This is a genomic window from Thiovibrio frasassiensis (assembly GCF_029607905.1).
Classification (GTDB): Bacteria; Desulfobacterota; Desulfobulbia; order Desulfobulbales; family Desulfurivibrionaceae; genus Thiovibrio; species Thiovibrio frasassiensis.
This window is the reverse complement of record NZ_JAPHEH010000001.1, coordinates 2,511,515-2,568,515: the sequence shown is the minus strand read 5'-3', so window position 1 is coordinate 2,568,515 and position 57,001 is coordinate 2,511,515. Positions and strand designations below refer to the sequence as shown.

The window sequence follows — 57,001 nt, the reverse complement described above, 5'->3', positions numbered from 1 at the left end:
TGCGGGCAATTTCCTGGACGGCCTGGGTAATTTCACTCCTGCCGCCATAGCTCAGGGCGAGATTGAGGATCAGGCCGGAATTGTTCGCGGTTTCTCGGATCACCCGGTCCATGACCTTGCGGACTTCCGTCGGAATCCGGTCTTTCTGTCCCAGGCAGCGGAGACTCACATTGTTTTGGACCATGGTGGTCAGTTCGCTTTCCAGAAAGGACTTGAGCAGCCCCATGAGGGCCTGTACCTCAAGGGGGGGACGTTTCCAGTTCTCCGTGGAAAAGGCGTAGAGGGTAAGCACGCCGATGCCAAGTTCGCGGGCGGCACGGACGATATCCTGTACGGATTCGACCCCGGCCCGGTGGCCCATGATGCGTGGTTTGCCCTGCTGTTCGGCCCAGCGGCCATTGCCATCCATGATGATGGCGATATGGCGGGGCAAGGCGGCGGTGTCAGGTCTGGACATGGGGAATATCTCGGTTTTCAGCAGGTTACCGCAAGCAACCGGCGGAAGCAAGGCCGGGGAGGGGGCACATCATCAAACCGCCATAACCTCTTTTTCTTTTTCCGCCATGATTTCATCGATCTGTTTGATGAATTTGTCGGTGGCGTGTTGGGCCTCATCCTGCATCCTGAAGAAGTCGTCTTCGGAGATTTCCTTGTTAGTTTTCTGTTTCTTCAGCACGTCGATGGCCTCGCGCCGCAGATTACGCATGGATACCCGGTGTTCTTCGCTGATCTTCTTGACGGTTTTCACCAGTTCTTTGCGCCGTTCTTCGGTCAGCTGGGGAATATTGATTCGGATCATCTTGCCGTCGCTGGAGGGGTTGAGGCCCAGGTCCGAAGAGAAGATAGCCTTCTCGATGGCGGGGAGGAGCTGGGTGTCCCAGGGCTGGATAACCAGCATCCTGCTTTCCGGGATGGTCACGGTACCGACCTGATTCATTGGCATCGGCGAGCCGTAGGCCATGACCTTTACCCCGTCGAGCAGGGAGGTGGTCGCCCGGCCGGTCCGGATCTTGGTGAGGTCTCGTTTGAAGGCCTCGATGTTTGCCGTCATTTTTTCGCTCAGAGCGTCGATAATCTCATTCATTGTCCTCTCCCTGTATCAAGGTGCCGATCTGCGCGCCGCAGATGGCTTTCTTCATATTGCCGGGGATATTCATGTCAAAAACCATGATCTTGGTGTTGTTGTCCATGGCCAGGGATATTGCCGCCGCGTCCATGACTTTGAGGCGTCGGTGCAGAACCTCGCTGAAACTGAGGCTGGAAAACTTGACCGCTTCCGGGTGCTTGAGGGGATCCTTGTCGTAGACCCCGTCGACTCTGGTGGCTTTGCAGACCAGATCGGCATTGATTTCCAGACCGCGGAGCACGGCGGCCGTATCGGTGGTGAAGTAAGGGTTGGCGGTGCCGGCCCCGAAGATCACCACCCGTCCCTTGTGAAGATGGTGGACCGCCTTCTGCCGGGAATAGGGTTCACAGACGGTAAGCATGGGGATGGCGGAAAGAACCCTGGCCGAGATACCCTTTCTTTCCAGGGCGTCCTGCAGGGCCAGGGCATTAATGACCGTGGCCAGCATGCCCATGTTGTCGGCGGCGGCCCGGTCCATGCCGGTAGAAGCACCGGCTACCCCCCGGAAGATGTTCCCGGCGCCGATGACCAGGCTTGTTTGCACCTTAAGGGCGACCAGGGCCTGAATCTCTGTGGCGAGATAATCAAGCACCTTGGTGCTGATGCCAAAAGCGGCGTCACCCATGAGGGCTTCGCCGCTTAGTTTTATAAGAACTCTCTGGTATTGAGGGGCCGAAACGGAATTGTCCATGTTTTCCTGGTTATTCAATTACGGCCACTTATGCCGTTCTTTTCACAAGTAATGCCAAGGTTATTCGCACCCGTCACCCTGGCTGTGTGCATGCTCAGCCCAGCCGATGGGCGGTGATAACAGGGTTATGCGCCAACCTGAAAACGGGCAAACCGTTTGATGCTGATGTTTGCGCCCAGCTTGGCGGCAACTTCCTTGAGCAGATCCTGGATCGAGATGTCGGGATTCTTGACGAATTTCTGCTCGAGCAGACAGCTCTCGGCAAAAAAGCGATCCATCTTGCCGCCCACCATCTTCTCGGCGATGTTCGCGGGTTTGCCGGAGTCGATGGCCTGCTGGATGAAGATGTTGCGCTCACGCTCCGCCAGATCCGCGGGAACCTCTTCGCGGCTGATGGAAACGGGATTGGCTGCGGCAATATGCATGCAGATATTCTTGGCGAACTCGATGAAATCGGCGTTTTTAGCAGCCGCGTCGTTGTCGCAGGCTAGCTCGACCATGACGCCTAACTTGCCGCCGGCATGGATGTAAGTTTCGAGCACGCCCTCATTGAATTTGGCGAAACGTTTGATCCCGATGTTCTCGCCGAGCTTGGCGACCAGCTCGTTGAGCATATCCTGAATGGTAAGCGCGGGGTTTTTAACGAATTTCTGTTCCAAGAGCTCGGCAGGAGAAGCGGTTGCGGTCTCTGCAACCTGGGTGGCAACATTCTTGGCGAACTCGATGAAAGCGTCACTCTTGGCGACAAAATCGGTCTCGCAGTTTACTTCCACCATCACGCCCAGTTTGCCGGAGTCTTGGATGAATGTTTCCACCAAGCCTTCGCTGGTTGCCCTGCCTGCCCGCTTCTGGGCAACCGCCAACCCTTTCTGGCGGAGCAGATCGACGGCCTTTTCCATGTCGCCGCCGGTCTCGGTCAGGGCTTTTTTACAATCCATCATCCCCGCGTTGGTTTTGTCGCGGAGCTCTTTTACCATCTGACTTGTAATATTCACAGTTCTACCTTCATGTGCTCGTGTAATCTGGAAAGCGTCTCGTAAGCGAAATCCCCGGCCTGGTTCACAGGGAACCCAGCCGGGTGTTTTTCAGAGAGGCAGGTTATGCGTCGCCTTTTTCGGCCGCAGCCTTGGTGTCGGTATCCTTATCGCTGGCAGCCTGATGCGTCGCGGCAAGTTTTTCCTTCCCGCTCAAAACAGCCTCTGCCATTTTTGAGGCGATCAGCTTGATGGAGCGGATGGCGTCATCATTGCCGGGGATGAGATAGTCGATGCCGCGGGGATCGCAGTTGGTATCGATCAGGGCGACCACCGGGATGCCGAGACGGTTGGCCTCTTCGATGGCGATCTTCTCCCGTTTCGGATCGATAAGGAAAATGGCGGCGGGCAGCCCCTTCATATTCTTGATGCCGCCCAGGTTGCGGTCCAGCTTGATCGCATCCTTTTGGATCTGGAGGGCTTCTTTCTTATGGTAATGGTTGATGGTGCCGTCTTCCTGCATGGCTTCGTATTTCTTCAGCTTATCAACACTGTTCTTGATGGTCTGGTGGTTGGTCAGCATGCCGCCCAACCAGCGGTTGTTGATGTAATACATGCCGCAACGCTCGGCTTCTTCCTTCATGATGTCCTGGCCCTGACGCTTGGTGCCGACAAAAAGCACGGTGCCGCCCTTGGCTGCGGTCTTGGCGATAAATTCGTAGGCCGTGTTGAAAAGGGGCAGGGTCTTGTCAAGGTTGATGATGTAGATCTTGTTGCGGGCGCCGAAGATGTACGGCTTCATTTTCGGATTCCAGCGACGGGTTTGATGGCCGAAATGCATGCCGGCCTCCAGCATTTCCTTCATGGTCATGTAAGACATGGTACTTCTCCTTTGGTTTTGGTTTTGCTTCCACCCCATCGCTCCAACCCGATTCCGGGCACCAGAGGAGCATTTGCAGGGGTGTGATTATTTTTGAACCCGAATTTTTTAACACCCAAACCGATTTTTTGCAAGGAAGAAGAGGTGGTTTGCTCTTTTTTTCGTTGTGGAGTTGGTCTGTGATAAATTGTTGGAGGGTTGATCTCTCTCTGGGGAGGTAAAGTTCGTCGTTTGTCTTGGAAAAAACTTGACGCCTCCGGGAAAAAAAGCAAAGGTCCCTTTTTACTTCAGGCAACACATTCCCAGGAACAGGTATGACGAAAACAATCAGCGACCTATCGCCTAAAAAGATTCTGATCCGTTCAACCAATTGGATCGGCGATGCCATCATGACCACTCCGGCGGTGCGGACCATAAGGGAAAATTTCCCCGCTGCCGAGATCACCATCCTGGCATACCCATGGGTGGCAGATATATTCAAGGGGTGTCCCCATGTGGATCGGGTCATGCTCTATGAGAAAAAGGGCAGGCATAAGGGGTTGGCCGGGATGTGGAGGTTGGGTCGCGAACTTGCGGCCCAGCGCTTTGATATGGCCATCCTCTTGCAGAATGCCTTTTCCGCCGCCTTGCTCGCCCTGCTTGCAGGGATTCCGGTGCGGGCCGGGTACCGCAGGGATGGCCGCGGGCTGCTGTTGACTCATGGGGTGTCCATTAGGAAAAGTACGAGGGAACGGCATCAGGTCTATTATTATCAGGAGATGCTCAAGGACCTCGGCTTGATGTGCGGGCCCCAAGAGCTGTTCCTTGCCCTGCCGGATGCCGCCAACAACTGGGCCAGGGATTTTCTTGCCGCCAAGGCGAAAAGGGTGGTGGTGGGCTTGAATCCTGGGGCTGCTTATGGCCCGGCCAAGCGCTGGCCGGCAGAAAGGTATGCTGGCCTGGCCAAGCGTCTGGCCGAAGAGCTGGGCGCCACCCTGCTGGTTTTCGGTACGGAGGCGGATGGTGAAGCCGCGGCGGAAATCAGCGCGGCAGCGCCCGGACAGGTGCATGATCTCACGGGCAAGACCTCTTTGGCCCAGGCCATGGCCCTGATCGGTTTGTGCGATGCCTTTGTCACCAATGATTCGGGTCTGATGCATGTGGCGGCTGCCCAGAAAACGCCGCTGGTTGCCATTTTCGGTTCCACCGATGCAGTGGCCACCGGGCCGTTTGCCCCCAAGGTGGAGGTGGTGAACAAACATCTCCCCTGTAGCCCGTGCATGAAAACCCATTGCCCCCAAAACGATTTTGCCTGCATGCTGGAGATCGGGGTGGATGAGGTGTACGCGGCAACCTACAAACTTCTGGTAAGCGAGGACTGAGCATGCGACCGGCCGTATTTCTCGACAGGGATGGGACCATCAACGAGCAGATGGGCTACATCAACCACATCACTCGGTTTGTCATGCTGCCGCGGGCTGCGGCGGCCATCCGCTTGTTGAACGAACAGGGGATTCCGGTGGTGGTGGTTAGCAACCAATCCGGCCTGGCCCGGGGCTATTTTCCCGAAAGCCTGATTGCAGAGGTGCATGCCAAGATGACTGGGGCGTTGTCCGAGGCCGGCGCTCATGTGGATGGGATTTACTTCTGCCCCCACCATCCCGAGGCCAAGGAAGCGCGCTTCCGTCTCGCCTGCGATTGCCGGAAACCAAAGCCGGGGTTGTTTCTTCAGGCGGCTGCGGAGCTCGACCTGGATCTGGCCCGCTCCTACGTGGTGGGAGATCGCTGGTCCGATCTCAAGGCGGCGGCGGCGGTACAGGCCAAGGGCGTCCTGGTCCTCACCGGCTATGGCCGGGGGGATTACGAGTACATCGGGCCGAAGCAACCGGTACAGCCCGCGTATGTGGCGGAGGATCTCTATGCGGCGGTGCAGTGGATTGTGCAGGATATGGCGGGGTAAGCGATTGGGGAGGCGAGCAGGGGGGGCTTAATGCCGTTTCTTTTTCTCCGGAAATTCGTAGATCACCTCGTTTTTCTTAATGAGGCCGAATTCCCGCCGGGCCACTTCTTCCAGATAGACCGGGTCTTTTTTCAGCTTGGTGATTTCCTGTCGTAACGCGGTGTTGTTCTCGCGCAGCTGGTCGTTCTGGGCCAGAACCTCTTCCAATTCATTTGCCACCCCGTAGTATTTCAGGGCGCCGTAAGGCCCAAATACCGACCAAGCCCCGACCACCGTGACAATGAGCACGCTGTACAGCAGCACTTTCTTCCGGTCGTTCTCAGAGAGGTTCGCTAGCATGGCCGCCTATTGCAGATGATTTATCCCGCTTGAGCCTGGGAGTTGGCTGATTTTTTCTCTTATTATTCCTGTTAGATAGCATAGATGCGCAGTTCATGCAATCGGTGAGTTGTACAGATGATTCTTGCCGACAATGAACGAAGAGGGAATGGGGTCACTTCTTATGCGATCCGCAGCAGCTTCAGGACAATAATCCCCACCTCGTACAGCATGTAGAGGGGGACGCCCATGAGCAGCATGTTGAAGATATCGGGGGTCGGGGTGAGGAGGCTGGCGATGACGCTGATAACCAGCACGGCGTAGCGGCGGTTTTTTTCAAAGAAGGATCTGGGCAGGATTTTTATCTTGGCCATGAAGATCATGAAAATCGGCAATTCAAAGATCAGCCCGAAGGCGAGGACAAAGATGGCGACAAAGGAGACGAAGTCGCTGATGGAGATGACGGGCCGGAGCTGTTCCGTCTGGAAACCGAGAAGAAAATCGATGCCATAGGGCAGGGTGATGAAATAGCAGAAGGAGGTCCCGCTGTAAAAGAGAAAGCAGGTAAAGAGTACGAACCAGAAGATAACGGTCCGGGATAAGGTGAAGGGCTTGGCCAGGGCGCGCCAGATAAAATAGCTGAGCATCGGCATGATGGTGAAGATCGTCATGGCCAGGGCGATGGTGAGATGGGCGAGAAAGGGTTCCGCCACCGTGAAAAAAGCGAGTTTTTGGTGGAGATGGGTCTGGATGCCTGTCAGCAATCGATGGGAGATACTGTAGAAGCCAAGGCAGCCCAGAAGCATGGCAATCGCCACGCTCAGGAGAGCCCGACGCAGGTCTTTGATGATGATGGCGATTCGTTGGATGGTGGTGTCCACGGGTACCGCCTGGGCTATTGGGAATTGTCGGTGGAATTGTTGCGGGGAGGACCGTGGATCTCTTTATCCAGCCGTTTGAAAAAAACCTCCATAAACTCATGCCGCTCGGCAGCCAACCGTTTGCCTTCCGGGGTCAGCATCTTGTCTTTGATCTTGCAGAGTTTCACCAGAAATTCACGATAGGCCGTGTCTTCGGTGGAATAAGACTTGGTTTTCGCCACATCCACCCCCTGGTTGTGCAACCGGGCTCCGACCTGGCCGGCAAAGAGAAAGGCGCGGCCAATGCCGATGGCGCCGATGGAATCGAGCTTGTCCGCGTCGAAAAGGATCTTGGCTTCCAGGGTTTCCGGGATCTTGTTGTTGCGGTAGCGGTGCGATTCGATGCAGTGCAGGATTGCTTCCTGCATTTCGGCAGAAAAGCCTAAGCCGGTGAGAATGGTGCGCGACATCTCCGCACCTTTGGTGGCATGGCAGATCTTCCCTTGGGAAAGCATTTCGTGGCTGCGGCCGATGTCGTGGAGCAGGGCCGCGGCGCTCAGGATATCCAGGCGGGCGTTCATCATGCGGCCGATGTGGAGGGCCAGGTTGTGCACCCGTTCGGTGTGGTCCGGGCCATGGCAGCCGCCTTCGGCCTGGCAGTACTCATGGGAAATGGCCAGCAGCCGTTCGGTGAGCTCACGACCGAGGGGCGGTTCGCCCTGCAGCTGCCCGGCAGAGAGGGTGCTCGGCTGATTGTCAATGCTCGGAGAGGACATGGTCCAACCACCTGATGCCGAGACGGAGCAGGGCAAGGTCTTGTATGGCAATTTCCTGCAGTTCGTTCTCGGTGATCGAGAAGGGCAGGGAAATATTACCGTCGAGGAGCAGGTTGCGAAAGGTGTCCAGGGTATAGAGAGCCAGGAAGATATCTATCTCCCGCGCTTCCGGCTGATGGCCATCCTTGAGGCGGGGATGGTGGAGGATTCTCAGCAGTTCATCGTTTATCCCGTTGTAGATGGCCAGCTCCTGGTCCTTCTGCCATGCCGCGATGTTCTGGGGCTCGCCCTCGTTAAATCCTTTGCAATGGGGTTCGTTGAGGAGGACGTGCATCTCGTGGTGATCGCCGTCCGGGGTGGTGAAGGCTCCGCGGCCCAGAGGATAGGTGCGGCAGGCAGCGGGGCGGTCGGCATACACGCTGCAACCCGAACCGGTTACAAACGGGCAGCTGGCCCGGCCATCATCCACCATCCCGAGGAAAACCAGGGGAAAAGCGTTGCCTTCTTCCTGCTCAACAAGTGCGTACTGGTGAAGAAAGACCGAGGGTGTTAGGCCAAGATGGCTGCTCAGCCGGAGCACATCGTAGGGGGTGAGGGCAAGGTCCAGCTGCCGGCAGCAGTCGGTAAAGCAGGCAACGCCGGGATGGCAGCTGAACCGGAAGGTCTCGTCGGGGTTCAGGGGGTGGACGTGCTCTGGGGCAAGATCGTCCTGCATACCTATGCCGTTTTACCGCGGTGCCAGAGGGTGAGCAGGGGGCTGGCCACGAAGACCGAGGAGTAGGTGCCCACCATGACCCCCACCAGCAGGGCAAAGGAAAAGTCGTGAATTACCGAGCCGCCCAAGACATACAGGGCTGCCAGGACCAGGAAGACGGTGAGCGAGGTGACGATGGAGCGGCTCAAGACCTCGTTGGTGCTGGTATTGATCAGGGTATCGGTGATGTTTTCCGGGTCGTCGCTTTTGTGCAGGTTTTCGCGGATCCGGTCGAAGATGATAACCGTGTCGTTTAAAGAATACCCGGCCAGGGTCAGAAGCGCGGTGACGGTGAGCAGGGTGATTTCCATGTTGAGCAGCCAGATGAGACCCAGCACCGCCAAAACGTCATGGAGGGTGGCCAGGGTGGCGGCAAGGCCGAAACGCAGATCAAAACGCAACCCCAGGTAGACGATTACCCCGAGCAGGGAGATGACTACGGCCAGCAGCGCTTTTGATCGCAAGGTGTCGCTCACCGAGGAGCCGATCTCCGACTGGTTCTCCACCACGAAGTGTTTGTCCGGAAAGTCGGTGTTCAGCTGAGCGGTGACCGTCTCGGAAACGTGGCCCACCACCTTTTCGCTGTTTTTTACCTTGACGATCAAGCGGTTCTCGCCCTCGACCTTTTGCAGTTCAACGCCCTCAAGATCCCCCTTGGCCAGGGCGGAACGGACCTCGCCCAGGGAGAAGGGCTGGCTGGACTGGTACTGAAGCAGGGTGCCGCCGGAAAAATCGACGCCCATATTGGCCTGGCCGCGGATGATCTGGACAAAGGCCAGACAGCCGATGAGCGCGAAGATGCCGGAGATGGCGAAGGTCAGGTTCTTGATCCGCATGTAGTCGAGCTGCGGGTTCTTGAGAAAAAGCATAAAGGAAAGTTTCTTGAGTTTCCGTTTGCCCTGCATGGATTCGTAGAACAGCCGGGAGGCAAAGAGGGTGGAGAAAAGATTAAAGATGATGCCCAGGGAGAGGGTGGCGGCAAACCCCTTGATGGGGCCGGTGCCGAAAAGGAACAGGGCCAGGGCGGTGATCAGGGTCGTGACATGGGCGTCGATGATGGTCCAGAACGCCTTGGCGTAACCGGCTTCGACCCCGGAGCGGACGGATTTGCCCAGGGCGAACTCTTCGCGCATCCGTTCGAAGATGATGATGTTCGAGTCTACCGCCATGCCGATGGAGAGGATGATACCGGCAATGCCCGGCAGGGTCAGGGTGCCGCCCATCAGCGCCAGTCCGGCAAAGAGCAGGAGGATGTTGAGGACCATGGAGAGATTGGCGATAACCCCGGAAAGCCGGTAGTAGACAGCCATGAACACCACCACCAACAGGGTGCCGAACAGACCGCTCATCAACCCTTTGTTGATGGAATCCTGGCCCAGGGAGGCGCCGACGGTCAGGTTTTGGACGATTTCCACCGGAGCGGGCAGGGCGCCGATCCGCAGGACAATCGCCAGGTCGGTTGCCTCCTCGTAGCTGAAGCTGCCCGAGATCTGGGCGGAGCCGCCGAGAATCTTTTCCCGGATTACCGGGGCGGAACGGACCACCTCATCCAGAACAATGGCCAATCGTTTGCCCACGCTTCTTTCCGTGACCTGGCCGAAAATCGTGCCGCCGCGACCGGTGAGGTCGAGGCCGACATAGGGTTCATTGAAGTTGCCGCCCACCCGGACCTGGGCATCCTTGACCATGTCGCCGGTCATCAACACCTGATTCTTGAGCAGGATGGGGATCCGTGTTTCCTTCTTGGTGGTTTTGTCCACCTCTTTTTCGAAATAGATTTCGGAGCCGGCCGGGAGTCTGCTTTGCAGGGCGAGATTGAGTTGTTTTCGGCTGGCCCCCTCCTGCCATTGGCCGGTCTGGATGGCTTGGGAGACAAGCTGCCCCAGATTGAGGCCCGGTGTATCGTCCACCAGTTTGAACTCGAGCTGGGCGGTGCGGCCGATAAGGTTCAGGGCGCGCTGCGGATCCTTGACTCCGGGGAGCTGAATGACGATTTCGTCCGTGCCCTGCCGGACAATGGCCGGTTCGGCCACGCCGAACTGGTCGATCCGATTGCGGAGAATCTCCAGGGACTGGTCCACGGCCTTGTTGTTGATGAAGTCGATTTTTTCCTGTTTGAGGCTGACGATGATCCGCGGGAAGGATCCTTGGGCGGTTTGGAAATCGCCGGCAAGATCGGGAAAGTCCTTGTCCATGATCTGCTTGACCGTTTCCAGGGCACCGGTGTTGGGCAGGGTCAGAATGATCTTGCGTGCGTCGCCGGAAGCGGTGCGGACCACGGTGATTTTTTTCTCGGCCAGGGTATTTTTGAGGTCCTGCACCGAGAGGTCCAGGTTGTTCTCGATGGCTTTTTTAAGATCCACCTTGAGAACCAGATGCATGCCGCCCTGGAGATCCAGGCCCAGCCGCAGTCCTGCCGGAGCAAGATATTTCTGCCACCAGACCGGAACATTGGTGAAGGAAGGGGCAACGGTCAGGCCGGCAAAGATGGTGACAAAGAGCAGGATGAGTATTTTCCAGCGCAGGGAACTCGTCATAAACACTCCGTGATGCGGGTTAATGTGCAGGCGGACACAATACTCTTCGGCGGCGTTGCAACAACAATCCGCACGGGGGGCGCAATGAGAGCAACGGTCCGCAAGGCAAGGAGAAGCAACATGATGTCCTGGACAAAGGTCCCGGCGTCATGGAATTTACCCGTTTATATCTGCGGGACCAGAGCCATCATGATTCGGTGCGAGATTATACTCCCCTTTTGTCAGAAGTCAAATTGCAAAAAATGAGGGGTGGTCTTGGGCTCCCAATTGAATACGCGGGGATCCTTTTCTTCTCTTTTTTTCATAATAAAAATTCTGGGGCAAGAATTGGCTATGCTATATTGTTTATAGTTGAATATTTTTTAGCGGAAGAGGCGCGCAGAGGAAATGACCAGAAAAATTCTCGTTGTCGATAACCATCCCATGGTGCTCAAACTCATCGCCAATCTGTTGCGCAAGGATGGGCATGAGGTTCGTACTGCCGAAGATGGTCTGGGCGCCTTGGAGATCCTGAAATCATTTGTGCCGGACATCATTTTTGTTGATCTGGTGATGCCCAATATCAGTGGCGAAAAGCTCTGCCGCATTATCCGCAAGATGCCCAATTTGCAAGGGGTCTATCTTGTTATTCTTTCCGCCATCGCCGCCGAGGAGGAACTTGATTTTACCGCTCTGGGGGCGGATGCCTGTATTGCCAAGGGAAGCATGACCAATCTGACCAGGCACATCGCCAGGGTGATTGAATTGGCAAGCCTTACGGGCAGACAGGAGAGATCTCGGGAGATCTTGGGACTTGATGAGGTTGCGACCCGGGAGATCACCAGGGAATTGCTCTCTTCCCGGAAGCATTTTGAGGTAATCCTTCGAAACATGTCCGAGGGGATTCTTGAGTTTGCCGCAAACAAGAAGATTATTTTCGCAAATCCCACGGCGGTAACACTGGTGGGGGTGCCGGAAGAAACGCTGCTGGGGACGGAATTCACCGATATTTTTGGTGATCATTCCCTTGAAACCGTGGTGGCGTTGTTAAAAAGGCCAGGAGAGGGCGCCAGGAAAATTTCTGAAGAAGCGCCGGTCCTACTCAATGGCCGACAGGTTTCCTTGCAGTTTTTGCCTGTTGTCGGCGATGAAGGCACTTCCACCATTGTCCTCATTCATGATGTTACCAAACGGAAGCTCGCAGAGGAAAAGATCGGTGAGCAGAACAGATTTTTAACCAAACTCATTGAGTCGTTGCCCCACCCATTCTTTGTGGTTGGGGCCAAGAATTACGAGGTGTTGCTGGCCAATTCTTCGGCCCAGCGTCATCTGGCTGCCTTGGATGAATGTCTACAAGAGATCGGTAAAGGCGAACCATGCAAGGCCCCGCCGCCATACGAGCCTTTTGGGCGGGTGCTGCAGGATAAAGATTCCTGTCTTATGGAATATGTTGTGCAGGGGCAGGACGGCCAGGAAACCACACACGAGATCCATGCGCATCCCATCTTCGATAAGAAGGGGAAGGTCACGCAGATTATTGAATACCGATTGGATATAACCGAACGGAAAAAGGCTGAGCAGGCCTTGCGTGATTCGAAGGATGAATTGCAAAAAGCCCTGGATAATTTACGGATTGCCCAGCAGGTGGCTATCCGTCAGGAAAAATTGGCCTCCATCGGCACGCTGGCCTCGGGAGTGGCCCATGAAATCCTCAATCCCCTCAATATCATAGGCACCCTTGCCCAGGTCATGCAGCTTGAGAAGATTCCTCCAAGCATGCGGGAAAATTTGGATGAAATGTTGGCCCAGATCAAACGTGCCACCAAGATTACGAATAACCTCAGAACATTTTCCCACCAGCATGCCTTTGAGGTCAGCATGGTCGATGTGCATGCGCTGTTTGACAAGACCGCCGCCCTGCTTGAGCATGATCTGAATCTGGATAATGTGCAGGTGGAAAGGCATTATGCCCCTGATCTTCCCCGGATTGAAGCGGATGAGGATCAATTGGCCCAGGTGTTTCTTAACCTGGTGAGTAATGCCCGTGATGCCATGTTGTCAGGCGACAAGCGGATCATCATTGAAACCCGGGCAAAGGATGGTGGGGTTGAAATCCGCTTCTCTGATACCGGCCCCGGCATTGGGGTGGACGAGATTGGCAAGATATTTGATCCGTTTTTTACCACCAAGGATCCCGGCCGTGGTACAGGGTTGGGGTTGTGGATTGTTTATTCGATTATCGAAAATCATTGCGGTACCATTCGGGTTGAGTCGGAGAAAGGGAAAGGTGCGCAGTTTGTGATTTTTCTGCCAACGCATCTACAGGGCCGAGAAGATTGTGGGCTGGTAGAGGCAAAACAGGGACACTCTGTCGGGGATAATGGATGAAGAAAAAAATAAAAATCCTTATTGTGGATGATGAATATGCCTTCTGCCGGTCGCTGAAGATTTTTTTTGATAAGATCGGCTTTCAGGCGCTCATTGCCACCAATGGGGAACATGCCCTGGATATCGTCCGGGAGGAAAAACCCGCTATTATGACCCTCGATATCCGGATGCCGGGTTTTAACGGCTACGATATTCTGCAAAAGGTCAAAAGACTGGACCCCGACCTGTTCATCATCGTTGTCACCGCCATCGATGTGCCCAACATGGAGGAGATGCTCGAACACAGCGGAGCCCATGCTCTCCTGCACAAACCAATCGATCTGCAGAAACTTTCTGATACGCTCTACGGTTTTGTCGGGCATCTGCTGTAGACTTTTGGCCAAGGAGTTCTTCCTTGTCCTTCCTTCAATGAGATAGGGTCGTCCCGGCTTCCAGCTGGATGACTGCTGCGCAACTCCGATTCAGGTCAAGAGCCTGTTGGCTGAGCGTTTCCTGGTTTTGCTAAAAAAACAGAGGTGTTCGCTTATTGCGCTCTTTTCGCGATGCGTAACGCTTGATTATTTAGTTGAGTAATTCCCTTCTTTCCTATAATTGTGAAAAGTATCTTGTATTCTCGGCAGTATCCCAACACCTTGGAGCCTTTACATGAACGAAGCAGCCGGCTACAAAACCGATATTCTTCTGAAGTCCGGAACTAACGAGCTGGAGATCATAACCTTTTTTCTCCAATGGCACGATCAGACCACCGATGCCATCAGCAGGACGGCATACGGCATCAATGCCGCCAAGGTCCGGGAGCTGGTGGCCATGCCGGAAAACCTGACTGAGATTCCGGAGAGCGTTTCGGCCATGAAAGGCGTTTTTCTCCTGCGGGACCGGACCATACCTTTGGTCGATCTCTGTGATTGGTTTGGCTATGTGCCGGATCTTAGCCCAGAGGCAAAAGCCAAATGGGTGGTTATTGTCACCGAGATCAACGGTAAGTTTTTCGGCTTTATTGCCCATGGGGTGGACAAGGTCTACCGGGTCAGCTGGACCAAAATCATGCCGCCGCCGCCGATCATTGCCCATTACAGCTCCCTCACCGGGGTGTGCCTGGTGGATGGCAATATCATCCAGATGGTTGATTTCGAGAGCATCATCGCCTCCATCGACCCCAGCATGGTTATTGATTCCGACGCCCATTCCATCAGGGAGCGTCCTGATTCGGATCAGGCCGACAAGGCTGTGGTGATTGCCGATGATTCGCATCTTATTCAGGATCAGATCCGAAAAACCCTGGAAAGGGCGGGGTACCGCGTTGTTTCCCATTCGGACGGGCAGTCTGCCTGGGAGTATTTGGAAAAACTGAGAACCAATGGCACCGTGCACGATCAGGTGCTGGCGGTGGTCAGCGATATAGAGATGCCGCGGATGGACGGCCATAATCTCTGTAAGCGGATCAAGGAAAATAATGGCTACGATGGTATTCCGGTCATGCTTTTTTCTTCGCTGGTCAACGATCTGGCCCTGCACAAGGGACATGCCGTGGGCGCTGACGATCAGATCTCCAAACCCGAACTCGGCCAGCTTGTTACCAGACTGCAGGACTGTCTGCGCCGCTACGCGGCTTGATGCTCCCTGTTTTGTGCGGGGCATTTTTTTCCAGACACCATCTGTTGCGCCCTCCCCGGTCGTAGCTGTAGCGAAGAGTGCCGGATAAGGTCATGAAGAGCGCCATGTATATTTACCGGGCCAACAGGGTTGAATCCCTGCTGGACTCGCTGACCGAGGTTTTGCGCGAGCCGCTTGCTTCGCCGCTTGCCCCGGAATGCATCATCGTGCAAAGCAAGGGCATGGCAACCTGGCTTGGCATGCAGCTTTCCGGCAGGTTCGGGGTGTGGGGTAATCCCGATTTTCCCCATCCCCGGCAGTTTGTCCAGCGGCTGCTGCGGGCAACCCTCGGGGAAGAGGGGGACCGGGTACAGCGGTACAGCCGGGAAAGGCTTGCCTTTGTGATCTGCACCCTTCTTGATGCGTGTCGCCACGATCCCGATTTTTCTCCCCTGACCTCCTACCTCGCCGATGGCCCGTTGAGCAAGCAACTCCAGCTGGCCCGGCAGATCGCCCATCTCTTTGATCAATACGCGGTCTACCGGCCCGAGATGATCCTGGCCTGGGAGGAAGGCGAGAATCGGGCCTTGGGTCATGAGCTGGCGGAGGATCTCTGGCAGCCCAAGCTCTGGCGCATGGTGGTGGCGCAGCTGGGGTGTTGCTCCCCGGCCCGGCTCATGCTCAGAGCCAGGCAGGGGCTGGCCGCAGGCACCATCCCCTTTCCCCATCTTCTCCCCACCCGGGTTTCCCTCTTCGGCATCGACACCCTGCCCACCGTATATCTTGGCATCATGGGGGAGTTGGCGCAGATCCTGCCGGTGCATCTGCATCTTTTTTCTCCGGCGGAAGGGTACTTCGGCGACCTCCACTCCCCGGCGGAGGCGCACCGCGCCTTGGCCCGTTTGCCTGCCGGGCACGACCCGGCCGATCTCTACCTGGAGGTCGGCCATCCGCTTCTTGGTTCCATGGGGGGTATGGCCCGCGACTTTCAAGAAGTGCTTGAAGGCTCGGTCTCCTATGTCGAGGCGGGAGAGCAGTACCTTGCCCATGATGCGCCACAGACCATGCTGGAGGTGGTGCAGAACGATATCCTGCATCTGAGCCAGCGCTCTCCGGCAAGCGGGAACGAGCCTCCCCAGATACTGAGCGAAGACGATGCTTCCCTCCGCATCCACGCCTGCCACAGCCGTCTCCGCGAGGTTGAGGTGCTGCAGGATCAATTGCTGGGCCTGTTCCAGGATGATCCCGATCTTGCCCCCCGTGATATCGTGGTGATGCTGCCCGAGGTTGCCGCCTACGCGCCGCTGATCGAGGCGGTCTTTGGTCTCCCCTTTGAGGACAAACGCTTTATTCCCTACCGGATCGCGGACCGCTCCCTGCTGAGCGGCGCCCCGCTCATCGAGGTGTTCTTCCGTTTTCTCCAGATGGCGCCTAAGAGAATGTCGGCCTCCGAGGTTCTGGAGCTGCTGGCCTGCGAGGCAATCCTCCTCAATTTTTCCCTTACCTCGGAAGAGCTGCCGAAAATCCGGCTTTGGGTGGAAAAAACCGGGATCCGCTGGGGGATTGACGAGCTGCACCGGGAGAAGCTGCAGCAGCCGAAAGAGCGGCAGAACACCTGGCGCTTCGGCTTCGATCGCCTGGCCCTGGGCTATGCGGTTCGCAGCGATGGAGCTTTTCTGGGCGATATTCTGCCCTATGAGGAAATCGAGGGCCAGGGCGCGGAGCTGGCCGGCCGCTTTATCCATTTTTGCGAGACCCTCTTTGCCCAGGGCGAAAAGCTCTCCGCCGCCATGGAGATCCCAGCCTGGCAGGATGTTCTTGGTGATCTGCTCCAAGCCCTTTTCCTGGCGGATTCCCCCCAGGCCTGGCAGCTGCAGAAGATTCGGGACAGTTTGGCCCAGATCACCCTTGAGGCGCAGGATGGTGGCTTCAACCAGCCCCTGGACCTGAACGGGATCACTATCCTCCTCAAGGAGAAACTGACCGCCCAGCCAACCCCCCAAGGCTTTCTCGAGGGGGGGCTGACCTTCTGCGGCATGCTGCCCATGCGCTCGATCCCCTTCAAGGTTATCTGTCTGCTCGGCATGAATGACGGGGCTTTCCCCCGGATGGAGCATCCCCAGAGCTTTGATTTGATCGCCCGCTACCCGCAACGGGGCGACCGGGCCAAACGCAACGATGACCGCTATATCTTCTTGGAAGCCTTGCTTGCCTGCCGCAGCAAATTCCTCCTCTTTTATCTGGGCAATAACCTGCGAGACGGCAAAGCGTTGCCGCCCTCCGTGGTGGTGGAAGAGCTGCTGGACACCCTGGCGGAAAGCTTTAGCCTTGCGCCTGACGCATCCAGCCCCGAGCCTGATTTTGATGCCCGCCGGAAAGCGCTGGCGGCGCGGATTGTGCTCCGCCATCCCCTGCAGCCTTTCAGCCAAAAATATTTTTCCGGTGCGGACCAAAGGCTGTGCAGTTTCGGCGCGGAATACTGCCGGGCGGCCCAGGCAAAACAAACAGGGATTCGGCGCAAATATGTATTCCTGCCCGCACCCCTGCCTCCACCCGTTGCTGCTCCTGCCTCGGTTTCTCTCTCTGATCTAAGCCGCTACTTATCGCAGCCGGTCCGCTGGTTTCTTGAAAACCGGCTTGGTTTTTTCCTGCAGGAGAGAACCCGGGAGCTCCAGGATCGGGAACCGATCCATCTCGATTCTTTGGAGAAATACCAGCTGAGCCGGGATCTCCTCGCCATGCAAGGGGAGGGGTTGGGTAGCCCGAAAATCCTTCTCGCCCGTTGGAGGGGGGAGGGACGGATTCCCTTGGGCCAGGCAGCGCAGGCGGTTTTCAGCGAGATCAAGGATACCGTGCGCCCCATTGTGGAAGAGCTTCTTAATTATGGGCCAGGGGATACGGATCATCAACTTCCGCCGTTGCGCCGGGAGATCCGTCTTTCGCAGGATCTCACCCTGCACGGCGAATTAACTGGCCGATATCCCTCCGGCCATCTCTCTTGGACCAACAGCCTGCTCCATGGCAAGATCCTGCTTCCAGTCTGGCTTGAGCATCTTTTCCTCTCCGCCGTATCTCCGGAGGACCAGCGTTGTGAAACCACATTGATCGGCAGGGGGCGAGAGAAGGGGACCGCCCAGGTCTTACGGTTCTCTCCGGTACCCGAGGCGACAAGCCTACTCCTTGATCTGGCCACCCTTTTTGGTAAGGGGCTCAGTGCCCCCTTGTCGTTTTTCCCCAAAAGCGGGCTGGTCTTTGCCCAGGCCCTGCATGATGGAAAGGGGAGCGAGGAGGAGCTGCTGATTAACGCCTTTGCCAAGGCAGAGGAGGAATACCTCGGCAACGACTTTACGCCTGGTGAGGGGGAAGACCCCTATTGTCGGCAACTCTTCGCTGAGACCCTGCCCGTTTCCCCGGGCTATACCCTGTATGCCGAGGCCAGCTCCCCACCCTTTGCGGAGCTGGCCAGCCGGATCTTTACCCCCATGCTCAATCATATGGAGGAGCTATGAGCCGGGGTTTTGATCCGCTTCTGATCGCCGGTACCGGGGTGCAGCTCATCGAGGCCAGCGCCGGCACCGGCAAGACCTATTCCATCACCTCCCTTTACCTGCGGCTCTTGCTGGAGCGGCGTCTGACCGTGGAGCAGATCCTGGTGGTCACCTTCACCGAGGCGGCCACCGCCGAACTGCATGAGCGGATCAGGACCCGGCTGCGGACAGCGGCGCAGGGGTTTCAGGATCAACACGGCGGCGCGGATCCGTTTCTCTGTCAACTTCTTGCGCGTAGCACCGATCATGAGGCGGACCGCCGGTTGCTTGCCCGGGCGGTAAGCGATATCGACAAGGGGGCGGTCTCCACCATCCACGGGTTCGCCCATCGGGTTTTACAGCAGCATGCCCTGGAAACCGGGCTGCTCTTCGAACTGGAGCTCACCGGCGCCACCCAACTCCTGGTGCAGGAGATCTCCGACGATTACTGGAGCAGCTTTTTTTACGATCTGGATCATCGGCTGGCGACCCTGGTGCGGCAAGGTGTTTCCCCTGCGCAGTTGCGCTCCCTGACCCAGGAGGCGATCCGGCACGGTGATTTTGCCATTGTCGGCGAAGTCTCTTCGGAGGATGAGCTCCCAGGCCTGATGCAGGAGTTTTGCCGACTCTATTCCGAGGTGCGGGATTGTTGGCAGGAGCAGCGCGAAGCGCTGGCGCACTACTTTGCCCAGGCAGAGGGATTGACCAAGCCATTTAAGACGCTGCTGGACAATGGCTTGCTGGACCGGCTGGCTGATTTTTTCGCCACCGACGAGCCGGCATCCTTTGCCCCGCCGCGCCACACGGAACTGCTGGGCGGGGAAAATATCTTTCAGCCGGACGGCAAGATCTTCACCGCGACCGCCCTGAAAAAAGGGGTGGTGCAGAGCAATCCCTTCTTCGAGCTCTGGGGCCGATTGCTCGCCCAGACCGAGGTCATGGGCGCCAGCTGTCAGGCGCGGTTCCTTGCAGGGGCGGCGCGCTCTATCCGGGCGGAACTGCCCAAACGTCTGCTGGCCGGTCAACAGCAATCCTTTGATGAACTCCTCACCGGGCTGGACCGGGCCTTGCGGGGGGTGCAGGGCGCTTCACTTGCCCAGGCGATCCGCAGCCGTTTCCCGGTGGCGCTCATCGATGAGTTTCAGGACACCGATCCGGTCCAGTACCGCATCTTCCGGACCATCTATGGGCATGGGGGAGCGGAAGCGCTTTTCCTGATCGGCGATCCCAAGCAGGCGATCTACGGTTTCCGGGGCGCGGATATCTACGCCTACCTCGGGGCCGCCGGTCAGGCGGAATCTGAAAAACATACCATGACCACCAACTGGCGGGCCGACCGGGGGATGGTTGCGGCGCTGAATGCTCTCTTCGGCGGATTGGCCCATCCCTTTGTCGATGGCCGGATCAGCTACGCCCAGGTCGAGGCGCGCCCCGGGGCGGAAAACCTCTGGCATTCCCCGAGCCTCGGTTCGGGACCCCTGCAGTTTCTCACCCTGCCCGAGGACCTCTGCGGAGTAAAGGGGAAACGACTGGTCAAGAAACAGCTTGAACCCTTGATTCCGGATCTGGTGGCCGGCGATATCGCCGGGCTCCTTGGAGGCGATACGAGGATCGGGGCGCGCTCCGTTCGCGCCGGGGACATTGCCGTGCTGGTCCGCACCAACACCCAGGCCGCGGAGATCCAGGCGGCCTTGCGGTCCAGGGGAATCAACGGGGTGCTCCAGAGTAAGGCCAGTGTCTGGGGGAGTACCGAGGCGCAGGAATGCCTGCGGTTACTCGCGGCGGTGGCCGAACCGGGCAACGAACAGCTGCTCCGCAAGGCGCTTGCCACCACGATGCTTGGCTTCAGCGGCAATGATCTGGACCGCCTCAACCAGGCGGAATCCGAACTCTACGCACGCATGGGGCGGGCGGCGGCCTGGCAGGAGGTCTGGCAGAAAAACGGGGTCATGCGGATGCTCCTGGCGGTCTGGCAGGAGCATGGGGTTACCGGCAGGCTGCTGTTGTTCGAGGATGGCGAGCGGAGATTGACCAATCTGCGGCATCTGGCTGAACTGCTCCAGGATACGGAGAGCCGGAATCATTTCAGCCCGGAGATGCTGGTGGACTGGCTCAGCCAGACCCTTAGCGCGGGCGAGAGCGGCGAAGAGGCGGAGCTGCGTTTGGAAAGCGATGAGGATGCGGTGCAGCTGGTCACCATCCACCGCAGCAAGGGGCTTGAGTACCCGATCGTCTATTGCCCCTATCTCTGCCTGGGCGGCTCCGGCACATCCAAGCAGCCCTTTGTCTCCCTGCACGATCCTAAGGCTGACTGGCAGGGGAGGATCGTCCTCTTTCCCGATGAGGCGGCCCGGGCTCTGGCGGCGGGTGAGCGCTTTGCCGAAGAGCTGCGCCTTGCCTATGTCGCCATGACCCGGGCCCGGCATAGCTGCCATATCCTCTGGGCGCCGGTCTCCGGCTACGATTCCAGCGGCCTGGCCTGGCTTCTCCATGGCGATCAGGCGGAGCCCGAAGCTGCGGGCAGCCCGGAGGGGTTGCAGGAACAGCTCAAAGGGTGCACCGGCCCGGAGCTGTTGGCGCGGCTGCAGGCTCGGGCCAAGGCCAGCGAAGGGTGGCAGGTGCGGCAGCTGCAACCGGGCACGGCTGCGACGGGCGAAGCAGCCAAGCCGACTGCGCCGGCGGAGCTGACCTGTCGCACCGCGGTGCGCAAGCAGGCCCAGGTCTGGCGGATCGGCAGTTTTTCCCATCTCACCGCGCAGAGCAGCCATGACCCGGGGGAGATGGAGCCGGAAGGAGCGGCGGAGGAAGGAACGGTTTCCGAGCAGGTGGTGGAGATTTCCCCCGTTGCGCTGATTTCCCTGGCCCAGTTTCCCAAGGGACCGGTGGCCGGCAACTTTTTTCATACCCTTTTTGAATTAACCTCCTTTCCGCAAGAGAACCCCGCTCTGTTGCGGGAGCTGGTGCGGGAACAGCTCCGTTTTTACGGCTATCCGGAGCAGCAGTGGCTTGCCCCGGTCTGCCGGGCCTTTGCTGAGGTGCTCAAAACCCCGCTCTGCGCAACGGATTCCTTTTGTCTCGGCGATCTTCCCGACGGCCAGCGGCTCAACGAGATGCCTTTCACCTTTCCGGTGGGCGCAGGCTTGGGCGAGGAGGCCAGCCTCTCCGCCGAGCTGCTGGCCCGGCCCTTTATCGACCATCCCCAGGGGATTCCCGCCGGGTATGTCGAGAGTCTGCGCGCCTTGCGCTTTATCCCCCTGCGCGGCTTTCTCAAGGGGTTTATCGATCTGGTCTGCGTTGTGAACGGCAAATGGTATCTGCTGGATTACAAGAGCAACCATCTCGGCGACAGCCGGGATGATTACGCCAGGGAGAAACTGCCTGCGGCCATGGCCCACCATCATTATTTCCTCCAGTACCACATCTACACCGTGGCCCTGCACCGCTATCTGAGCTGCCGCTTGCCGGGTTATGTGTACGAGCGGGATTTCGGCGGCGTCTTCTACCTCTTTTTCAAGGGGATGCACCCGGACTTCGGTTCGGAATTCGGGGTGTTTGCAGACCTGCCCCCCCTGGCCCGCATCGAACAGCTCTCGGAGATATTTCAGAGTCTGGCAGGGGAGGGGTTATGATCAATAACCGTCCAGCAGCACCGCATCTGCTTTGTCATCGGCCTGGCCCGCATACAGGGTGTATAGCGGGCAGACCTCTTTTGCGCATCTACGGCACTGCTGAACGGTTACAATTCTGGGGCAGTCGGAAATTTTGTGCCTTCGGAGAGCGATTATCATGATCAGGGAGATTGAACAGCTCATTGCCAGTGGGATGTTGGACCAGTTCGACCGCTATTTTGTCAGAACCCTGCAGCGGCTTGCTCCCTCCGCTCCTCACCGAACCCTAGTTCTTGCCGCCCTTACCCGTAAATCCGTGGCCAATGGCCATGTCTGCCTTGATCTCAAACGGTTGCTGGAAAGTTCCCTCCCCCCCGGCGGGGGAGGGTTAGGGAGAGGGGGAAACAACGATGAACCCGGAAGGTTGCAATTTCCCTCGTTGGCAGAACTGGTTGTCGAATTGCAGGAAAGCCCTCTGGTGAGCCGGGATGGGAGCCTTGCCCCGCTGGTGCTCGAAGGGGATCGGCTCTACCTGCAACGCTACTGGCTCTACGAGGAGGAGCTGGTCCAGGAGATTCGCGTACGGGCGGCAAACCCCGTACCGGTGCAGGAGGATCTGCTTGCAACCTGTCTTGTCCAGCTCTTCCCCGCCACGGAGCAGGATGCTCCGCAACGCGAGGCGTGCAGTGGGATCTTTCGCCAAAGGCTGGGCTTGATCACCGGCGGCCCCGGCACCGGTAAAACCACCCTGGTTACGAAATATCTGGCCCTGCTCTTGCTCTATGCCCAGGCCTCGGGAGAACCACCACCGCGCATCTTGCTCCTGGCCCCCACCGGCAAGGCAGCGGCCCGGCTCACCGAGTCGTTGCAGCAAAAAAAGGGGGAGGGGATGTTGCCGGAGCTCTCTGCCGCCATGCCCGGTAAGGCCTCCACCATCCACCGGGCCCTGGGCTATCGGCCGGAAACCCCGACCACCTTCCGCTATAACCGGGAAAACCCCTTGCCATGCGAGGTGGTGGTGGTCGATGAGGCCTCGATGATCGACGTGGCCCTCATGGCCAAGCTCTTTGCCGCAGTCCCGCCCACCGCCCGTCTTGTCCTGCTCGGCGACAAGGATCAGCTCGCCTCGGTGGAGGCGGGCTCCATCTTGGGGGATATCTGCGCTGCGGTCCTGGACGATGGTTTCGGGATCGGAGACAATCCTTTGGCCCGCTGCGTTGTCCGGCTGACGGAAAGTTTCCGTTACTCTTCCCAGGAAGGGATTGGTGCGCTGGCCAGGGCAATCCATGCTGGCAAGCCCGATGAGGTGGTTTCTCTTGCGCAAAAAGGCTCAGCGGAAGTCAGCCTGTTGCCGCCTCTGCTGCAGGGGGATCCGACCCATCCCCTGGCGGAGATGATCCTGGCCGGATACCGCCCCTTTCTGGAAGCGAAGGATCCTCTTGCGGCCCTTGAGTTGTTTGAACAATTCCGCATCCTCTGCGCTCACCGGAGCGGGCCGATGGGGGTCTCGTCTCTGAACCGGTATGCGGAAAAGGTCCTCGCCCTTCAGGGGTTGATCGATCCGAATACCCCGTGGTACCGGGGCAGACCGGTGCTGATCCAAGCCAACTCCTACCCCTTGCGCCTCTTTAACGGCGAGACCGGCATCCTCTGGGATGCGGAAGATGGCGAGGGGCTCAAGGCCTTTTTCTTTTCGGAAGGCAGGGAGGGGGTTCGCTCCTATTCCCTGCGCCAGGTGCCTGCGCATGAAACAGCCTTTGCCATGACCATCCACAAGAGCCAGGGCTCGGAATTTGAGCGCGTTGCCCTGGTCCTGCCTGGAGAGGATTCAGCCCTCTTGAGCAGGGAACTCCTCTATACCGGGATCAGCCGGGCCCGGCGTCAGGTTGCCTTGGTCGGGCGGCCACAGGAGATTGAGGTGGCGGTGGGCAGGAGGGTGGAGCGGGCTTCTGGGCTTGGAGAAAAATTGACAGCTTGAGTGAGGTTGTCCGGCTAAAGTGGATGGCGTTTGGCAAAAAAATAATCCCTTTTTCCTGGAACTGTCAAACCAGTCCCCATGCCTCTGCAAACGCTCAGGCTGTAGTCATTAAAAGGTTTTCTGGCGGGGGATTATTGCGTAAATAATCACTTGCTTCGCGAATGATTTGCTTCGCCGTTTCTTCTCGGGGTTGGCATCGCTCAGCCCAGGAACGACCGGGATGCAGCACATCCCATCGTGGTCGCAGTCCAGCATGCCGTCCCTTGCCTGGATCGTGGTTGCCGAAGCCATCTATGAGTTTGTTCCACAGAGGACCGAATTTTGCGATGAGAAGGGACTCTCCGAGAGGTATCCAGATGTCATCCACAACCAAGTATCGGCAATGAAAGTCCGCAACGTCTAAATTCGATGCGTCCTCAATGCTACGTGTGTGTTGCGTCAAGCGGTTATATAAGACCTTGCCTGGGTTCGCTTCTAAATCTCCGCCCTTGCGCGCACCCTTTGGAACCGCTTTCCCAACGTAGATGGGGGCGGTGAAGAGGCTATTCCTGTTCCGGATGGAGATGGCTTCGTAGCCCGGAAATTTGCCGGAATAATAAATCGCATATATACCAGCGCCATCGAAGCTTTGCAGCTCGGATATGGGAATCACCGGTTGTCGGAGCATTGCCTGTCCGACACTTTCTCCTAAATGACGCTTGGCGAGAGGATTGAATGGAATTACGTTATTGTCTGTCATGCAACGTTCCTTCCTCTGGAGCGGGCCAGTTTATGAAGCTCTGATTCGGCAAGCTGTTCCGCAACGGACGCCGCCACGCGGCGTCCCAAGGCAACAGGTACGGCATTGCCAAGTTGGCGCATGATTTCCGACCATGAACCATGGAAAACATATCCATCGGGAAAGGTTTGCAGACGTGCTGATTCCCTTGCGGTAAAGTAGCGAACATCTCCATTTTCGAGAACCATCATGTTTTCTCCGCCAGGGACACCATGATCTCCGGCTTTCAATGTCTTGGCAGGCAAATCTAGTGGACTCCCGGTGTGTCCAGGATAAACCTTTGCACCACCTTGGAAGCTGTGGTTCAGGAAATCCAGGTCATTGCACTGCCGAGGGTCGGGGATATCGACCAAGGCATCCCGAACCGTTCTCCAAGGGTGTTCTGTAAGGGGAAACAGCATGTCGGCCAGTTTACGGACCTTGCCTTTTAACTTTGCCGGGAGCGCGGGACGGGACTTGCTTGAAATCCCGTGGCGTTCCCAATATTCTCCCGTGACCCACTGGGAGTATAAAAGGGCGTCGAGGCTGTGCGTCGTGCGCGGAAACGACCACTTTATCCCCAGATCGGAACGAAAACCAACAATGAAAACACGCTCGCGCTTTTGTGGAATACCGAAGTCAGCCGCTGTTACCAAGGTAGGGACTACGTTGTACGTCAGCCCGGACAAGTGCAGGGCTCCCGAGGTTTTTTCTGCCTGGAGCCGTTTCATGTGTTCCAGCCAACTGTCACGGTCCTTGCGCACAACCTCTGGAAATTCCAGCTGCAGGAGAATGTATTGATAATAGTTGGCGAAGCTTGAGCGGGTTAGCCCCTTCACGTTTTCGACGATGAAGGATTTCGGGCGCAACTTGCGAACGGCTTCCACGGTTGCTGGGAACATGTCACGTTTGTCGCCGAAAGCCCTGTGCTTGCCAGCCAACGAAAATGGTTGGCAAGGTGGTCCTCCGGCTAGAAGCTCGATTCCTTCAGGAATTGATGCCCAGTCGAAATTTCGTACATCACCTTCCCAAAGTGGCCACTCCCGAACAACCGGGAAACCGCGCCGTTGATTTTCCCTAATAGTGTCACAGGCCCATTTGTCCCATTCCACTACAGCCAGAGACTCAAATCCAGCCAGGGAAACTCCCATGGCGAGACCACCCGCGCCCGCGAAAAGCTCGACTGATTTCATTTTTTCCTGCCTTTAAATGGATTAAGGAATTCCTGTATGATGCGAGAGACATTAACCGGGTCGCCTAACTGGCACTCCCACACTACCAGAACGTTCCACCCCAACTCAAGCAATTGTTGATGATGAGAAAGGTCTCGCTGTCTGTTTGTCTCCAGCTTTTCCTCCCAAAAATCGAGCTTGGATTTTGGTAATCTTGCGAGTTTGCATCCTTCGTGCCGATGCCAAAAACATCCGTGCATGAAGATTACCGCATGTCTTGCAGGGAAAACCAAATCTGGCTTCCCTGGGAGATTTTTGACGTGCAGACGATAACGGAAACCTAACCCATGAACAAGACGACGCAATTTCATTTCCGGATTCGAATCCTTGCCTCGAATCCTAGACATACGCTCGCTTCGTTCTTTTAGAGAAAGAGTGTCAACCAAAAGCTTGCTTCTTTGCCTATCAGTAATGGCATGGAATCGGGTTCATCTTTTTAAGGGACATCCCCCAGTTTATTTAGCAGGTCTGTGAGCACTTTCGGCAGTGTCAGGCGAGCAAGATTGCTTAAATTATGGGTTGTTGTTGATGCGTGATTGAGCCGTCTCGTAGACTGTCTGCTTGTCGCGCTTGCCTACGGTGATGACGGTCACGAAAACAACATCATCGTCCACACGATAGACCAAGCGATATCCGGCGCTACGCAGTTTGATCTTGTAGTAGTCCGGCATCCCTGAGAGTGCGGCGGAGGGGATTCTCGGATTTTTTAGCCGTTCGGTCAGTTTTTTCTTAAGCGGTTCGCGGAGGCTACCGTCCACTTTATGCCATTCAGCTAAGGCCAGCTTGTGAAAGCGCAGCCTATAACTCGTCAAGGCTCACCTCGACAAAAGGCCCGTCGGCACGTTCCCTAACCAGCTTGGCGTCTTCCAGGTCTTCAAGATATGCCATCAGTCTTTCGTAGTAAGCGGCAGGAAGAAGATATGCTTCGGGCCGGTTGTGATTCAGAATGGCCACAGGGCACTCGTCGGCTTGCTTGAGAATGTCGGCAAAATTGCGTTTCAGCTCTGTCACGCTTACCGTGGTGTTGGAAAAAATAGTGTCCATGGGTGATCTCCGAGTATAGATTGATGCTGTATTTGATGTCTAATATAGCATCAATTTAGAGAAGGGCCAAGAGTAATCGCAGGGGGGAGGCGTACAGAGAAAACGGGGACATCCCTCTTTTTTGTTTAGAGCAGAGCAACACCTCCGGGCGCACCTCTTACCGATACACCTCGTCATGGCTGCCGACATCAAGCAGGATAATTTCTTGCTCTGAAATCAGGATGGTCAGGGTAAGGCGGTAGCTGGAGGTGATGCTGATTGCCTGCACTCCCTGTAGCTTGCCGCCAAGGTGGTGGTAGCGAAGATGGGGCTGAAAGGGATCGCGCTCCAGATCACTGAGAATCGCTGCGAATTTTTCCCGCAAGTGCTGGTGTTGTGTGAGAAACTTCCGGGCCGAGCGGGTGAAGCCGGAGGTCCAGACGAGGGTGTACATGCATCAACCTTCTGCGTCCAGTTCTTTCAGCAACTCCGCAGCGGTGCCGCGTTGCACTCTGCCGGCGCGCAGGTCTTCCAGCGAGGCCAGCACCCGCGCCGTGTGCGCCTCGTCCTCCGCCTCCAGCAAGGCTTGGTAGCGATCCTCGGAAATCACCACGTATTGCGGTTGATTGTTGCGGATCACATGAAGATCGCCTTTGGCAATGCAATCATCCACCGCAGCGATACCGCGGCGCTTAATCTCCTGGGCAGGGATGGTATTCATTTGATGGCTCCTTTTTGGTACTTAATTGAGTACCAGAGTACCACGCTCAACAGGGGAAAGCAACGTGTCATGTTTCTCAATCCTCGGTGCTTGTGTTAATCGTTTGTAATCAGACCCCTCCAGGCGCGGTGCCTTTTCAAAGAAGCCCGATCTCTCCAAGCATCCCCTTGGCCGCAGCAAACAACCCATCCTTGCCCGCTTCGCTTCTCGCCTCGACATAAAAGCGCACCTTGGGTTCGGTGCCCGAGGGCCTGATCATCAGCCAGCTGTTGTCTTCGAGAATCATCTTCCTGCCGTCAATGGTGATGACCTCGGTGATCTTCTTTGGTTCTCCGCCAATATCAAGCACGGTCCCGACCCCGTATTTTTCCAGTCCGGCCAAGGTGTCTAGCAGCGCTTTACCCTGCCGGCTTACCTCGACCCCGCCCTTGCCCGGGTAATAGTAGCCGTATTCCGCCTGGATCTCGCTGAGATACTCGCCGAGATTCTTTTTCAGGCTGAGCATCATGTCCAGGGCGAGGATCAGGCCGATGTAGGCGTCTTTTTCCGGGGTGTGGCCGACCACCGAGATGCCGTCCGATTCTTCGAAGCAGACCAGCGCCTTGCCGATCACCGGCTTGAACTCCTTGAAGCCTACCTTCGGCTCAAAGATCTCCTCGTGCAATCCCTTGGCAATGGCGTTGGCAAAATTGCTGGTCGCCACGGTCTTGGCTACGAGGCCGTGCTTGCCCTTTTTCTCATGGAGATAATGAAAGGCCATCCCCCCGAAAAGGTTCATGTCGATCTCGACGGTGCCGTCGGTGAAACGGATGCGGTCGGCGTCTGGGTCGATGATCACCCCGAGCTTGAGCGGTTCCGGCCGCTGCTGCAGGGTGGTCATCACCTGCTGCATGTTGGTGGAGGAGGGCTCCGGTGCGACGCCGCCGAAGGTGGGGTCTGCTTGCTCCCGGAAAAGCAGGAGTCGCTCCGAGGGTTGATTGCCGAAGAGCCCGCGCATGTGCACCCGGCTGGCTCCGTGCACGCAGTCCACTGCCACCACGCAGTCTTTGGCACTATGGAAGGCGGCAATGATTTCCCTGTAGTTCAGGCCGTGGCGGGAAGCGCCCCTGGCCACCAGCTCCTGCCAGCAAGCGAGGGCATCGCATTGTTGCACCTGGGTTGGATCCGGGCTCAGTATCGGGTTTTTGCCTGCGGCGATGAGTTGGCGAGCGTTTTCCGTGATCCTGTTGGTGATCTCCGAGGCGGCGGGCCCTGCATCGGCGGCATTGAATTTGAAGCCGGCATATTCCAGGGGGTTATGGCTGGGGGTGAGATTGATGGAAAATGCGGCCTGCAAGATGAGTACTGCGGCGGAGAGGGTGCCGGTGGTCGCCTCGTGGGCATAGTGGACGGTGATGCCGTTGGAGGTCAAGACCTCGATGACCCGCTGAGCCATGAGCCGGCCGCCGAAGCGGTTGTCAAAGCCGAGTACGGCGCCCCGTTGTTGCGCCTCGCTGAAACTGCTGACCCCCAGAGCGGGAGCCAGGGTTTTATCCTGGTCCAGGTTGCGGTACATGGCAACGATACCCTGGGTCACCAGGGAGACGGTATAGAGGGAGATATCCTTGCCGATGATCCCGCGCCAGCCGGAGGTGCCGAAGGAGACCTCTTTGCTTGGGGGATTGGTGTTGGTGCGGATCTCATCCTCTACTAGGCCATATGCCCGGGCGATGGCTTCGTTTGCCTGGTGAAATTCTGCTGAGTCGGGAGCCTCGTTGTTTTTCAGGCCGACCAGTTTTTTGATGAGGGAGAAATAGTCGCTGGCCGCATGGTTGTTGGGGGAAAGATGCTCTTTAAAAAGAAGATCGATGTTTTTGCTGAACATGGAGGACCCTTTGCTTGCGGAAGAGGAAAAGAACAAAAAAATATCTGTATTTGAAATTATGTTATACTAAAAAAGCATGTGCTGGCAACGGCTCAATTTTGGTCATTTTTTTGCCGTTTGGGCAGGTTTCGATTGACCCGAAAGGCAAGATTCGCTATACAATGCTGGCGTGATTACTGTTGCAAATTCATTCGTTGTAAATAAATAATTAGGGAGCAGAACACAATGGGTAAACATGACGAGGCTTTCATTCTCTGGTTTGATGATATCGGTATTGAGGATGTACCGCTGGTCGGCGGCAAGAATGCATCTTTGGGCGAAATGCATCAGAAGCTTACCTCTAAAGGTGTTGATGTCCCGAACGGCTTTGCCATCACCGCCTATGCCTATCAGCATCTGTTGAAAACCGCCGGGATCGCCCAGGCCATTGAAGATGCCCTGGCCGACCTGGACACCCATGATCTTCGCAATCTCCAGGCCCGCGGCGAGAAAGCGCGGAACATCATCCGCACCGCCGAGTTTCCCGAGGATCTGCGCACGGCGATCCTTGATACTTACAAGAAGATGGAAGAGATGTATGGGCCCAGTGTTGACGTGGCCGTGCGTTCTTCCGCCACTGCCGAGGATCTGCCGGACGCCTCCTTTGCCGGCCAGCAGGAAACCTATCTGAATATCCGCGGCCCGGAGCAGCTCATTGATGCCTGCCGCCGCTGTTTTGCCAGCCTTTTCACCGATCGGGCCATCTCCTATCGGCACGACAAGGGGTTCGGCCAGTTCGACGTCTATCTCTCCATCGTGGTCCAGAAGATGGCGCGCAGCGATTCCGCCTCATCCGGTGTTTTGTTTTCCATCGATACGGAAAGCGGTTTCGAGGATGCGGTTTTTATCACCGGCGCCTGGGGCTTGGGCGAAACCGTGGTTCAGGGTGCGGTCAATCCCGATGAGTTCTACGTTTTCAAGCCGACCCTCAAAGAGGGCAAGCGTCCCATCGTTGGCAAGACCATCGGCAGCAAAGAAATCAAGATGATCTACGACAACGATCCCAATACCGAAGAGCCGGTCAAAACGATCAACACCACGCCGGAAGAGCGCGGCATGTATGTGATCAATGACGATGAAATTCTTCAGCTTGCCAAGTGGGCCTGTATCATCGAGGATCATTACGGCAAGGGCATGGATATCGAATGGGCCAAGGACGGCGACGGCGTGAACGTGGGTACCGGCAAGCTCTTTATCGTGCAGGCCCGTCCCGAAACCGTGCATTCCCAAGCTTCGAAGGGTACCATCGAAACCTATAAGCTGCAGGAAAAGGGCAAGGTTCTGGTTGAAGGTTTGGCGGTCGGCACCAAGATCGGCCAGGGCGAGGCCAATGTTATTGCCGCCGTGGTCGATATCCACAGCTTTAAGAAGGGGCAGGTGCTGGTTACCGACATGACCGATCCCGACTGGGAGCCGATCATGAAGATTGCTTCGGCCATCGTCACCAACCGTGGCGGCCGGACCTGTCATGCGGCGATTATTTCCCGTGAGCTGGGTATTCCCTGCGTCATCGGGACCGGCGACGGTTCCAAGAAGATCAAGAACGGCCAGGAGATCACGGTTTCCTCGGCAGAGGGCGAGAAGGGCTTGGTCTATGAGGGATTGTTGAAGTTTGAAATCGATCGTCTCGACCTCGGCAACCTGCCCAAGACCAAAACCAAAATCATGATGAACCTGGCCATTCCGGAGAAAGCCTTCACCGAGTGCCAGATTCCCAATGACGGCGTTGGCCTGGCCCGGGAAGAGTTCGTCATCAACTCCCATATCGGCATTCATCCCCTGGCCCTGTTCAACTACGAAGAGCTGAAGAGCTCTCCTGATCCGGAAAAGCAGGCAGTGGTTCGCTTGATCGACAAGAAGACCACCGCTTATGCGGATAAGAAACAGTTTTTTATCGACAAGGTTGCCGAGGGCGTGGGCCGCATCGCTGCCGGTTTCTATCCCAAGGATGTTATTGTGCGTCTCTCCGACTTCAAGTCCAACGAATACGCCAATCTCACCGGCGGCACCTTTTATGAGCCGCACGAGGAGAACCCGATGATCGGCTGGCGTGGCGCCTCCCGTTATTATGATCCCAAGTACCGTCCGGCCTTCGAGCTGGAGTGCAAGGGGTTGCTCAAGGCGCGTAACGACATGGGGCTCACCAACATCAAGCTGATGGTGCCCTTCTGCCGGACCCCCGCGGAAGGCAAGAAGGTTATCCAGGTCATGAAGGAATGCGGTCTGGTCCAGGGCGAGAATGGCCTGGAAGTGTACGTAATGTGCGAGATCCCCTCCAACGTGATCCTGGCCGATGCCTTTGCCGATGTTTTCGATGGCTTCTCCATCGGTTCCAATGATCTGACCCAGCTCACCTACGGCCTTGACCGCGATTCCGGTTTTCTCGCCGGTGTCGCCGACGAGCGCGATGATGCGGTCAAGGAGATGATCAAGATGGTCATTGCCACCGCCAAACGGCGCGGGAAGAAAATCGGCATCTGCGGCCAGGGACCTTCGGATTTCCCCGAGTTCGCTACCTTCCTGGTCGAGTGCGGTATCGACTCCATGAGCCTGATCCCGGACACTGCGGTCAAGACCCGTTTGGCCGTGGCCGCCAAGGAGAAGGAGATGGGGATCAATCCTTAACTCTCTCTGAAAAAAGCATAAAAAAAGGGCCCCGCTTCATTGCGGGGCCCTTTTTTTATGGAGTGTTCTGCCGGAAGCGCCCCTTGTTGCGGGGGCGTTTTCTATTTCAGCGCTTTCAGCCGCTTCTGGGTCATCTCAACCTGTTCGCTTTTCGGGTAATCGGCAAGAAGCTTGTTGTAAACGATCTTGGCCGTTTCCTTCTCGGAAAGCTTCTCAAAGGCCTGGCCCTGTTTGTACAGGGCGGCCGGAGCCTTGTTGCTCTTGGGATAATCGGCGATTACCTTCTGATACTCCAGGATGGCCAGCTCGAATTCTTTCTGTTGGAAGAGGCATTCCCCCAGCCAGAATCGGGCGTTGGGAGCCAGAGGCGCTGTCCGGTTTTTTTCCAGGTAATTCGAAAAGGCGTTGTACGCATCCTTGTATTTATTCGCCTTGTAGGCGGCCAGTCCCTTATTGTAAAGGGTGTCGCTGGTGTTTGTCTCTGGGGCCTGGCTCTCGGTTTTCTCAGCCGCCGGTTTTGCGGTTTCTTCGTGCTTAGACGCTTCCTCGTTTTTCCCCGGCTTTTTCTTGGTTTGTTCAGGTTCGATGGTGCGCGGCCCGCTGCTGGCTGAGTCCGCTTTTTTGCGCGCTTCTTCCGCAGCCTTGGCTGCACTGGTGGCTCGATCCGCTGCTTCTTTGGCCCGGGTTTCCTGGATGCGACTGAAATCGTCGGAGACGGAAGCAACCTGGGCGTTGACGCCGGTTATCTTGCCGGTTAGTTCCGCCACTTGGCTGCGCAGCTGTTCAAGCTGGCTATTGGTGGTTTGTTTCAATGCCGCCTGTTCTTCCTGCAGTTTTCGCGCTTGGATATTTTTTTCTTCCACCCGCGCTTCAAGCTGCAGGAGGCGCGACTTGAGTTGATCGAGCTGATTCGCGAGCTCAGCCTGGGAACCGCGCTGATTTTTCATGGCGGTGACAACATTCTCCATCTCCGCGATTTTTGTATCCGCGGTGCGGACCCGCATGTCGAGGCCCCGGACATCTTTTTCTGCGGCGCACTGCATGAGAAGCGGAGAAAGGCACAGGGCGAGAGCAAGATTGGTTACTGATCGTTTCATGGGGCTGCCTCCTGGCAAAATGAAAAGCTTTGTCTCCGTAACTGCATCATTGTTAATAAGCTATGCAGCTACGGATACTTATGCCGTTCTTGTTATTCCAATAGCACGAATATTTTGTGGCAACAGCTTACTGGTCCAGGCGTGGGGACCATTGCGGGTTGGATTGTGCCCCCCTGAGATTGAAAAGCGGGCGAAGACCCATGCCGTTTTTAAAGATGGTGCATATTTCCTGTTTGTTGTTCCTTTTGCGTGAAAAAACGAGCTGGCGGCCATCGGGGGACCAACTCGGGGATTCATGGTCTCCTGCTGTTTGCGTCAACTGGATCGGGGTCCCGCCTTCCGGTTTGATCATCAGAATCTGGGTGCTGCCGTTTACTCGGCCGGTATAGGCAATCCAGTCCCCCTTGGGCGACCAGCTCGGCGTACTGTTTTCGTTGCCGAGATAGGTTAAGCGCTGAACGGACTTGGTGGCGACGTCCATGACATAGAGTTGTGGGTTGCCGCTCCGGTCTGAAACAAAGGCCAGTCTTTTTCCGTCAGGCGACCAGGAGGGGGAAACGTTGACGCCCTCGCCATTTGTCAGTCGTCGCAATTCCTTGCCGTTGATATCAATCAGGTAGATATCCGGGTTTTTGGATTTGCTGAGGGTCACGGCAATGACACTGCCGTCGGGGGACCAGGCCGGCGACATATTGAGGCCCTTCTGGTAGGAAATCGCCCGGGTGGTCTTGAGGGTGTTCAGCGCGGTGATATAGAGATTTGGATTGTTCCGGTGATACGAGGTGTAGGCGAGCCATTTGTTGTCCGGGGAGAATTTCGGGGCAACAGCCAGATATTCATGCTGGGTTACCTGCCGGACATCATCGCCCAGAACATCGGCCAGCCAGATCTCTTTGTGTCCGGACGATGTTGAAACAAAGGCAATCTGACTCTGGCTCACTCCGCGTTCGCCGGTGAGCTGGAGGATGACCTCGTCGCAGAATTTTTTAATGTTGTCCTGATGTTTGGAGATGGGGATCTGGTAGCGACGGCCAAGGATCATGTGGCCCGATTGAATTTCATTGAGGCGCATTTCCAGCACAAGTCCGTTTGCGGTCATTTCATATTGACCGAGGATCGTGAACTCCGCACCCACCGCGGACCAGTCCCAGGTCTGGCTGCCGCCGTAGGCGGAGGGATCGATTATTTCCACAAAGCCGTGAAAGGCCAAGGCCCGGCTCAGGAGATCCGCCATCTTCTTGCCGCCGTCACTGATGACCCCCGGGCGGTTTTTATCGACAAAGTAGGGGACCGCGATGTTCACCTTGCGTACATTGGCTGAGGTGATATCGAGATAGACTATGGCCTCTGCCGGACGGGCAGAGCCGAGAAGTAGGCCGAGACAGAGAAGGAACATCCCCAGCCGAGGCAAGATCAGCATGGGGGAGTACGGTGTGGTTCTTGGCGGCAAATTGTTTTTCATATAAGAATCCATGTTATAAAATTTCTCCGGGTCTGAATTTCAGGCCGATTTCCATTTCTGAGAGATTGATGCCGATGGGAAATGGCGGCAACGGGGAAGAGAGCTTCAGGGTTTTTTCAACGAACTGATTAAAAAAGATATTGTCCGATTTCTTTTTGAAAGAGCTTTCCACAATAACCCCATCGCGCCGGACCCTGATAATGACAACCGCTTCGACGTTTGGTTTCCAATTCTGCAGGTCCGGCAGGGCCCAATGCTCATGGATCTGGTTGTTCACGGCAAGAAGATAGCGGCGGAGGTTTTCATCGACCATGATTCCGCTGCCGCCCGTTCCACTCCCTGTTCCGCTTCCTGCCTGAGTTGCCGAGGTGGCAGAGCCGGCCGCCGCTTTTGCCGCGGCAAGCTGTTGCCCTGCCATGAGGGCTTGTTTCAGGCTGTCAACCGCACCTTTTGCCTTTTTATCCGCATCCGCTCTGGCTTTTTCCGCGGCGTCTTTTGCAATTTTTTCGTTGTTTTCCGCGAGGAGTTTGTCCCGCAACAGCTTGACCTTGTCAATATCTGTTTTTTCTTTCGTTTTGATCGGCTTCAGCGAAATGGCGTCTTTTGCCACCGCAGGTGGTTCCGGCGCCGGCTGGGTTTTTTGTGGCGGCGTTGGCTTAACCGGCTCGGGTGGAGCTTGAGGCTGTCGGGATTCAGGCTGGGGGGCAACGGCGGCTTTGTGCGCTGGGGCCGGAGGCGGTCCGCCAAGATCCTGGACGGAGAAGAGGTTGACCGTATAGACCTCCGGTATCTTCCGCTGGAAATGCAACAGGTTCGGAGCGAAATACCCGAAGAGCAAAAGGCAGACATGCACACCAACGGTCAAAAAAAATGGTCTATGCCATTGCTTGTCGGGCAGATCGGATGTTGGGAGATAGAAAGGCAAGGGGTATCTGCTATCTTTTAGGTTTATCGATCTCGGGCTGGGTGATCATGCCAAGTTTGTCAAAACCAACGGCCTTGATGTCAGACATGAGAGAAACCACGACCCCGTAAGGGACTTCTTTGTCGGCCCTGAGGAGGACCGATTCGTTCGTGCCTTTTTTGGCAAGAGCGGCCAGTTCCTGTCTGATGGCGGCTTGGCTGCCCTTGGTATTGTTGAGCAAAAAATCTCCTTTTTTCGTAATCGTGACGATGATAGGAGCTTTTTCCTGCTGCAGGGGCTTGGCGGTTGTTTCCGGGAGATTAATGTCAACGCCCTGGGTCATCATGGGGGCAGTGATCATGAAAATGATCAGCAGCACCAGCATGACGTCCACCAGGGGGGTGACGTTGATATCCGAAACGAGTCGTTTTTTACAGTTGCCGTCTTCGACCGGGCCCATGGTAATTCAATTCCTGTAAATGTTTGTTAGCCCTGGCGGGAAATGAAATCCCGCTCTACGAGATTTAGGAAATCAACGGAAAAGCTGTGCATCCGGCTTTCGATTTCCGCCATTTGGTTGGAATAATAATTGTAAAAAACAACGGCGGGAATTGCCACCGCTAGGCCAGCGGCCGTAACGACCAGAGCCTCGGAGACCCCGGGAGCCACAACGGCCAGCGAGGCTGAGCCGCGCATGCCTATTTCATGGAAAGAGGTCATGATGCCCCAGACCGTACCGAAAAGACCGATGAAGGGAGCGGTACTGCCGGCTGTGGCCAGGAAGGGGAGTGATTGGGAAAGCCGAGTTGATTCGAGGTTTTCCGCTTTGCGCAATGCCCGTTTCAGGGGCTCCATGCCGGCGAGGCGTGTTTCCAGGGTTTCATCGGCTGAACGGGAACCGGAGGTGGTTTTGCCGAGTTTTTGTAACTCATGGTAGCCGGTTCTGAAGATGTTTGCCTCGGGGCAGAGGGAGAGGTTGTTGGCGAATCGGAGCGCCTCGGAAAGATTTTTGCTCTGCCAGAAAGCTTCAAGAAATTCTTCGCTTTCTATTCTCGCCTGTTTGTACAGGGAAAATTTCTGAAAAACAATGTACCACGAAGTCAGGGAGATGCCCAACAGCATGATCATGACAAACTTGACCGTGAGTCCGGCTCCCAGGAACATTGAAATAATATTAAGCTCACCCACTTGCAGTTGTCCTCTTTAGGTTAATTTGCTTGAGACCTGAAACGCATAATCCATACAAGAATCCACTTCGCTGCAGCAACCGGATGGCTGATCCTTGTCGAAAAAAATGGGGGGAAGTGACGCAGTGAAATTCCGCTGTTTGCGCCCCTGAATATTCCCGCTACTTGTAATTTTTTTTGTGCTTCTTGTCAATGGAACTCATTAATGATAACGATATTTCCCAAAAAAATATGCAGGAAACACTTGGGGTTTGCCAACGTGAATATTTTTGACATCATTGGGCAAAAAAGGTATTAAATTCAGGTTAATCATCGTCGGAACGTTGGCCGGCTGTGTTGTCCGGCCATAGTAGGATCCCGTTTCGTTTTCGGATACATTTGCAGGATAGAGCTTCCATGAAAGAAATCAAGGTTGGTTTACTGGGCTTTGGCACCGTTGGCAGTGGTTTGGCAGAGGTTTTGCTACAGCAGGCGGAACGTCTGCGGCGAAAAACCGGGGCCTCCATCCGTTTGTGCCGCGTGGCGGACATTCGTCTTGAAGCGTTGCCCCCGCAATTTAAGGATGTGGAGCTTGTTCGGGATGCGGATCTTATTTTTAAAGATCCCGAGATCGATATCGTGGTCGAGCTCATCGGCGGTATTGAACCGGCGAAGACCTTTCTCTTGCGGGCCATTGAGCATGGCAAGCATGTGGTTACCGCCAACAAGGCCCTTATCTCCCAGCACGGCATGGAGATCTTTGAAGCCGCGACCCGGAAAAATGTCGAAGTCGGCTTTGAGGCCAGTGTCGGTGGCGGTATTCCGGTGATCAAGGCCCTGAAAGAGGGGCTGGTTGCCAACAAGATTCTCTCGATCATGGGCATTATGAACGGGACGGCCAACTATATCCTCAACAAGATGACCGATGAGGGCATGGCCTTTGCCGAGGTACTGAAAGAGGCCCAGGCCAAAGGTTACGCCGAGGCCGACCCCACCTATGATGTGGAAGGCATCGATACGGCCCATAAGCTGGTGATTTTGATGACCATGGCCTATGGAATGCGGGTGAGTCTTGCCGATGTCAGCATCGAGGGGATTTCCCAGATTGAGCCCATCGACATCGACTTTGCCCGGGAGTTCGGCTACCGCATCAAGCTGCTTGCCATCAGCCGGAATCATGGCGACACGGTGGAGGCGAGGGTGCATCCCACCATGGTTCCGGAAAAAGACATGTTGGCCAACATCGGCGGCGCTTATAACGGTATCCAGTTCACCGGGGACATGGTGGAAGATATCTTGCTCTATGGCCAGGGTGCGGGAAAAATGCCGACCGGCAGCGCGGTGGCTGCCGATGTCGTCGATATTGCCCGGAACATCCTCTGTAACAGCGTCAACCGGGTGCCATGCCTTTCCTATCTGCCGGAGGAGATCAAGAGCCGGGGGATCACTCCCATGGAGAGTCTGCGCTGCTGTTATTATTTCAGGATGACCGCCATGGACAAGCCGGGCGTTCTTTCGGCCATTGCCGGGATTCTGGCACACCACCGCATCAGCATCGAATCGGTGATCCAGAAGGCTCGGCATAAAAAGGGCACCGTGCCCATCGTGATGATGACCTACGAGGCGGAGGAAGCCTCGGTGCGCAAGGCCCTGGCCGAGATTGACGCCCTTGATATCTGCACCGACAAGACGGTGAAGATCCGGATCATGAAGGCCCATGCGGAATAAGACGATGAAATACATTATCCTGGTCGGTGACGGCATGGGCGATCTGCCCATTGCCGAATTGGCCGGCAAGACCCCCTTGGCCTTTGCCAAAACCCCGGCCATGGACAGGATTGCCCGGGAGGGAGAGCTCTGCCTGCTTCGCACTGTCCCCGAAGGGTTCCCGCCCGGCAGCGATGTCGCCAATCTCTCTTTGCTCGGCTATCTCCCGCAGAAGTGTTACAGCGGTAGGGCTCCTCTGGAGGCCGCCAGCCTTGGCGTTTCCCTGGCGCCGGATGAGATTGCCTTTCGTTGCAATCTGGTTACCCTGCGTTTTGCAGAAGACCGGGTATATATGGAGGATTATAGTAGCGGTCATATCTCCAGCCAAGAGGCGAAGATTCTCATCGAAGGGCTTGAGGCGGTTGCCGGCACCAGTCGGTTGCGCTTTTATCCCGGGGTGAGCTACCGGCATCTTCTTGTCCACTCCGGTGAGCTTGGACCATTGGTCACCGTGCCCCCCCATGATTACACCGGTCGGGAGGTGACCCAGTTCTGGCAGGCGTATAACCGGATTCCCCATCTGCAAGAGGCCTTGGCAAAGGTGCTTCCCTTTCTTGCCGACCACCAGGTGAATCGTGACCGGCAGGCAATGCAGCGTAATCCCGCCAATGCTATCTGGCTCTGGGGTGAGGGCAAGTCCCCTTCTATGCCGACCATCAGGGAGCAGTTCGGCATAGAAGGATCCTTGATTTCCGCGGTTGATCTGCTTAAAGGGATCGGGGTCTATGCCGGCCTGGAAATCCTTGAGGTGCCCGGGGCCACCGGCTATCTGGACACCAACTATGCAGGCAAGGCCGCCGCCGCCATTGAGGCCCTGCAAACAAAGGATCTGGTTTTTGTCCATGTGGAAGCGCCGGACGAGGCAGCCCATCAGGGCAGTCTGCAGGATAAGCTGCAGGCCATCGAGGATTTTGACGGTAAGGTCGTCAAGCCGATTTTTGAGGCGATGCTGGGTAGCGGCTATGATTTCCGCCTGGCCGTGGCCATGGATCATTGGACCCCGCTGGCCATCCGAACCCACAGTGCGGACCCCGTGCCGGTGGCTATTTATGATTCACGGGCAGTCCGGTCGGGAAGCGGGTTGCCCTACGATGAGCACAGTGGTGCTCAGGCGGGAGAATTGCTGGCAGATGGTCGGCAGTTTTTTAACCGGGTTCTCGGACGCTGATGGCGGATAAAAGTCTGGATATGCATGCATTGTTGCATTGTCATCGCTGCCGGGTGATTTACGGCGATACCGATTCCGGCGGCGTTGTGTATTATGCCAACTACCTCCGATATTTTGAGGCGGCACGCACTGAATTTATGCGGGATCGTGCCCTCTCCTACAAGGAGATCGAAGGGCAGGGCTTGATCATGCCGGTGGTGGAATGCCATGTGCGGTATAAGGCATCCGCCCGCTATGATGATCTCTTGCTGATTGAAACCTCGCTTGTCGAGGTGAAGTCCCGGACCTGTCGTTTCGAGTACCGGATTATGCGGGAGCAGGATGGCAAAATGCTGGCCCAGGGGTACACCACCCATGCCATTGTCGATCTCAATGGCAGATTGACAAAATTCCCGGAGGGCTTGTTTGCTGCCTTGCAAAAACAGTCGTCTTGCCCGCCTTAATCCCTTTATTTTCCTTGACATTCTCCAGATAAAGAGTAATATCGGACAACTGACGCGGGGTGGAGCAGTTCGGTAGCTCGTCGGGCTCATAACCCGAAGGTCGTAGGTTCAAATCCTGCCCCCGCTACCATTTAAAAGTTAAGGACTTGGCGTATCTGCCGAGTCCTTTTTTTTGTTGCGGTTTTGGCGAAACGTATCCGTCGGCTACGGTTTTTCACCCTCCTTTTGTGGGGGAGTGATCCGCCGTTGGTTGCCGCAATGTTTATGGCGAAACACGCCGGAAGGAAATGCTCGGGAAGGCAGAGGGCATTTTGTAACAGGTTCTAATCCAGCAGGGGGTAATATGGCGGCAACCGTTGACGAAGTATCAATCAATTATGAAGAAGACGGAGTCGTGGTTGTCAAGGAAATCGAAAAGGTTATCCTCTCCAAGGGTGCCTGGGCGACCATTCTTTTTCGCTATCAGCAGTGGGATGCCAAAAAGAATGAATACAGCCCGGATCGATATTCCATCCGTCGCTATCGCAAGGTGAACGGGGAATACAGCCAGCAGTCGAAATTTAATATTTCAAGCCCTGATCAGGCGCAAAAAATTGTCGACGCCTTGCTCGGCTGGCTTAAATAAAGAAGTGCGCTTGTAAGCAAAAGGCTGCATTGCAATATGGTTGACTCCTTTTACTGAAAGAAGCTATATTTTTTCTGGATATTATTTTTGCTTTTGTGCGTACACAGGTTGAGAGCATGCATGTTGCGATCACGACACAATGCCTTGGCAGCCAAGCGAGGCTTCTTGCGACCTTTATCCGGTGTTTGAGTCCGCTCACGGCCTCAACGCACATGTTGCCGGGTCATTGTTAGGCCAAGGATGAATATTCCTTCTCCAACTCCTCCACGGCAAAAGCGTGTTTCCGTTGCGCTCCTCTTACTCTTCATCCTCCTTGGCTGGTTGTTTTTTTTCGTCTATCAGCGGCCACCTTCTCTGCCTGAAGTCGTCCCTATCCCGGTAACAGCGCGGGGTGATCTCGCCGCCGATGAGCAAAGCACCATTGCCCTTTTTCGTTCTGCCTCGCCGGCGGTTGTGTATATTACCAACATCGAGGTCCGGCGAAACATCTTCAGTCTCAATATCCATGAGATACCCAAGGGAACCGGTTCCGGCTTTCTCTGGGATAAGCAGGGGCGGGTGGTAACCAACTACCATGTCATCGAATCGGCCAGTCGGGTTGAGGTCACCCTGGCGGATCGTTCAACCTGGCAAGCCACCTTGGTGGGCGTTGCCCCGGACAAGGATCTGGCGGTGCTGCAGATCTCGGCGCCAGCCGAAAAACTCACTCCGCTTCCCCTGGGGGAATCCCATAATCTGCTGGTGGGTCAGAAGGTTTTCGCCATCGGCAATCCTTTCGGCCTTGATCAGTCCCTCACCTCCGGCATTGTCAGCGCCTTGGGGCGAGAGATTCAATCGGCAACCGGCAGAACTATCCAAGGGGTGATCCAAACGGACGCCGCCATCAACCCCGGCAATTCAGGAGGTCCTCTGCTTGACAGCGCCGGACGTCTTATCGGGGTGAATACCGCAATCTATAGCCCTTCCGGAGCCAGCGCCGGCATCGGTTTTGCCGTGCCCGTTGACGTGGTGGCCCAAGTGATTCCCGAGATTATCCGCTACGGGCGGCTGATTCGCCCCGGTCTTGCTATCGCGGTGGCGGATGACCAGATCGCCAGGCGGGTTGGCGTGGCTGGAGTGCTGGTCATGAATGTGCAGCCGGGCAGCGGGGCTGAAGCGGCAGGACTGCGGGCAACACGGAGAATTGGCGGGGAGATAATCCTTGGAGATGTGATCCTGGCTGTCGATGGGCGGAAGGTCTCTTCCTATAACGACTTGCGCAATGCCCTGGATCACTATAAGGTTGGGGATACTGTTACCCTCACCATCGAGCGGGCGGACCGGCAGATGCAACTGCCATTGGTACTGGAAGAGGTAGGATAGCGATTTGACCTGGTGGACCCGCGCCCTTAAGAGTCTTATCTCCATAAACGAGCAGCGGCTGGATCTGTTTCGGGTTTTTCCCGGAATAAGAAGGTTTCTGGCCGCGCGGCATCACTATGCCTATCTGCGGACCGGAGGTGATCTTCTTTTTGCCCTGGTGGTTATTTCCGGTCTTTTCGGCCCTCGGGATGCACACAGTAATGTCGCGGTATTTCTCTCGTGGGGCCTCATCTGGCCAAGTATTGTCCTGAGCTGGTTTTTTGTGGGCCGGATGTGGTGCGGGATCTGCCCATTTCCAGGGCTTGGCGTTTTCCTGCAACGGCGGGGCATTACCCTTTCCCTTCCCGTGCCAAAAAGCCTGCAGAAATATGGGGTCTACGCCTCGGTTATTCTCCTGGCTCTGATCGTCTGGATCGAGGTTGTTGCCGGCCTTGATCGCTCCCCGGTCGGTACCTCTTTTTTCGTCCTCTCCATTGTTTTCGGTGCGGCCCTGTTGGCGGTTTTTTTCCCCGGCCAGGCGTGGTGCAGGCATCTTTGCCCCTTGGGTCGGATCAGTGGCGCGGCGGCAACCCTTTCCATCACCGAGTTCAGGCCGGATCACGAAAAATGCCGGGGGTGCGAGACCTTTGCCTGTAAAAAAGGGGTTGATGGGAAACGGGGCTGCCCGGTTTATCTTGGTGCCTATGGCGTCCAGAACAACCTGCATTGCCTGGTCTGCGGCCATTGTCTTCCCTTCTGTGACCGGGACTCCCCGCAACTGCTCTTGCGAAATCCCTATTCGGAGCTGATCCGCAACAAGGGGCGCTACATCACCTGTTCGTATATCGTGCCGTTCCTCATCGGCTCCCAGCTTGCCCGCTTTCTGCGAAAAAAAGAGATCTACACCCAGCTGGCCGATTTTTCCGGCTGGCCGGACGCGGTTCTCTTCAGTCTGCTGCTTTTGCTCGGTTTTGGCCTGAGCCTGACGATTATCCGCTTCGGGGCCCGTCTCTTCGGAATTAGCGAGGATCCGCTTTTTGGCAAATTTTCGCCCATGGTTCCCATCCTGATCCCCATGGCTTTTACCGGCGAACTTGTCTACCGGCTCGGATACTTTGCTGCCGGGGTTGGCGATTTTATCCCCACCATCGGCCGTCAGCTGGGTGCGGGCTTTCTGGGAAAACTCTTTTTTACCATTCCCGATTTTCCGGTCCAGATCCTCTCCGCTTTTTTCATGCTCAACGGCTCCATTGCCGGCTGCTACATCCTCTGGCAGTTCTGTCTCAATGATTTCGAGGGGCACATCCGTTTCCGGAACTTTCTCGGGATCAATCTGCTCATTGTTGTTCTGTTATTATTCTATCTGGCTGTTATTTTTTGATTGGGATTGGCTCATAAAGGAAAGACGTTTGCGTTTGGCAAGCTCCCGCATGTCCGTCGCCAGATCTGATTCATCAATGATCTCCCTGCCCACGATTTCTTCAATGATATCCTCAAGGCTGACAACGCCGGTGACCGAGCCGTATTCATCAACCACCATAAAAAGATGCTTGTGGTGTTCAAAAAACTCAAGCATGACCGTGGTCAGCCGTCCTGTTTCCGGGACAAAATGCACAGGCTGCATGAATTCCCGCAGCGTTTTCTCCCCGGCTCCCTGTGTCGCCCAACTGAACAAATCCTTCCGCAGAATAATGCCCACCACCTCATCACGATTTTTTTCATAAATCGGGATCCTGCTGTGCATATTGAGCATCTCGTTTGATTGCATTGCCTCGGTCACGGTCAGGTTGGCCTCGAGCATGAAGGTGACGGTAAGGGGGGTCATGATCTGGCGAACGTTTTTGGCCTTCAGGTCAAGGATGTTGGTGATAACCCTCCGCTCCTGAAGGCTGATCTCGCCGGATTTATGACTCTGTCTGGCGAGGGCCTGGATTTCCTGGGCCGAGACCAGCAGGCCGTCGTCCTTGGCCGGAAGAAGGCGGGTGATTGCCTGGATGACCAGGATGAACGGAGTCATCAGCTTTACCATCCAGCGGAGAGGGTAGGCAATCCACAAGGCAAGCTCGCGGCAGTAGGAGACGCCGATGGTTTTGGGGAGTATTTCAGAAAAGAGAAGGATGGCCACGGTGAATACCACCGAGAACCAGACCACGTTGTGGGCCCCGAAAACTCCGGCCGCCGCGACGCCGACAATGGTGGCACCGGCGGTGTTGGCGATGGTGTTCATGGTAAGAATAGCGGTGATGGGGCGGTGGATATCCTTTTTCAGCCCCATGAGGATCCGGCCGATCCGTTTGTGGCCCTGGCCGGTGATTTCAATGTGGCTTATGGTTAACGAATACAAAGCCGCTTCGCAGAGGCTGCAGAGTGCGGAGATTATAATAACAAGTCCTGCTCCAAAACATAATTGCAGCATCAGGGGGCTCCTTTTTAAGCTCAGGCATGCGCTGGGGGATTTCACTGCGTCAACTGAGGGAAACATACCGTAATTATTTGATTGTATCATGCAATTATCGTTGCGTAAGGGATACTCTGTATTATATAAATAAATATCTCCTTCAATAAACTCCTGACAGGCAAGGACAGCCGCAGCCGGATAATCCCACCGAACCCTTTGTTTTTTTTAGATGGCGAAAACAGCTTCTGTTTTCTGAATGCGCCACCATGGCCTTGTACGCAAGGTCGGAAGGGGATCGGCAACCTATGGTTTGCATGAAAAAAAGTTCGGTTTTTATTGTTGATCCTGAGCCGTCACACAAGGCCGCTTTTCAGGAAATGCTGGGACATTGGCCGCATCTGGTCTGTTATTGCCTCACCATCGCCGAATTCAAGCAACTCACCGCCGGGATAGTGCCGGATATTGTCCTGTGCAATCTCACGCTGTCTGGCCTGCAGGATCAGGATTTCCTCCGCTATGTCACCCGGGCCTGCCCCCATGCGCTCAGGATTGTTTTTTCAGAAAAAAATGAGGCGGATGCGCTGGTAAGGCTTGTGGCCACCGGGGTTGCGCACCGGGCGTTTTGTCTGCCCCTGAGTAAGGAGCTGGGATGCTCCCTGGAGCACGATCTGAGCGTGCGCGCACGGATCCGGATGCGGAAATGCTGGGATTTCTTGAATCAAGGGCAGGGCTTGCCTGCACTCCCGCCGGTGGTGCATGAATTGGAAGCCCTGCTGCAAACCTCTGATTTTTCCTTGTCCCAGGTTGGTGAGATTCTTGGCAAGGATCCAATCCTTGCCGCCCGGCTCCTGCAGATGGTCAACTCCGTGCATTTTTCCGTGGGGAAGAAGATTGATGATCTCCACCGGGCGGTGAGCTGTCTTGGCTTGAGCAGAACACGCAAAATGGTTCTTTTTCTCTGCGCGCTCAACCATTTTCAGTACCCCAAAAAATTCCATCGTCATGCCTTGAATATTATTGATCACAGCATTCAGTGCGGCAAGCTGGCCGGCATTATTGCGAAAACGCTTGCCCCTGGGCAGGAGAGAACTGCGGTGACCGCCGGGCTTCTGCATGATATCGGCAAACTGGTTTTTCTTGCCTCCCTCGATGAGACGTTGCACCATTCCCCTGCTTTTATGCGCCGATATGGTCTCTTTGCCACCGAGGTGGAAGAGCAGATTTTTGGCATCAGTCATCTTGAGTTGGGCAGCGCTCTGCTGCTTTGGTGGAATCTTCCCATGGTCATGGTGGACACGGCGGCAAACCACAGCCAGCCGCTCAATGTCCTGCAGGGGGTGCCGTTATGCGTGGCCATTGCCGACCGATGTCTGCTTAAGGTCGCCAACGGTGAGACAATCACCACGGATTTCAATCTGCTTCCTTCTGATCTGCCTGTGATGCACTGGCTTGAATCTGCCAGCGGTCTGATCATGGAAAAAACCATTCCCATTGCCGCCTGATTACCGTCCTCAATCATAGTTTTTTACAATTCCGCCAATACGCGTTATCTAAGAAGAGTTGGGCGAACAGTTTTCGTCTCCCCGGTCCAGGTTTTGCCGTTTTTGGGGAATAAGCCCTTACGTGATTGTCCCGGTCCTGCGTATTTCGTTACGTTTCTAAAACAGTGAGGAACACATGTATGTTGCAGCTCAGTAAGATTGGCCCCAAAACCTATGTCGGGGATCTTCTCGTCTATCTGACCCGCCGGCCCGGCAAGGGGTCTCCTCGCTGTGGCAACGGAACGGTGGATGCAATTATTCGGCAGGTCCATGGGCTTGGGGAATTTTCAGGGAAAGAGGGGGAGCATCTTCTTTTTTATCCGGAGAAAGGCAAGGCGGGCGAGGTGTCTGCAAAGAGGATACTGGTTGTCGGTTTGGGTAAGGAGGCGTTGGATCGTGAGTCGTTTCGCAAGGCCGGAGGCACCATTGCCTCGCTGGCCATGAAAGGCAAGGCGGAGGAATTGTTGCTTGTTCTGCCCGATATCGATTGTGATCCGAGTGAGATGATCGAGGGGCTTTCCGAGGGGATTGTGCTGGGCGCCTACCGCTTCAAAAAATACAAAACTAAAAAGGAGCCGGATGCAGCCGGGGAGTTGTTAGCCAAGGCGGCCTTCTATGGGGCGGACAGTGCCGGGATTGCCAAATCGCTCAAAATGGGGGAAATCTCGGCGCAGTGTGCCTGCAAGGCTCGCGACATGGCCAATGAGCCCGCAAATTACTGGGGGCCAGGGAATTTTTCCGAATACGGACGACAGTTGGCCGCTACCCATGGCATGCGCTGCACGGTGCTGGATCAGGCCCGGATGAAGAAGCTCGCTATGGGCGGGATCCTCGGTGTCAATCAGGGTTCGGCGCTCCCTCCTGAAATGGTGATTCTGGAGTATACCGTAAAGCCAAGTGCGCCGACCCTGCTGCTGGTCGGCAAGGGACTCACCTTTGATTCCGGCGGCATCTCGCTCAAGCCCAGTGCTGGGATGGAAGAGATGAAATACGATATGTGCGGGGGGGCGGCGGTCCTTTGCGCCATGCAGGCGGTTGCCCAAGCAAAACTCAAAGGGTTGAACCTGGTGGCCATTGTCCCGGCTACGGAAAATCTGCCCGGCCCAGCCGCTCTCAAGCCTGGAGATGTGATCACCCAGTACGGCGGCAAAACCGTGGAGGTGGTCAATACCGATGCCGAGGGTCGTCTTCTTCTGGCCGATGCCCTGGCCTACGGGATCAAAAAATACAAGCCCGACATGGTGGTTGACGTAGCAACCCTGACCGGCGCCGTCATTGTCGGCCTTGGCCATCACCGTACCGGCTTGTTGTCCAACGACGATGGTTTATGCGACCGCCTTCTTGCCGCCGGCACGCGCAGTGGCGAACCCCTGTGGCGGTTGCCCCTTGACGCTGAGTATACCAAGCAGCTCAAATCCGAGATCGCCGATCTCAAAAACGTTGGTAAAAAGGATGGCGGAACCATTACCGCCGCCGCCTTTCTCAAGGAATTTGTCGGGGAGACCCCCTGGGCCCATCTCGATATTGCCGGTACAGCCTGGGATTTTACCGAAAAATCGTATGTCCCCAAAGGACCTTCCGGCATAGCGGTGCGCACCCTTTTTGATTTTGTCAGAAACTGGAAGAAATAGGGAAGTGCGGCGGCAAAAAAATATGGCGGTGCCGGCCGGTAATGCTGGCAACTGCAGAGAACAGGTGACTGGGGGACGGGAAGGAAAAAGTGACACGGGAGTTGGGTCCTCCCGTGTCACCTGAGGAAATATTTTAATGCATGGGGGAGTGCGGCATATTCATCTGCATCCCGCCCATGAGCGGTTTGATTGTGTCCATGCTGATGTTCGCATAGGTTTCGATGCTCCCGCCGTTTGCCTTTTGGAATTCTTCCGCGGCGCTCTTGGCAGTAAAAGGGATGAGCTCCTTGCCCATCGGGCCCATCTCCTTGCTGCCGATTACATAGTACGCAGCCTTGCCGTCAATCCAGGTTCCGCTCTTGAAATCCTTCACCCACACAGCTGCCACTTGCTCCGCCTTGCGTTCGGGGGCAAATTTCTGCATGTTGAGAAGAAACCGGAACATGCATTTGCAGCCGTCAAAGGCGGCCATGCTCGCATCCGTAAAGATGATCTGGGACTGCCATTGGGGATAACGTTGGGGAAACATGCCGCAGGCGGCGCAATGCATGGTTTCGCTGATTACCTGTGGGGCGAGGGCTGCGGCCGGTGCCGAGGGGGGAGCGGCAAAGGCCAGGGGGCTTGCCAGCAGCATTGCGCTGATTGACAAAATAATGAGCCAAGGCTTGGCAGGTTTGTTCGTTTGTCTGGGGTGCATGTCCCACTCCTTGTTTGAAGGTTGTGTGGCTATTTGTTGGGAGGATATTTTTGTAGTTTTCGTTGCAGGGTTCTGCGGTGCAGGTCGAGTTTTTTTGCGGCCAGGGAGATGTTCCCCCCGCAGTCGGTGAGCACGCGGTTGATGTGTTCCCATTCGGCCCGGGCCAGGGAAGGGGCGGTGAACTCGTCTTGGTCCACATCCAGGGCCAGTTCCGGGTTTCTGGCAAAGGCGCCGAGAATATCGTCCACATCCGCCGGTTTTGGCAGGTAGTACAGGGCTCCCAGTCGCACCGCCTCCGTAGCCGTGGCGATGCTGCCGTAGCCGGTGAGCACGACCAGCTGCATATCCGGCTTGATCTTCCTGGCTTCGGCAATGAGCTCCAGCCCTGATCTGCCGGGCATTTTCAGGTCAATCACCCCCATGGCCGGCCTCTGTTTGCCAATGACCCGCATGGCCTCATCGAAATCACCGGCAGTGAAAACGGTGAACCCCCGCTGGCTAAAAGCCTTTGCCAGCCGTTCCCGGAACAGCTCTTCATCGTCAACCAAAAGAATCGTCTTATCCATGAAATACCTCCGGCGTACCGGTCTTAATTTGTTGCAGGGCAAAGAAAATAGTTACCGTTGAGCCTTTTCCCGGCTCGGAAATCAACGTCAGTCCCCCGCCAAACCTTTCGGCTATGGTTTTGGCAAGAAAGAGGCCAAGGCCCAACCCCTTGCCCGGCTCCTTGGTGGTAAAAAACGGTTCGGTGGCGCGGGCGGCAATATCAGGGGCCATGCCGGAGCCATTGTCCGTAACCTCAATATAAAGTCGGGTCGCATCCTGTCGGCATTCAACCAAAACAGGCGCGTTCGGGGCGGCATCCAGGGCGTTCTTGATAAGGCCCCGAACAATGCGGCGCAGGGTCCGGAGCGGCATCCTGACCAAGAGCCCCTGTGTTCTGTTGGTATAGTGTACCTGATTTTTGATAGGCTCCGAAAAGCTATTGCGCAGATTTTCCATCAATGCATCAAGGGAAAAATCCGTGAAGGCTTCCCCCATCTGGTCCCCGGCATCAGCGGCGAGATGGAAAAGGATATCCTTGCAACGGCTTACCTGCTCGCGGATCAGAGTGACATCAGCCAGAAGTTCCGGGCATTGTTCAGTCAGATTCTTGTTTTTCAGGGTATGGAACATCTCCCCGGCAGCCACGGCAATGGTCGACAAAGGGGTGGAGAATTCATGGGCAGCTCCGGCGGAGAGAGTGGCAAGGGAGGCCATTCTTTCGCTTTTCGTTTTTTCTTCCTGCAGGTCCGTCAGGGTTTTCTGGTGCCGAGCCAGGGCCTCTTGAATCCGGCTGACAAAGAAAACAATAAAAAAGGCCGTGACGGTGAAGGCGACCCACATGCCCTGGAGATGGATCTTCAGCGGGTCACCGAGACTTGCCGGCATTCCCGGCGCCGGATGACAGGCTTGCTGCTGGCTTCCCTCGGCAGGCAGGAAAAACAGAGACGCATAGCAGCCGGAGGTGAAAAAGGCGAGGCCCCAAGACCAGCCAGGCGGCAGGAGAATGGCACCCAGGGTAATATGTACCAGATAGAGAAAGGTGAAGGGATTCATGGGGCCGCCGGAATAGTAGATAAGCCCGGTGAGCAGAGAAATATCCAGGAACATGACCAGCGCGAAGATCGGGGCGGCAATGGCGGTTTCTTTTCGTTTCAGGAAAGAGAAGAGGAGATTGGATAAGACTTCAAAGGCGAGAATGGAGAAAATAATCCGGTAGGGCAGGGTGATTTTAAGAAAAAACAGGGCAATCAGCACCAGGAGAACCTGGGCCGCCACCGCTCCCCAGCGTAAATGCAACAGCCAGGCGAAGGCGATTCTGGCCGAGGTGTCATTTTTTGCTTCCCCGGAGAAATTACTATTTTGATGAGCACAGTGCACAGAATAGCCCCTATTTTTGCGGGAAACCGCAGGCGTATTTATTGCCGGATTGTAAGCCCACGTTCTTTCTTGGAAAACAACCCATGATGCATACCATTATTTGGCGGGAAGTTGAAGTGCTTCCTTTCTCCCTTGTCAAGTGTGCGACAATTTGACGCATTTCCAATGGGGGACCCTTGTGTTATAGCCTTTTCTATTGCTTTTTTCCCTGGTAAACACTCAGCGGGTTGTACTCTTTTATCTGTTGCTGACCTTTTTTTTGATGTGTTGTGAAATGGTCTTCGCTGAGTGTATATTTTATAATGATATCTTTCTGACCCCCCAAGTGAGGCCATGACCCAATCCACATCGATCAGCATGGCGGAAATCTACCGCTTTCTCGCTCAGTCCATGCGTTATCCCACTTCCGACTGGATGCAGGCCGATTATTTTTCCATACTCGATGCATTTCTTGCCGAGCTTGGCTGGGATGACGAGGCGCAGGCCCTCCGGCAGTCAATTTCCGATAAGACTGATTGGCTTGAACCAATCCAGGTTGAACATACGCGACTCTTTGTGAACGCCATTCCCAAAGTGGTTGCGCCGCCTTACGGTTCGGTTTATCTCAGCGACGACGGCATGCTCTACGGCCCCAGCGCAGAAAAGGCCAAGGCCTTTTACCGGGAGCAGGGCTTTGAGCTGGTGGGTGAATCAGATATTCCCGACCACATCAACTTTGAATTGGAATTTCTGGCGCTTCTTGCCGAAGAAGGCAAAACCCAGGAAGAAGAGCTCTTTCTGCAAAAGCATTTCAGACCATGGTTTCCGAGCTTTCGGGCGCGGGTTTTAGCTGAGGTTCGTCACCCTTACTACAGGGTTTTAGTAAATCTTATTGATTTTTTTATAAGGGAGGAATTGTAAAATGGCTTTGAATCTGACGAGACGTAAATTTCTGCAGACCGCATCCCTTGCGGCAGCCTCGGCAGCAATGTCCGGCTGTTTTGCCAGGCAGGCAAACGCGAGTACGCCGTTTGTCAAGAAACCCTTCACCGCGCCCGGCAGCTTTGCCGGCACCAAGACTGCGGTGGGTGGTGTCTGCGAAATGTGCTTCTGGCGTTGTCAGCTGGTGGGCAAGGTGCGGGACGGCAAGCTGGTGAAGCTTGAAGGCAACCCCAAGAGCATCGACAACGGTCAGAGTATCTGTGCCCGTGGCAACGCCGGTGTCAAGCTGCTCTACGATCCGGATCGTTTGAAATTCCCCATGAAGAACGTCGGCAAGCGTGGCGCCCCTGAATGGAAGCGGATTTCCTGGACCGAGGCTCTTGACGAGTGCGCCACCAAGCTCAAAGCGGTTGTCGACAAGCACGGCCCCCAGGGTATTGCCATTTTTCCCCACGGTTCTTCCGCAAAATACCCGATGACCTTTTTCGAAAATGTAGTCGGCACCCCGAACAATTCCGAGGCTTCATTCTTCCAGTGCCGCGGTATCCGCGACACCGCTTACGTTGCTACCTTGGGTGTTGCTCCCGGTGAGAATGTCGATATGGCCAATGCCAAGGCGATCTTCCTTCTCGGTGGCCATTTTGGTGAGAACGTCCATGTCTCCCATCTGAAGCGCTATTTGAAGGGCCTTGAGAACGGCGCCAAACTGATCGTTGTTGACCCCCGGTTCTCTGCCTCTGTTTCCAAGGCAGACATCTGGGTCAAGATCAAGCCCGGCACCGATACTGCTTTCCTGCTGGCGATCATGAACTACTTGATCAAGGAAGGCAAATACGACAAGAAATATGTTGCCGAACACGGCAAGGGCTTTGATGAGTTTTCCAAGGGCATTGCCCATGCCACCCTCAAATGGGCGGCAAAGACCTGCGACGTGCCAGAGAAGCAGATCAAGCAGGTTGCCGATATGCTGGCCGCCAATGCTCCCAATGTTTCCATCCATCCAGGCCGTCACGTGAGCTGGCACGGTAACGACTTCCAGCGCGAGCGGGCCCTGGCTTGTTTGACCGGTCTTTTGGGTGCCATCGGCGTCAAGGGTGGCTTTGTTGCAGGCAAAGGCCCCAAGACCGGGAAGGCCGGCTGGCCGAAACCCATGGCTGAGCATGCCGAGAAATTTGCCCTCCACAAGATGGCAAAGGTTTACAAGTTTTCTCCTCCGGGCACCCCCACCGACCTGATCCGTAATGCTGCCGTGACCGGCAAGCCTTACGCGATCAAGGGTTTTGTTGCCTGGGGCCAGAATCCCATCCAGACCGTGCCTGATCAGGCGCTGACCATCAAGATGCTGGAGCAGATGGATTTTGTTATGGTTTGTGATGTCATGCCCACCGATATCACCATGTACGCAGACATCCTGCTGCCTGAATCCTCCTATCTGGAACGTTACGATCATATCCAGAAGGGTACCCAGTGGAACTTTGCCGATCCGCATCAGCAGTTTATTTCCGCGCGGATGCCGCTGGTTTCTCCCACCGCTGCCGACCATGAGCGTAAGGAATCTGTCTGGATCATGAACGAGCTGGCGAAGCGCATGGGCTACGGTGAGCATATCAAGGTTAAGTCTGCCGAGGATATGATCAACACCATGTTGAAAGATGCCAACCTGACCATCGAACAGCTGGTCAAGGAGGATGGTATCCATCTTCAGCCCGGTGTGGATCCCTATGGTAAGGCCCTGGATGTGGAATTTCATAGTGCGGAGCTGGCGGAAGCAGGTTATCCGGCCATTCCCACCTATGTCCCGGTTCCCGAGCCGCCCAAGGGCTTTGCCCGTTTGGTATACGGTCGCGCTCCGATGCACACTTTCAACCGGACGCAGAACAATACCTGGCTGCACAATGAGATGCCGATCAATCCGGTATGGCTCAACGACGAGTGCGCCAAGAAGATGGGTCTGAAAGACGGCGACACCATCGAGCTGGTGAACCAGGACGGCGTGAAGTCCAGGACCTCTTCCGTGGTTAAGGTGACCCCGGGCATCCGTAAGGATACCGTGTACACCGCCCATGGTTACGGCACGATGAACAAGGCCATGACCGTTGGCGTTGGCGCAGGCATCGACGACCAGAGCTTGATCACCAAGGTTGCGGTTGATCCTGAAACCGGCGCGCATGGCATGCGGAACAACTTCGTCAAGTTCATCAAAAATGGCAAGGTGCTGAGCATTCCCGCGTAAGCGGCAGTTAGCTAATTGATGATGCCCCAGAGAAATTAACTATTTTGTTTTGGAGGAATTGCCGTGAGTCAATACGGAATGATTATAGATCTTGAGAAATGTGTGGGTTGCCACGCCTGTGCCATTGCTTGCCGGGCAGAGTGGGAGGTTCCCACCGGCAAGGATTCGGCCGAGAGAGAGCGGAGAAGAAACTGGGTAACACGTCTTGGCCCGACCAAGACCCCCAAGGGCCTGGCTTCCACCTATTATCCCGGCCTGTGCAACCACTGCGACAAGCCGGCGTGCGTCGACGTTTGTCCGGCGGATAAGGTAGAGGTTACCTTTACCGATGCGAAGAGCGGCAAGACCAAGAAGATGGAGGTTGCTGCAACCTGGAAGGACCCCTTCAACGGTACGGTCCAGATCGACAAGGAGCGCTGCCTTGGTTGCGGCGCCTGCGCCGATGCCTGCCCGTACAGCGCTCGTTATGTGAATGAGGAAGAGAGCGATCCCAAGGCCGACAAATGCACCTTCTGCGTTGAGCGTGTGGCTGAAGGCCTTGAGCCTGCCTGTGTGCAGACCTGTCTGGCCCGGGCCCGGATATTCGGCGATCTGAACGATCCCAATTCCGAGGTTGCCAAGTATGTGAAAAAAGGCGCGGCTAAACTGGAAAGCGCCAAGGTGAAGATCGGTCCCAATGTCCGTTATTACGGCAACAAAAAGGACATGCATCTGCTGACCACCACCTGCACCCCGCAGGCCATGCCGCAGGCCAATCTGCGCCGGACCATCATGGCCCATATGCTGAAACCGGCCATGGATCAGGTCAAGGGCCTCGGGATGCTTGGGCTGGCAGGGGCGGTTATTGTGAAAGGCTTGAGCGACGACGAGAAGGAATAAGTCGTTTCGCGTTTTTGCTGGTTATGAAAAGCCCCCGGTGCCGAAAGGTGTCGGGGGCTTTTTTTGTTTGTGGGCCTGCATTGAGGGTACCGGGTTCTGTTCCCTCAATGCAGGCTTTATTTGGACTTGGCAAAAACAGACTCGATTTTCAGATACAGAGTCTCGGCGGTGAATGGTTTCACGATGTATTGACTTACCCCTGCCTTGATGGCTTCCAGGATATTCCCTTTTTCCGCCTCAGCGGTAATCATAATGAAGGGAATCTTGGCAAATTCCGGCGTCGCCCGGATTTTTTGCAGCAGTTCAAAGCCGGTCATGATCGGCATCAACCAGTCGCAGACGATCAGGTCGATCGGGGTCTCTTTCAACACCGCAAGCGCCTCAAGGCCGTTGGCCGCTTCCAGGATGTTATTATGACTCTCGTAGCCCAAATCATGGAACATGTTTCGGATAACCATTCTTGGGAATTCGAGGTCATCGACAATGAGAATTTTCAGCTTTCTCTTGCTGGTGCTGTTTTGTTTTTTCATCTTCAATTCGTTACGTTTACACGGCAGAGGAAATTCAGCCTAGCAGGTTTGCTCATTGCATTGTGAAAATGAGGCTCCGTTTCCTATTTCATACGTTATTTAAGTTACATAACTTGCCAGCGTCCCTGTAGTCCCCCTTGGGAATTCAAGATCGTCGACAATGAGAATTTTTAGCTTTCTTTTGGTGGTGTTGTTTTGTTTTTTCATCTTCAATTCGTTACATTTACGCGGCAGAGGAAATTCAGCCTGGCAGGCTTGCTCGTTTTATTGTGAAAATTGGGCTCTGTCCCTATTTTATACGTATTAAGTTACATAACTTACCAGCGTCCCTATTGGTTTCACTGCGGATTGATTACGGATTGATTAGTTGTGCTCCGCCTGTCGAAGAGGGTTTTCTCGTCTCAATAATTAAGTAAAGTGTCCCCAGAATTTTAGTTCGGCTCTTTCTATTACTTGGAATTTATCTTTGCCTTGGTTTTTTTAAGAGCAGATGTGTAGTGATTTGACAAAAGCTCCACATAAGATTCCAAATGGCTTGAGTTAACGAGGTCGCACCACCACTCAGGCCAATCGTTATATCCGTGCAACCCAAAACGCGCCCAGCCGATTTCCGTAGGCGCGTTTTTTTCGATGGACCACAAACTTGCATCGGTAACGACAACCGGATGAATAATGTCAACAAATTGAACTTGTGAGCACATCCAGTCAAATGTTTCATCAATGTAGTCATTCCCCTTGAACTTCTCGTTCTCCCTCCCAGCAAGAATCCAACCAATGTGGTACTGATAGATGGACTCAGCAATACTCTTTACGGCAGAATTAAGGTTTTGACTTGCTCTCCAAAATACCGAATTTTCTAGCTCCTTTTCTCCACCAATGTTCGTTTCACGAAAGGATGTGAAAACAAGCTCTTTTGGTGGGGCTAGCATTAAAGAATGTAGCCTAGCCCTATCTTTAGGCCAGGCGAATTCATGCATGCCAGCAATGAGCGAATCCACTGCCCCTTCCTGCAACCCACTCGCCTGAAGGTCTTTTCTGAGCCTGACATACTCATTCCCCGACTCCGCTAGACATATATTGTTTCGATAACTAGAGCTCCATTCTTCCCCCGTGGTTGGAGAGACGATGATGTGATACTCCTTCATCGTTTTAACCTCTACTGGAACCCTAAGTCGTGCATATTGGGTGCCAAATTTCGTTTTTTTAGTCCAAATCTGACTGGCCAAGACATCAATTTCTCGGTGTTTTCCAGAATCTACGTCCTGATAGTAGACTCCGTGCTGCGCTTTCCATCCGTAGTTGCGAAAAATTACAGATGCATCTCTTTCTTTTAAAAAGCTTCGAAAGGCACCACTTGAAAATATTCTTTTCTTTAATTCGTCCATGATCAAACCTTAGCTGCTTATAGTTTTCTGGGGACATAATATCTATTTATTGAGTCGTTTTTTTCGGAATTCCGGGGACATAGTGTAATTCCGGGGACATAATACTTATTTCCCGAAAAGATTGGGAAAATTTCAGAGAAAGGCGCGATAGTCGCAGCCAAGGGCACGGGCCATCTTCTTGGCGTTTTCTTTGCCGATGGTTCGCTTGCCGTTCTCCATTTCGGAAATATGCCGCCTTGGTATCCCCGTCAGTTTGGCAAGCTGCTCCTGGCTGAGGCTGTTTCGGTGGCGAATACCCTTGAGATAGACCCCGCCAGGATTGCTATCAAGCTCCGGGTTGAGCATGGAAGCGGGGATGCTTTCCGCTTCTTCCGCTACACCCGTTTCACGGGCCAGCTTGCGCAGGCGCTCGATTGCCGCCGGTGGCCCGACAAAGCGGACGCTTTCAGTATGGTGCTTTTTCGTGCGTACCAACATAAATGAACTCCACGAGTCGAATTTCGCCGTCTTTTTCTTGCCAGACCGCAACATAAGTAGGGTGGCCCTTTTTCAGATGACAGTGGTGGACCCCATCCCCCAATCTGAAGAAAACTAGGAAGAAAAATAGGGACGCCTCCCTATTTTTTGTTCTCTTTCTGTATTTGTCTATCGCCGCATCGAGCGGCTCCGGCCACGGTCTAAATTGCTATGCCTGACAAATC

Annotated in this window: 50 protein-coding genes, 1 tRNA gene and 1 pseudogene (1 of these 52 only partly in view); 21 read left to right on the top strand and 31 right to left on the bottom strand. The window is 55.4% G+C overall.

From position 1 onward, the window contains the following. From uppS to rpsB, 5 genes are all read right to left on the bottom strand, one after another. Nucleotides 1–457: the 5' portion of an undecaprenyl pyrophosphate synthase gene (uppS, locus tag OLX77_RS11975; protein ID WP_307633841.1), read on the bottom strand. 290 nt of this gene lie to the left of the window's left edge; the window shows 457 of its 747 coding nt (coding positions 1–457); the start codon lies at nucleotides 455–457; its stop codon lies beyond the left edge, outside the window. A 72-nt stretch (nucleotides 458–529) separates the two neighbouring features. Then, the gene (gene frr / locus OLX77_RS11970; RefSeq protein WP_307633840.1) at nucleotides 530–1,084 is read right to left on the bottom strand and encodes a ribosome recycling factor; all 555 of its coding nucleotides are present in this window, start codon (nucleotides 1,082–1,084) and stop codon (nucleotides 530–532) included. Further along, on the bottom strand, nucleotides 1,077–1,817 hold the full coding sequence (pyrH, locus tag OLX77_RS11965; RefSeq protein WP_307633839.1) for a UMP kinase: 741 nt from the start codon (nucleotides 1,815–1,817) through the stop codon (nucleotides 1,077–1,079). The genes frr and pyrH overlap by 8 nt, the downstream gene beginning before the upstream one ends. Before the next feature lie 125 nt (nucleotides 1,818–1,942). Beyond that, nucleotides 1,943–2,812 carry a translation elongation factor Ts gene (gene tsf, locus OLX77_RS11960; protein WP_307633838.1) on the bottom strand — a complete coding sequence of 290 codons (870 nt, stop codon included), beginning with the start codon at nucleotides 2,810–2,812 and terminating at the stop codon, nucleotides 1,943–1,945. A gap of 103 nt (nucleotides 2,813–2,915) precedes the next feature. Next, a complete protein-coding gene (gene rpsB, locus OLX77_RS11955; RefSeq protein ID WP_307633837.1) occupies nucleotides 2,916–3,671 on the bottom strand; it encodes a 30S ribosomal protein S2 in 756 nt (251 codons plus the stop codon). Between the two features lie 314 nt (nucleotides 3,672–3,985). On the opposite strand from rpsB, the gene waaF reads away from it, so the two are divergent. Together waaF and gmhB are read left to right on the top strand one after the other, a co-directional pair. Then, nucleotides 3,986–5,032 carry a lipopolysaccharide heptosyltransferase II gene (waaF, locus tag OLX77_RS11950; protein ID WP_307633836.1) on the top strand — a complete coding sequence of 349 codons (1,047 nt, stop codon included), beginning with the start codon at nucleotides 3,986–3,988 and terminating at the stop codon, nucleotides 5,030–5,032. 2 nt (nucleotides 5,033–5,034) lie between these two features. Continuing rightward, complete coding sequence (gene gmhB / locus OLX77_RS11945; RefSeq protein WP_307633835.1) at nucleotides 5,035–5,610, top strand: D-glycero-beta-D-manno-heptose 1,7-bisphosphate 7-phosphatase; 576 nt, start codon at nucleotides 5,035–5,037, stop codon at nucleotides 5,608–5,610. Nucleotides 5,611–5,637: 27 nt separating this feature from the next. On the opposite strand, the gene OLX77_RS11940 is transcribed toward gmhB, so the two are convergent. The 5 genes from OLX77_RS11940 to secD all read right to left on the bottom strand — a co-directional run bounded on the left by OLX77_RS11940 (nucleotide 5,638) and on the right by secD (nucleotide 10,855). After that, nucleotides 5,638–5,949, bottom strand: a complete 312-nt coding sequence (locus OLX77_RS11940) for an FtsB family cell division protein (protein ID WP_307633834.1) — start codon at nucleotides 5,947–5,949, stop codon at nucleotides 5,638–5,640. Nucleotides 5,950–6,110: 161 nt separating this feature from the next. Next, nucleotides 6,111–6,809 (bottom strand): twin-arginine translocase subunit TatC, encoded by a 699-nt coding sequence (tatC, locus tag OLX77_RS11935; RefSeq protein WP_307633833.1) that lies wholly within the window; start codon nucleotides 6,807–6,809, stop codon nucleotides 6,111–6,113. Between the two features lie 14 nt (nucleotides 6,810–6,823). Beyond that, nucleotides 6,824–7,564: an HD domain-containing protein gene (locus OLX77_RS11930; RefSeq protein WP_307633832.1), complete on the bottom strand. Its 741-nt coding sequence runs from the start codon at nucleotides 7,562–7,564 to the stop codon at nucleotides 6,824–6,826. After that, nucleotides 7,545–8,279 (bottom strand): YkgJ family cysteine cluster protein, encoded by a 735-nt coding sequence (locus OLX77_RS11925; protein ID WP_307633831.1) that lies wholly within the window; start codon nucleotides 8,277–8,279, stop codon nucleotides 7,545–7,547. Before OLX77_RS11925 ends, OLX77_RS11930 begins: the two co-directional genes overlap by 20 nt. Nucleotides 8,280–8,281: 2 nt before the next feature. Continuing rightward, complete coding sequence (gene secD / locus OLX77_RS11920; RefSeq protein WP_307633830.1) at nucleotides 8,282–10,855, bottom strand: protein translocase subunit SecD; 2,574 nt, start codon at nucleotides 10,853–10,855, stop codon at nucleotides 8,282–8,284. Between the two features lie 387 nt (nucleotides 10,856–11,242). Between secD and OLX77_RS11915 the strand changes: the two genes are divergently transcribed. From OLX77_RS11915 to recD, 6 genes are all read left to right on the top strand, one after another. Beyond that, on the top strand, nucleotides 11,243–13,222 hold the full coding sequence (locus tag OLX77_RS11915; protein ID WP_307633829.1) for a hybrid sensor histidine kinase/response regulator: 1,980 nt from the start codon (nucleotides 11,243–11,245) through the stop codon (nucleotides 13,220–13,222). Beyond that, nucleotides 13,219–13,593 (top strand): response regulator, encoded by a 375-nt coding sequence (locus tag OLX77_RS11910; protein ID WP_307633828.1) that lies wholly within the window; start codon nucleotides 13,219–13,221, stop codon nucleotides 13,591–13,593. Before OLX77_RS11915 ends, OLX77_RS11910 begins: the two co-directional genes overlap by 4 nt. Before the next feature lie 274 nt (nucleotides 13,594–13,867). Then, nucleotides 13,868–14,836, top strand: coding sequence for a chemotaxis protein (locus OLX77_RS11905; protein WP_307633827.1), 969 nt, complete (start codon nucleotides 13,868–13,870; stop codon nucleotides 14,834–14,836). A gap of 92 nt (nucleotides 14,837–14,928) precedes the next feature. After that, nucleotides 14,929–18,324: an exodeoxyribonuclease V subunit gamma gene (recC, locus tag OLX77_RS11900; RefSeq protein WP_307633826.1), complete on the top strand. Its 3,396-nt coding sequence runs from the start codon at nucleotides 14,929–14,931 to the stop codon at nucleotides 18,322–18,324. Then, nucleotides 18,321–21,971, top strand: a complete 3,651-nt coding sequence (recB, locus tag OLX77_RS11895) for an exodeoxyribonuclease V subunit beta (protein ID WP_307633825.1) — start codon at nucleotides 18,321–18,323, stop codon at nucleotides 21,969–21,971. The genes recC and recB overlap by 4 nt, the downstream gene beginning before the upstream one ends. Before the next feature lie 157 nt (nucleotides 21,972–22,128). After that, nucleotides 22,129–23,928, top strand: coding sequence for an exodeoxyribonuclease V subunit alpha (recD, locus tag OLX77_RS11890; protein ID WP_307633824.1), 1,800 nt, complete (start codon nucleotides 22,129–22,131; stop codon nucleotides 23,926–23,928). A 94-nt stretch (nucleotides 23,929–24,022) separates the two neighbouring features. On the opposite strand, the gene OLX77_RS11885 is transcribed toward recD, so the two are convergent. From OLX77_RS11885 to OLX77_RS11850, 8 genes are all read right to left on the bottom strand, one after another. Next, nucleotides 24,023–24,667 (bottom strand): Eco29kI family restriction endonuclease, encoded by a 645-nt coding sequence (locus tag OLX77_RS11885; protein ID WP_307633823.1) that lies wholly within the window; start codon nucleotides 24,665–24,667, stop codon nucleotides 24,023–24,025. Beyond that, nucleotides 24,664–25,878, bottom strand: a complete 1,215-nt coding sequence (locus OLX77_RS11880; RefSeq protein WP_307633822.1) for a DNA cytosine methyltransferase — start codon at nucleotides 25,876–25,878, stop codon at nucleotides 24,664–24,666. Before OLX77_RS11880 ends, OLX77_RS11885 begins: the two co-directional genes overlap by 4 nt. Then, complete coding sequence (locus tag OLX77_RS11875; RefSeq protein ID WP_307633821.1) at nucleotides 25,875–26,303, bottom strand: very short patch repair endonuclease; 429 nt, start codon at nucleotides 26,301–26,303, stop codon at nucleotides 25,875–25,877. Before OLX77_RS11875 ends, OLX77_RS11880 begins: the two co-directional genes overlap by 4 nt. Nucleotides 26,304–26,429: 126 nt before the next feature. Next, a complete protein-coding gene (locus OLX77_RS11870; RefSeq protein WP_307633820.1) occupies nucleotides 26,430–26,729 on the bottom strand; it encodes a type II toxin-antitoxin system RelE family toxin in 300 nt (99 codons plus the stop codon). After that, nucleotides 26,716–26,961 carry a type II toxin-antitoxin system Phd/YefM family antitoxin gene (locus tag OLX77_RS11865; RefSeq protein ID WP_307633819.1) on the bottom strand — a complete coding sequence of 82 codons (246 nt, stop codon included), beginning with the start codon at nucleotides 26,959–26,961 and terminating at the stop codon, nucleotides 26,716–26,718. The genes OLX77_RS11870 and OLX77_RS11865 overlap by 14 nt, the downstream gene beginning before the upstream one ends. A 157-nt stretch (nucleotides 26,962–27,118) precedes the next feature. Beyond that, the gene (locus tag OLX77_RS11860; protein ID WP_307633818.1) at nucleotides 27,119–27,394 is read right to left on the bottom strand and encodes a type II toxin-antitoxin system RelE/ParE family toxin; all 276 of its coding nucleotides are present in this window, start codon (nucleotides 27,392–27,394) and stop codon (nucleotides 27,119–27,121) included. Nucleotides 27,395–27,397: 3 nt separating this feature from the next. Continuing rightward, a complete protein-coding gene (locus OLX77_RS11855) occupies nucleotides 27,398–27,661 on the bottom strand; it encodes a type II toxin-antitoxin system Phd/YefM family antitoxin (protein WP_307633817.1) in 264 nt (87 codons plus the stop codon). A gap of 136 nt (nucleotides 27,662–27,797) precedes the next feature. After that, nucleotides 27,798–29,525 carry a phosphohexomutase domain-containing protein gene (locus OLX77_RS11850; RefSeq protein WP_307633816.1) on the bottom strand — a complete coding sequence of 576 codons (1,728 nt, stop codon included), beginning with the start codon at nucleotides 29,523–29,525 and terminating at the stop codon, nucleotides 27,798–27,800. A 225-nt stretch (nucleotides 29,526–29,750) separates the two neighbouring features. Between OLX77_RS11850 and ppsA the strand changes: the two genes are divergently transcribed. Further along, nucleotides 29,751–32,189, top strand: coding sequence for a phosphoenolpyruvate synthase (ppsA, locus tag OLX77_RS11845; RefSeq protein WP_307633815.1), 2,439 nt, complete (start codon nucleotides 29,751–29,753; stop codon nucleotides 32,187–32,189). 101 nt (nucleotides 32,190–32,290) lie between these two features. Here ppsA and ybgF read toward each other — a convergent pair whose 3' ends face one another. From ybgF to tolQ, 5 genes are all read right to left on the bottom strand, one after another. Then, a complete protein-coding gene (gene ybgF / locus OLX77_RS11840; protein ID WP_307633813.1) occupies nucleotides 32,291–33,286 on the bottom strand; it encodes a tol-pal system protein YbgF in 996 nt (331 codons plus the stop codon). 127 nt (nucleotides 33,287–33,413) lie between these two features. Beyond that, entirely contained in the window at nucleotides 33,414–34,748 is a 1,335-nt protein-coding gene (tolB, locus tag OLX77_RS11835) for a Tol-Pal system beta propeller repeat protein TolB (RefSeq protein WP_307633812.1), read from the bottom strand. Nucleotides 34,749–34,761: 13 nt separating this feature from the next. Next, complete coding sequence (gene tolA / locus OLX77_RS11830; protein ID WP_307633811.1) at nucleotides 34,762–35,673, bottom strand: cell envelope integrity protein TolA; 912 nt, start codon at nucleotides 35,671–35,673, stop codon at nucleotides 34,762–34,764. Between the two features lie 10 nt (nucleotides 35,674–35,683). After that, complete coding sequence (gene tolR, locus OLX77_RS11825) at nucleotides 35,684–36,112, bottom strand: protein TolR (RefSeq protein ID WP_307633810.1); 429 nt, start codon at nucleotides 36,110–36,112, stop codon at nucleotides 35,684–35,686. Nucleotides 36,113–36,138: 26 nt separating this feature from the next. Next, entirely contained in the window at nucleotides 36,139–36,840 is a 702-nt protein-coding gene (gene tolQ, locus OLX77_RS11820) for a protein TolQ (RefSeq protein WP_307633809.1), read from the bottom strand. Between the two features lie 395 nt (nucleotides 36,841–37,235). On the opposite strand from tolQ, the gene OLX77_RS11815 reads away from it, so the two are divergent. The 7 genes from OLX77_RS11815 (at nucleotide 37,236) to OLX77_RS11785 (ending at nucleotide 43,543) form a co-directional block, all read left to right on the top strand. Further along, on the top strand, nucleotides 37,236–38,546 hold the full coding sequence (locus tag OLX77_RS11815; protein WP_307633808.1) for a homoserine dehydrogenase: 1,311 nt from the start codon (nucleotides 37,236–37,238) through the stop codon (nucleotides 38,544–38,546). Between the two features lie 4 nt (nucleotides 38,547–38,550). After that, nucleotides 38,551–39,753, top strand: coding sequence for a cofactor-independent phosphoglycerate mutase (locus OLX77_RS11810; protein WP_307633807.1), 1,203 nt, complete (start codon nucleotides 38,551–38,553; stop codon nucleotides 39,751–39,753). Further along, nucleotides 39,753–40,196, top strand: coding sequence for an acyl-CoA thioesterase (locus OLX77_RS11805; RefSeq protein WP_307633806.1), 444 nt, complete (start codon nucleotides 39,753–39,755; stop codon nucleotides 40,194–40,196). The genes OLX77_RS11810 and OLX77_RS11805 overlap by 1 nt, the downstream gene beginning before the upstream one ends. A gap of 53 nt (nucleotides 40,197–40,249) precedes the next feature. After that, nucleotides 40,250–40,326, top strand: a tRNA-Met gene (locus OLX77_RS11800). A 213-nt stretch (nucleotides 40,327–40,539) separates the two neighbouring features. Beyond that, nucleotides 40,540–40,821, top strand: coding sequence for a hypothetical protein (locus OLX77_RS11795; protein WP_307633805.1), 282 nt, complete (start codon nucleotides 40,540–40,542; stop codon nucleotides 40,819–40,821). Nucleotides 40,822–41,061: 240 nt separating this feature from the next. Next, nucleotides 41,062–42,183, top strand: coding sequence for a S1C family serine protease (locus OLX77_RS11790; protein WP_307633804.1), 1,122 nt, complete (start codon nucleotides 41,062–41,064; stop codon nucleotides 42,181–42,183). Nucleotides 42,184–42,187: 4 nt separating this feature from the next. Then, the gene (locus tag OLX77_RS11785; protein WP_307633803.1) at nucleotides 42,188–43,543 is read left to right on the top strand and encodes a 4Fe-4S binding protein; all 1,356 of its coding nucleotides are present in this window, start codon (nucleotides 42,188–42,190) and stop codon (nucleotides 43,541–43,543) included. Here OLX77_RS11785 and OLX77_RS11780 read toward each other — a convergent pair. Next, entirely contained in the window at nucleotides 43,517–44,578 is a 1,062-nt protein-coding gene (locus tag OLX77_RS11780; RefSeq protein WP_307633802.1) for a hemolysin family protein, read from the bottom strand. The genes OLX77_RS11785 and OLX77_RS11780 overlap by 27 nt on opposite strands. 287 nt (nucleotides 44,579–44,865) lie before the next feature. On the opposite strand from OLX77_RS11780, the gene OLX77_RS11775 reads away from it, so the two are divergent. Beyond that, nucleotides 44,866–46,062, top strand: a complete 1,197-nt coding sequence (locus OLX77_RS11775; protein ID WP_307633801.1) for an HDOD domain-containing protein — start codon at nucleotides 44,866–44,868, stop codon at nucleotides 46,060–46,062. 179 nt (nucleotides 46,063–46,241) lie between these two features. Further along, the gene (locus tag OLX77_RS11770; protein ID WP_307633800.1) at nucleotides 46,242–47,732 is read left to right on the top strand and encodes a leucyl aminopeptidase; all 1,491 of its coding nucleotides are present in this window, start codon (nucleotides 46,242–46,244) and stop codon (nucleotides 47,730–47,732) included. A gap of 133 nt (nucleotides 47,733–47,865) precedes the next feature. Here OLX77_RS11770 and OLX77_RS11765 read toward each other — a convergent pair whose 3' ends face one another. The 3 genes from OLX77_RS11765 to OLX77_RS11755 are packed head-to-tail and all read right to left on the bottom strand — an operon-like array spanning nucleotide 47,866 to nucleotide 50,352. Continuing rightward, complete coding sequence (locus OLX77_RS11765; RefSeq protein WP_307633799.1) at nucleotides 47,866–48,429, bottom strand: nitrous oxide reductase accessory protein NosL; 564 nt, start codon at nucleotides 48,427–48,429, stop codon at nucleotides 47,866–47,868. Between the two features lie 29 nt (nucleotides 48,430–48,458). After that, a complete protein-coding gene (locus OLX77_RS11760; RefSeq protein WP_307633798.1) occupies nucleotides 48,459–48,995 on the bottom strand; it encodes a response regulator transcription factor in 537 nt (178 codons plus the stop codon). Beyond that, nucleotides 48,988–50,352: an ATP-binding protein gene (locus OLX77_RS11755; RefSeq protein ID WP_307633797.1), complete on the bottom strand. Its 1,365-nt coding sequence runs from the start codon at nucleotides 50,350–50,352 to the stop codon at nucleotides 48,988–48,990. Before OLX77_RS11755 ends, OLX77_RS11760 begins: the two co-directional genes overlap by 8 nt. Before the next feature lie 357 nt (nucleotides 50,353–50,709). Here OLX77_RS11755 and OLX77_RS11750 point away from each other — a divergent pair, with 357 nt between their 5' ends. The 3 genes from OLX77_RS11750 (at nucleotide 50,710) to OLX77_RS11740 (ending at nucleotide 54,385) form a co-directional block, all read left to right on the top strand. After that, entirely contained in the window at nucleotides 50,710–51,252 is a 543-nt protein-coding gene (locus OLX77_RS11750; RefSeq protein WP_307633796.1) for a TorD/DmsD family molecular chaperone, read from the top strand. 1 nt (nucleotide 51,253) lies between these two features. Then, nucleotides 51,254–53,506: a molybdopterin-containing oxidoreductase family protein gene (locus OLX77_RS11745; RefSeq protein ID WP_307633795.1), complete on the top strand. Its 2,253-nt coding sequence runs from the start codon at nucleotides 51,254–51,256 to the stop codon at nucleotides 53,504–53,506. A gap of 63 nt (nucleotides 53,507–53,569) precedes the next feature. Next, nucleotides 53,570–54,385 (top strand): 4Fe-4S dicluster domain-containing protein, encoded by an 816-nt coding sequence (locus OLX77_RS11740; RefSeq protein ID WP_307633794.1) that lies wholly within the window; start codon nucleotides 53,570–53,572, stop codon nucleotides 54,383–54,385. 116 nt (nucleotides 54,386–54,501) lie between these two features. On the opposite strand, the gene OLX77_RS11735 is transcribed toward OLX77_RS11740, so the two are convergent. From OLX77_RS11735 to OLX77_RS13280, 4 genes and pseudogenes are all read right to left on the bottom strand, one after another. Further along, the gene (locus OLX77_RS11735; protein ID WP_307633793.1) at nucleotides 54,502–54,915 is read right to left on the bottom strand and encodes a response regulator; all 414 of its coding nucleotides are present in this window, start codon (nucleotides 54,913–54,915) and stop codon (nucleotides 54,502–54,504) included. A 449-nt stretch (nucleotides 54,916–55,364) separates the two neighbouring features. Next, complete coding sequence (locus OLX77_RS11730; protein ID WP_307633792.1) at nucleotides 55,365–56,300, bottom strand: hypothetical protein; 936 nt, start codon at nucleotides 56,298–56,300, stop codon at nucleotides 55,365–55,367. A 132-nt stretch (nucleotides 56,301–56,432) separates the two neighbouring features. After that, nucleotides 56,433–56,777: a helix-turn-helix domain-containing protein gene (locus OLX77_RS11725; RefSeq protein ID WP_307633791.1), complete on the bottom strand. Its 345-nt coding sequence runs from the start codon at nucleotides 56,775–56,777 to the stop codon at nucleotides 56,433–56,435. Next, nucleotides 56,746–56,880, bottom strand: a pseudogene (locus OLX77_RS13280) (cytotoxic translational repressor of toxin-antitoxin stability system); the annotation flags it as partial. The gene OLX77_RS11725 and the pseudogene OLX77_RS13280, both read right to left, overlap by 32 nt. Nucleotides 56,881–57,001: the final 121 nt, after the last annotated feature.

What these genes read in the sequence shown, in the direction of transcription:
- OLX77_RS11745 (WP_307633795.1), top strand. Translation starts at nt 51,254, where the DNA reads ATGGCTTTGAATCTGACGAGACGTAAATTTCTGCAGACCGCATCCCTT.
- OLX77_RS11855 (WP_307633817.1), bottom strand. Translation starts at nt 27,661, where the DNA reads ATGAATACCATCCCTGCCCAGGAGATTAAGCGCCGCGGTATCGCTGCG.
- OLX77_RS11905 (WP_307633827.1), top strand. Translation starts at nt 13,868, where the DNA reads ATGAACGAAGCAGCCGGCTACAAAACCGATATTCTTCTGAAGTCCGGA.
- frr (WP_307633840.1), bottom strand. Translation starts at nt 1,084, where the DNA reads ATGAATGAGATTATCGACGCTCTGAGCGAAAAAATGACGGCAAACATC.
- tolB (WP_307633812.1), bottom strand. Translation starts at nt 34,748, where the DNA reads ATGAAAAACAATTTGCCGCCAAGAACCACACCGTACTCCCCCATGCTG.
- tolR (WP_307633810.1), bottom strand. Translation starts at nt 36,112, where the DNA reads ATGGGCCCGGTCGAAGACGGCAACTGTAAAAAACGACTCGTTTCGGAT.
- OLX77_RS11735 (WP_307633793.1), bottom strand. Translation starts at nt 54,915, where the DNA reads ATGAAAAAACAAAACAGCACCAGCAAGAGAAAGCTGAAAATTCTCATT.
- OLX77_RS11775 (WP_307633801.1), top strand. Translation starts at nt 44,866, where the DNA reads ATGGTTTGCATGAAAAAAAGTTCGGTTTTTATTGTTGATCCTGAGCCG.
- OLX77_RS11925 (WP_307633831.1), bottom strand. Translation starts at nt 8,279, where the DNA reads ATGCAGGACGATCTTGCCCCAGAGCACGTCCACCCCCTGAACCCCGAC.
- OLX77_RS11910 (WP_307633828.1), top strand. Translation starts at nt 13,219, where the DNA reads ATGAAGAAAAAAATAAAAATCCTTATTGTGGATGATGAATATGCCTTC.
- OLX77_RS11860 (WP_307633818.1), bottom strand. Translation starts at nt 27,394, where the DNA reads ATGTACACCCTCGTCTGGACCTCCGGCTTCACCCGCTCGGCCCGGAAG.
- OLX77_RS11930 (WP_307633832.1), bottom strand. Translation starts at nt 7,564, where the DNA reads ATGTCCTCTCCGAGCATTGACAATCAGCCGAGCACCCTCTCTGCCGGG.
- recD (WP_307633824.1), top strand. Translation starts at nt 22,129, where the DNA reads ATGATCAGGGAGATTGAACAGCTCATTGCCAGTGGGATGTTGGACCAG.
- gmhB (WP_307633835.1), top strand. Translation starts at nt 5,035, where the DNA reads ATGCGACCGGCCGTATTTCTCGACAGGGATGGGACCATCAACGAGCAG.
- secD (WP_307633830.1), bottom strand. Translation starts at nt 10,855, where the DNA reads ATGACGAGTTCCCTGCGCTGGAAAATACTCATCCTGCTCTTTGTCACC.
- OLX77_RS11725 (WP_307633791.1), bottom strand. Translation starts at nt 56,777, where the DNA reads ATGTTGGTACGCACGAAAAAGCACCATACTGAAAGCGTCCGCTTTGTC.
- pyrH (WP_307633839.1), bottom strand. Translation starts at nt 1,817, where the DNA reads ATGGACAATTCCGTTTCGGCCCCTCAATACCAGAGAGTTCTTATAAAA.
- OLX77_RS11770 (WP_307633800.1), top strand. Translation starts at nt 46,242, where the DNA reads ATGTTGCAGCTCAGTAAGATTGGCCCCAAAACCTATGTCGGGGATCTT.
- OLX77_RS11940 (WP_307633834.1), bottom strand. Translation starts at nt 5,949, where the DNA reads ATGCTAGCGAACCTCTCTGAGAACGACCGGAAGAAAGTGCTGCTGTAC.
- recB (WP_307633825.1), top strand. Translation starts at nt 18,321, where the DNA reads ATGAGCCGGGGTTTTGATCCGCTTCTGATCGCCGGTACCGGGGTGCAG.
- rpsB (WP_307633837.1), bottom strand. Translation starts at nt 3,671, where the DNA reads ATGTCTTACATGACCATGAAGGAAATGCTGGAGGCCGGCATGCATTTC.
- OLX77_RS11880 (WP_307633822.1), bottom strand. Translation starts at nt 25,878, where the DNA reads ATGAAATCAGTCGAGCTTTTCGCGGGCGCGGGTGGTCTCGCCATGGGA.
- ybgF (WP_307633813.1), bottom strand. Translation starts at nt 33,286, where the DNA reads ATGAAACGATCAGTAACCAATCTTGCTCTCGCCCTGTGCCTTTCTCCG.
- OLX77_RS11815 (WP_307633808.1), top strand. Translation starts at nt 37,236, where the DNA reads ATGAAAGAAATCAAGGTTGGTTTACTGGGCTTTGGCACCGTTGGCAGT.
- OLX77_RS11760 (WP_307633798.1), bottom strand. Translation starts at nt 48,995, where the DNA reads ATGGATAAGACGATTCTTTTGGTTGACGATGAAGAGCTGTTCCGGGAA.
- OLX77_RS11795 (WP_307633805.1), top strand. Translation starts at nt 40,540, where the DNA reads ATGGCGGCAACCGTTGACGAAGTATCAATCAATTATGAAGAAGACGGA.
- OLX77_RS11790 (WP_307633804.1), top strand. Translation starts at nt 41,062, where the DNA reads ATGAATATTCCTTCTCCAACTCCTCCACGGCAAAAGCGTGTTTCCGTT.
- recC (WP_307633826.1), top strand. Translation starts at nt 14,929, where the DNA reads ATGAAGAGCGCCATGTATATTTACCGGGCCAACAGGGTTGAATCCCTG.
- OLX77_RS11885 (WP_307633823.1), bottom strand. Translation starts at nt 24,667, where the DNA reads ATGACAGACAATAACGTAATTCCATTCAATCCTCTCGCCAAGCGTCAT.
- OLX77_RS11850 (WP_307633816.1), bottom strand. Translation starts at nt 29,525, where the DNA reads ATGTTCAGCAAAAACATCGATCTTCTTTTTAAAGAGCATCTTTCCCCC.
- waaF (WP_307633836.1), top strand. Translation starts at nt 3,986, where the DNA reads ATGACGAAAACAATCAGCGACCTATCGCCTAAAAAGATTCTGATCCGT.
- OLX77_RS11810 (WP_307633807.1), top strand. Translation starts at nt 38,551, where the DNA reads ATGAAATACATTATCCTGGTCGGTGACGGCATGGGCGATCTGCCCATT.
- OLX77_RS11730 (WP_307633792.1), bottom strand. Translation starts at nt 56,300, where the DNA reads ATGGACGAATTAAAGAAAAGAATATTTTCAAGTGGTGCCTTTCGAAGC.
- OLX77_RS11865 (WP_307633819.1), bottom strand. Translation starts at nt 26,961, where the DNA reads ATGGACACTATTTTTTCCAACACCACGGTAAGCGTGACAGAGCTGAAA.
- OLX77_RS11750 (WP_307633796.1), top strand. Translation starts at nt 50,710, where the DNA reads ATGGCGGAAATCTACCGCTTTCTCGCTCAGTCCATGCGTTATCCCACT.
- OLX77_RS11780 (WP_307633802.1), bottom strand. Translation starts at nt 44,578, where the DNA reads ATGCTGCAATTATGTTTTGGAGCAGGACTTGTTATTATAATCTCCGCA.
- OLX77_RS11765 (WP_307633799.1), bottom strand. Translation starts at nt 48,429, where the DNA reads ATGCACCCCAGACAAACGAACAAACCTGCCAAGCCTTGGCTCATTATT.
- ppsA (WP_307633815.1), top strand. Translation starts at nt 29,751, where the DNA reads ATGGGTAAACATGACGAGGCTTTCATTCTCTGGTTTGATGATATCGGT.
- OLX77_RS11915 (WP_307633829.1), top strand. Translation starts at nt 11,243, where the DNA reads ATGACCAGAAAAATTCTCGTTGTCGATAACCATCCCATGGTGCTCAAA.
- OLX77_RS11805 (WP_307633806.1), top strand. Translation starts at nt 39,753, where the DNA reads ATGGCGGATAAAAGTCTGGATATGCATGCATTGTTGCATTGTCATCGC.